Origin of the sequence: Labrys sedimenti (assembly GCF_034424805.1) — a bacterium.
GTDB lineage: Bacteria > Pseudomonadota > Alphaproteobacteria > Rhizobiales > Labraceae > Labrys > Labrys sedimenti.
Genome location: NZ_JAXOUF010000028.1, coordinates 1 through 44,285 on the forward strand (window position 1 = coordinate 1; position 44,285 = coordinate 44,285).

At 58.6% G+C, this 44,285-nt stretch carries 32 protein-coding genes and 3 pseudogenes; 23 read left to right on the top strand and 12 right to left on the bottom strand.

What is annotated here, in order from left to right; translation table 11 throughout:
• Positions 1-212: 212 nt before the first annotated feature.
• The gene (locus U1R88_RS32605; protein WP_322435055.1) at positions 213-764 is read left to right on the top strand and encodes a hypothetical protein; all 552 of its coding nucleotides are present in this window, start codon (positions 213-215) and stop codon (positions 762-764) included.
• 167 nt (positions 765-931) lie between these two features.
• Here U1R88_RS32605 and U1R88_RS32610 read toward each other — a convergent pair whose 3' ends face one another.
• A complete protein-coding gene (locus U1R88_RS32610; RefSeq protein WP_322435056.1) occupies positions 932-2,929 on the bottom strand; it encodes an autotransporter domain-containing protein in 1,998 nt (665 codons plus the stop codon).
• 574 nt (positions 2,930-3,503) lie between these two features.
• On the opposite strand from U1R88_RS32610, the gene U1R88_RS32615 reads away from it, so the two are divergent.
• Entirely contained in the window at positions 3,504-4,691 is a 1,188-nt protein-coding gene (locus tag U1R88_RS32615) for an IS256 family transposase (protein WP_322435082.1), read from the top strand.
• 115 nt (positions 4,692-4,806) lie between these two features.
• Here the strand turns inward: U1R88_RS32615 and U1R88_RS32620 are convergent, their stop codons facing one another.
• Together U1R88_RS32620 and U1R88_RS32625 are read right to left on the bottom strand one after the other, a co-directional pair.
• Positions 4,807-5,079 (bottom strand): hypothetical protein, encoded by a 273-nt coding sequence (locus tag U1R88_RS32620; protein WP_322435057.1) that lies wholly within the window; start codon positions 5,077-5,079, stop codon positions 4,807-4,809.
• A pseudogene (locus U1R88_RS32625) lies at positions 5,079-5,387 on the bottom strand (integrase core domain-containing protein); the annotation flags it as partial. The gene U1R88_RS32620 and the pseudogene U1R88_RS32625, both read right to left, overlap by 1 nt.
• Before the next feature lie 197 nt (positions 5,388-5,584).
• On the opposite strand from U1R88_RS32625, the gene U1R88_RS32630 reads away from it, so the two are divergent.
• The 7 genes and pseudogenes from U1R88_RS32630 to U1R88_RS32660 all read left to right on the top strand — a co-directional run bounded on the left by U1R88_RS32630 (position 5,585) and on the right by U1R88_RS32660 (position 13,692).
• Positions 5,585-8,383, top strand: a complete 2,799-nt coding sequence (locus U1R88_RS32630; protein ID WP_322435083.1) for an ATP-binding protein — start codon at positions 5,585-5,587, stop codon at positions 8,381-8,383.
• 190 nt (positions 8,384-8,573) lie between these two features.
• Positions 8,574-9,896, top strand: a complete 1,323-nt coding sequence (locus U1R88_RS32635; protein WP_322435058.1) for an epoxide hydrolase family protein — start codon at positions 8,574-8,576, stop codon at positions 9,894-9,896.
• A gap of 71 nt (positions 9,897-9,967) precedes the next feature.
• Positions 9,968-10,513: a hypothetical protein gene (locus tag U1R88_RS32640; protein WP_322435059.1), complete on the top strand. Its 546-nt coding sequence runs from the start codon at positions 9,968-9,970 to the stop codon at positions 10,511-10,513.
• 18 nt (positions 10,514-10,531) lie between these two features.
• Positions 10,532-11,179: a cysteine hydrolase family protein gene (locus tag U1R88_RS32645; RefSeq protein WP_322435060.1), complete on the top strand. Its 648-nt coding sequence runs from the start codon at positions 10,532-10,534 to the stop codon at positions 11,177-11,179.
• 99 nt (positions 11,180-11,278) lie between these two features.
• Positions 11,279-12,334: an alpha/beta fold hydrolase gene (locus U1R88_RS32650; RefSeq protein ID WP_322435061.1), complete on the top strand. Its 1,056-nt coding sequence runs from the start codon at positions 11,279-11,281 to the stop codon at positions 12,332-12,334.
• 61 nt (positions 12,335-12,395) lie between these two features.
• A complete protein-coding gene (locus U1R88_RS32655; protein ID WP_322435062.1) occupies positions 12,396-12,824 on the top strand; it encodes an organic hydroperoxide resistance protein in 429 nt (142 codons plus the stop codon).
• A gap of 61 nt (positions 12,825-12,885) precedes the next feature.
• Positions 12,886-13,692 (top strand): annotated as a pseudogene (locus U1R88_RS32660) (SDR family NAD(P)-dependent oxidoreductase).
• Between the two features lie 503 nt (positions 13,693-14,195).
• On the opposite strand, the gene U1R88_RS32665 reads toward U1R88_RS32660, so the two are convergent.
• The 3 genes from U1R88_RS32665 to U1R88_RS32675 form a co-directional block, all read right to left on the bottom strand.
• Positions 14,196-15,161, bottom strand: coding sequence for an NADP-dependent oxidoreductase (locus U1R88_RS32665; RefSeq protein ID WP_322435063.1), 966 nt, complete (start codon positions 15,159-15,161; stop codon positions 14,196-14,198).
• A gap of 75 nt (positions 15,162-15,236) precedes the next feature.
• Positions 15,237-16,886, bottom strand: coding sequence for a DHA2 family efflux MFS transporter permease subunit (locus U1R88_RS32670; protein WP_425545519.1), 1,650 nt, complete (start codon positions 16,884-16,886; stop codon positions 15,237-15,239).
• The gene (locus U1R88_RS32675) at positions 16,883-17,983 is read right to left on the bottom strand and encodes an HlyD family secretion protein (RefSeq protein ID WP_322435065.1); all 1,101 of its coding nucleotides are present in this window, start codon (positions 17,981-17,983) and stop codon (positions 16,883-16,885) included. Before U1R88_RS32675 ends, U1R88_RS32670 begins: the two co-directional genes overlap by 4 nt.
• Before the next feature lie 142 nt (positions 17,984-18,125).
• On the opposite strand from U1R88_RS32675, the gene U1R88_RS32680 reads away from it, so the two are divergent.
• From U1R88_RS32680 to U1R88_RS35850, 5 genes are all read left to right on the top strand, one after another.
• Entirely contained in the window at positions 18,126-18,818 is a 693-nt protein-coding gene (locus tag U1R88_RS32680) for a TetR/AcrR family transcriptional regulator C-terminal domain-containing protein (protein WP_322435066.1), read from the top strand.
• 9 nt (positions 18,819-18,827) lie between these two features.
• A complete protein-coding gene (locus tag U1R88_RS32685) occupies positions 18,828-19,862 on the top strand; it encodes a TetR/AcrR family transcriptional regulator C-terminal domain-containing protein (protein WP_322435067.1) in 1,035 nt (344 codons plus the stop codon).
• A gap of 419 nt (positions 19,863-20,281) precedes the next feature.
• The gene (locus U1R88_RS32690) at positions 20,282-21,256 is read left to right on the top strand and encodes a restriction endonuclease (protein WP_322435068.1); all 975 of its coding nucleotides are present in this window, start codon (positions 20,282-20,284) and stop codon (positions 21,254-21,256) included.
• A 175-nt stretch (positions 21,257-21,431) separates the two neighbouring features.
• Positions 21,432-22,091, top strand: a complete 660-nt coding sequence (locus U1R88_RS32695; RefSeq protein ID WP_322435069.1) for a hypothetical protein — start codon at positions 21,432-21,434, stop codon at positions 22,089-22,091.
• Between the two features lie 327 nt (positions 22,092-22,418).
• Positions 22,419-22,553: an ASCH domain-containing protein gene (locus U1R88_RS35850; protein ID WP_489671960.1), complete on the top strand. Its 135-nt coding sequence runs from the start codon at positions 22,419-22,421 to the stop codon at positions 22,551-22,553.
• Between the two features lie 302 nt (positions 22,554-22,855).
• Here the strand turns inward: U1R88_RS35850 and U1R88_RS32700 are convergent, their stop codons facing one another.
• Together U1R88_RS32700 and U1R88_RS32705 are read right to left on the bottom strand one after the other, a co-directional pair.
• Complete coding sequence (locus U1R88_RS32700; protein ID WP_322435070.1) at positions 22,856-23,269, bottom strand: very short patch repair endonuclease; 414 nt, start codon at positions 23,267-23,269, stop codon at positions 22,856-22,858.
• A gap of 28 nt (positions 23,270-23,297) precedes the next feature.
• Positions 23,298-24,383, bottom strand: coding sequence for a DNA cytosine methyltransferase (locus U1R88_RS32705; RefSeq protein WP_322435084.1), 1,086 nt, complete (start codon positions 24,381-24,383; stop codon positions 23,298-23,300).
• Between the two features lie 66 nt (positions 24,384-24,449).
• Here U1R88_RS32705 and U1R88_RS32710 point away from each other — a divergent pair.
• Both U1R88_RS32710 and U1R88_RS32715 read left to right on the top strand, forming a co-directional pair.
• Positions 24,450-25,371, top strand: a pseudogene (locus U1R88_RS32710) (transposase).
• A 679-nt stretch (positions 25,372-26,050) separates the two neighbouring features.
• The gene (locus U1R88_RS32715; RefSeq protein ID WP_322435071.1) at positions 26,051-28,654 is read left to right on the top strand and encodes a sigma factor-like helix-turn-helix DNA-binding protein; all 2,604 of its coding nucleotides are present in this window, start codon (positions 26,051-26,053) and stop codon (positions 28,652-28,654) included.
• 2 nt (positions 28,655-28,656) lie between these two features.
• Here U1R88_RS32715 and U1R88_RS32720 read toward each other — a convergent pair whose 3' ends face one another.
• From U1R88_RS32720 to U1R88_RS32735, 4 genes are read right to left on the bottom strand one after another with little or no spacing between them, the layout of a single operon-like run.
• A complete protein-coding gene (locus U1R88_RS32720; RefSeq protein ID WP_322435072.1) occupies positions 28,657-30,753 on the bottom strand; it encodes an AIPR family protein in 2,097 nt (698 codons plus the stop codon).
• Positions 30,753-31,754 carry a PD-(D/E)XK motif protein gene (locus U1R88_RS32725; protein WP_322435085.1) on the bottom strand — a complete coding sequence of 334 codons (1,002 nt, stop codon included), beginning with the start codon at positions 31,752-31,754 and terminating at the stop codon, positions 30,753-30,755. The genes U1R88_RS32720 and U1R88_RS32725 overlap by 1 nt, the downstream gene beginning before the upstream one ends.
• A gap of 5 nt (positions 31,755-31,759) precedes the next feature.
• Positions 31,760-34,618: a Z1 domain-containing protein gene (locus tag U1R88_RS32730; protein WP_322435073.1), complete on the bottom strand. Its 2,859-nt coding sequence runs from the start codon at positions 34,616-34,618 to the stop codon at positions 31,760-31,762.
• A gap of 8 nt (positions 34,619-34,626) precedes the next feature.
• A complete protein-coding gene (locus tag U1R88_RS32735) occupies positions 34,627-36,090 on the bottom strand; it encodes an ATP-binding protein (protein ID WP_322435074.1) in 1,464 nt (487 codons plus the stop codon).
• 385 nt (positions 36,091-36,475) lie between these two features.
• On the opposite strand from U1R88_RS32735, the gene U1R88_RS32740 reads away from it, so the two are divergent.
• The 7 genes from U1R88_RS32740 (at position 36,476) to U1R88_RS32770 (ending at position 44,253) form a co-directional block, all read left to right on the top strand.
• The gene (locus tag U1R88_RS32740) at positions 36,476-36,775 is read left to right on the top strand and encodes a hypothetical protein (protein ID WP_322435075.1); all 300 of its coding nucleotides are present in this window, start codon (positions 36,476-36,478) and stop codon (positions 36,773-36,775) included.
• Positions 36,745-37,947: an integrase gene (locus U1R88_RS32745; RefSeq protein ID WP_322435076.1), complete on the top strand. Its 1,203-nt coding sequence runs from the start codon at positions 36,745-36,747 to the stop codon at positions 37,945-37,947. Before U1R88_RS32740 ends, U1R88_RS32745 begins: the two co-directional genes overlap by 31 nt.
• 381 nt (positions 37,948-38,328) lie before the next feature.
• Positions 38,329-38,838, top strand: coding sequence for a hypothetical protein (locus tag U1R88_RS32750; protein ID WP_322435077.1), 510 nt, complete (start codon positions 38,329-38,331; stop codon positions 38,836-38,838).
• Positions 38,839-39,426: 588 nt separating this feature from the next.
• Entirely contained in the window at positions 39,427-39,612 is a 186-nt protein-coding gene (locus U1R88_RS32755; protein WP_322435078.1) for a helix-turn-helix domain-containing protein, read from the top strand.
• A 190-nt stretch (positions 39,613-39,802) separates the two neighbouring features.
• Positions 39,803-41,497 carry a hypothetical protein gene (locus U1R88_RS32760; RefSeq protein ID WP_322435079.1) on the top strand — a complete coding sequence of 565 codons (1,695 nt, stop codon included), beginning with the start codon at positions 39,803-39,805 and terminating at the stop codon, positions 41,495-41,497.
• Positions 41,497-42,606: a tyrosine-type recombinase/integrase gene (locus tag U1R88_RS32765; RefSeq protein WP_322435080.1), complete on the top strand. Its 1,110-nt coding sequence runs from the start codon at positions 41,497-41,499 to the stop codon at positions 42,604-42,606. Before U1R88_RS32760 ends, U1R88_RS32765 begins: the two co-directional genes overlap by 1 nt.
• 3 nt (positions 42,607-42,609) lie before the next feature.
• A complete protein-coding gene (locus tag U1R88_RS32770) occupies positions 42,610-44,253 on the top strand; it encodes a recombinase family protein (protein ID WP_322435081.1) in 1,644 nt (547 codons plus the stop codon).
• The last annotated feature ends 32 nt before the right edge of the window (positions 44,254-44,285 follow it).

Consider the following 44,285-nt stretch of genomic DNA (forward strand, 5'->3'; position numbering starts at 1 on the left):
CGAACCACGGATGATACGGATAGAGAACTTCCCGGAATGCGGTCCCGTGGGCGTTCTCAAGCCCTGTTGTACAACGAGGATCGGCCGCATGGGGCCATCGGCTACAAGCCACCGATCCTGCTGCAAAATCCCGGCGGTACGCCCAGCCCGCCGCCGTGACCAAAGCCGGAAACTCTACCCTCCGGTGCGGCGACGACCAGATTGCGCGGCTCGTGGCGAGCATCACCGGCCAGCCACGGTGCGGCCCAATATTCACGCGCGCGAAAAACGATGTCGAGGGCATCGCTCCGGGCAGCCTGGGCCGCCACCTCGTTCTTGCCGATCACAGGCGTGCGCCGGACGTGTCTTTCGCCTTTCGAGCCGATGATCGTCTCGACCCTTTTGGCCTTATCGGCGGAACATTCTACGACAGCGAACTTCCAAGACATCTGGGAGTCCATGGCGGCCTGCACCGAAAGGAACTTGCGGCGCTTGGCATCGTCGCTGGATCGGCTTTCCCGGCATCTGGCACCGTTTCCCATCTGCCCACCAGCATTTGCGACCTCACTCCAACCATTCTGCACATCCTTGGAATTACCGGGCCGGATACGATGAGCAGCCGTGTGCTACACGAAGTGCTTGCAGGCGGGCCGGAGGCACAAACATCGTTGCAAAGTCAAGTCTTTGAGACAAAGCTTGGCAGCTTTCACCAAACTCTTCGCCGAACCTTGATTGGGAATACCATCTATCTCGATACTGCCTCGGCGGAGTCACAGATAACGTGATTTTATTAGAAAAGCCATGGTTTGTTGCCTTGTTGCCAACGACCGCCCCGCGATTTTGAACGCTTCGCTGCAGCCTTCGAAGCAGGGCATAACGCAACCGCCGCATATCGATGTATCAATATGCGGCGGCAAACATTTTGGAGTATGAAGCAGCCTAGCCCTACCGATCAGAACCGCGGGCTGAATTTGCCCGACACGTTCTGGTCGAAGCTGCCGCGGCGGGCGAACTGGCCGCCACAGGCCACGCTCAGCGTCGCCGACCGGTTGAGGGCGAGATCGAGCCCGGCCTTGGCCACGAGGGCGTTTTCGGCAATCGGCACGCCCTCCACACCGAACGGCGTGCCGCCGTCGAACGCGAACGTTCCATGCGGCGTGGTATCGCCGAAGGCGTGGCGCCAGCCGAGCGTGGCACTGACGCGCGCCGTCAGGCTGGCGAGTTCGAAGTCGGTGGAGGCCCGCAGCCCCAGCGTGCTGAAGGTGACGTCCGTATTGGAGGACGAGGCCGCAAGCGCCGCATTGCCACCGCGCTCATGGAAGCTATCTGCGCGCAGATCGAGGAAAGCGAGATTGGCGAAGGGTTCGAAACCAACGGCGCCGAAGCGCAGATTATAGCCGGCCTCGCCAAAAACCTGTGCCGTGCCGGCCCGGTAGTCGGCATTGATGCCCTGCCCGGCCGCCACGCGGCTGGTGGAGATGTCGTGCCAGGTGTAGAAGGCGCCCGCACGCAGGGCGAGCTGACCCACCATCGTGCCGGCATAGAGGCCCAGGTGGTAGTTGTCGGCGTCGCCGCTGCCCAGGCCCCGGGTGCTGAAGCTGGTACGGCTATAGCCTGCCAGTGCACCGAGCCGCACATCCGTCTCGCCGAGCGATATGGGCGCATCGGCGCCAAACAGGAAACCGCCGCTGTTGCGCGTCATGCCGGCAGCGTTGCCGGTGCTGCCGGTACGCCCCCAGGAGCCGAAACCCTGCCCCCAGACAGAAAGCCCGTCTGCCGCAGGAGGCGCTACCGGTGAAGGCGAACCCGCAGGCGCAGTCGAATTGCCGAGCGAGGCAAACTGCATGGGCATGGCCGAAGCCGCGCCGCTCCCCGTCGTCGGCAGGCCCGCTGCCGCCGTCGTCTCGAAAGCCGAACGCAAGCGATCGGTTGCCATGGCGCCCAACTGGCTGTCACCTTCGATCAGGGCAGTCTGCGCTGTTACATTGAATTCGCCGACGAACTCGTTGCGATGACCGGGGAAGGACAGCTTCACCCAGGTCACCGCCTCCGTGTGCGCCCAGGTCTTCCGTTCGGAGGTCAGAACCGGCTCATCAGCTGCCAAGCCAAGCACCTTTGCGATCCGGCGCTCGGCCATAGCGGCTCGGATCGTGATGACAAGCCGCGTGCAGGGCAGCCGAGCCAACAGCCATTCGTTCGGCAGGACATTGTCGAACGACTCGAACTCGACCTCGGGGATAACCGAGATCCGAATGAGCCGCTCCTCATAGACCTCGCTGACACCGTTGGCCTTGTGAACCAGCTCCAGCCGCAGCAAGCGCTCGCTCCGCGCCACGTCCGACCAGAAATAGGCATCGTCAGCATCGACAACGTCTCGCTTGAGAAGCTTGAAACTGTATGTCTTGCCCGTGCTCTCGATCTTGTCGCGGATGTCGATAATGCCGATGACGGCGTGATTGTCCGATCGTTCGCTGACAAACGTCCCGTGCCGTCGTCGGCGCACGATGACTTTCGCGTTCGCGAGGTTGTTCAGGACCTTGTTCAAAGGCGCGCGGGAGACACCCAGGAACACGGCCAGTTCCTCCTCCGGCGGAATCCGATAGCCGGGCGGCCATGCACCAGTCTGGATTTTGCCCCTGATGGCGCGCTCGATCTGCTGATGCGGTGGCCCCATGCCATCCAGCGTAAGGTCCAGCGAAGGCTGTTCTTTTCCGTTTCCGATCATGGGGTGATCGTAGTCGAGGGCAATAACCGGCGGAAGGCGCTCGTCGCGGGACCTAGGCCCGTTGCGGCAATAGATAGCAGGGCCGGCATTCAGGAGGATGTTGCAGGCATATTGCCAAAGATGTTGAAAATCATCCGTTTGAGGCAATCTCGGAGAAAAATCGGCCCATTTGGCTTGAAGTCGATGACGTGATGGAACTGAAACGAGGCAGGGCCAGCGGACCACTGCGGAAGATGGCGAGTGTTTGTAGCTGATCGTCGAGGATGACGATGTCCGTCATTCTTCGGCAACGATCTCCAGCACGGGATCTAATTCCAATATCTTAGGTTAACAGAATTCACTTGATCGTGCGCTTAAACGCCAAAACCGCCCTGATGGTCAGATCAGGACGGTAATTGACTTATGACAGAATTGGTTGCGGGGGCCCGCAACTAAGCCTTACGCCTGGGCACGCTACAGTGCCCGAAACCGCGAGCTCCTGCGAGTGATTGCGATGGAGCTGGTTGACCAAAACGCCCACATCAAAGCTAGCTCTAATGCGTATATCGCATGAAGTAGGGATCGATTTCGTACTTGAAAGCGCACGCCCTGCCGTGCAATTGAGGCCACAACCCGTGCCGCGAAATAGAGGCCGCGCTTCATCTCCTCAATAACCTTCTATAACTTGCCAGCTGCACTTGAAGCTTTTCGCCGACTGAAGAAATCTAGATTTTTCGATAACGTACATAATCTTTCGCACTTTCAGGATTGACGGCTTCTTGTAGAAAGCAAGGAGCCTGGAATGAACGATGGGAAAGCGATGGGTCAGGTGATCCAGATCGATGAGGCCCGGATCCGTGATCATCTCGGTGAGATGGTGCGCGGAACGGTGGAAGAGACGCTGAACGCGCTACTGGATGCCGAAGCGGACCGGCTTTGCGGTGCGGGTCGCTATGAGCGCAGCGAAGGGCGCCAGGACACGCGAGCGGGCAGTTACGAGCGCACGCTGGAGACTGGTGCCGGCGAAGTGAGATTGAAGGTTCCAAAGCTGCGCCGTCAGACCTTCGAGACGGCCATCATCGAGCGCTACCGCCGTCGGGAGAGCTCGGTCGAGGAAGCGCTGATCGAGATGTACCTGGCGGGGATTTCGGTCCGCCGGGTGGAAGACATCACCGAAGCCTTATGGGGCACCCGGGTCAGCCCCAGCACGGTGTCGAACCTGAACAAGAAGATCTACGCCAAGATCGAGGCGTGGCGCCATCGGCCGATCGAGGGAGAGCATCCCTATCTCTATCTCGACGGCATCGTCATGAAGCGCAGTTGGGCCGGCGAGATCCGCAATGTGTCATTGCTGGTGGCCTCGGCCGTCAACAGCGAGGGCTTCCGAGAGATTCTGGGCATCTGCGAGGGCGCCAAGGAGGACAAATCCGGCTGGTCGGCCTTTCTACGCCACCTGGTCGATCGCGGGCTCAAAGGCGTCCAACTCGTCATTTCCGACGCCTGCAGAGGCCTGGTGGAGAGCGTGGCGGAATATCTGCCGGAAGCGCGCTATCAACGTTGCATGGTCCATTTTTATCGCAATGTCTTCAGCCATGTGCCATCGACGAAGGTTCGCGATGTCAGCCATAGGCTCAAGGCCATCCATGCTCAGGAGAGCCGTCAGGCCGCCGACAATAAAGCGCGCGCAGTCGTTGCGGATCTGCGCGCTGGGCGGATGAATGTGGCGGCCGACCTGATCGAGGCCAGCGTCCACGAGACTTTGACCTACTATGCTTTTCCCGACCTTCACTGGCAGAAGATCAGGACCAACAATCCGCTCGAGCGCATCATGAAGGAGATCCGCCGGCGGACCCGTGTGGTGGGCGCATTCCCAGATGGCCAGTCGTGCCTCAACCTCGCTGCCGCCCGGTTGCGCCACATTGCCGGAACCGCATGGTCGACCAAATGCTACATGAACATGCGCCCGCTCTATCAGCCACATGTCTTCCAAAACGAGGCCGTCGCCTGACAAATGTACGAAAGATTCTGGACACTACCGATTTTTTGCAAAGCTACGAATCCTCGAATATGCTCGCGAGAATTTCGGTCAGCTGCTGTAGTTACCCCCAAAATACGGGGCAGGATCAGGTTGGGATAGTTTGGGTGGCCTGCCTCACTCGCTCGGAGATTTCATTGATCGCGCGTTCATGGCCAGTGATGGAAAGGCCAATATAGGTTTCTGCCTCTATGGTGATTTCTTGTCCGGCCAATCGTGCCTGAACTGTCTCAATTTCCTGCGAACCAGCGACGGACAGACTCCGACTTTCGACTGCAGCACCGAGCTGTCGCATGACATTCATGACCGTTGCCCGCAGGTGCTGATCGTGTTCCGGACCCAATATCACAGTTACCGTCATCAAATTGATCCAATAAACGAGGCTAGCGTGTCTCGACCAAGAATTCTTTCTGGTGGGCGGTAGCCGAGTGCTTTGTGTGAATGAAAGCGGTTGTGGTGCTCGAACCAGATTGGCAGTTGGTCGATGACCGTCTGGCCATCGGGGACGGGGCTGACCGAAACATAGTCCCGCTTGAACGTCTTTACAAAGGCTTCGGCTATGCCGTTGAATTGCGGGCTGTGAACAGGTGTCAAGCGCGGCTCCATGCCGATATCACGCAACAGGGTTTCGGCATCCTTGGCAACAAAACACGACGCGTTATCCGTCAGCTATTCGATTAGCTGGGAAGGAAATGGGTGGTCGTGGCAGGCGACTAGGAATACCGACCCGCGCTTCGAGATGCCAATTACGATAGCAAGTGGTAGCATCCGACCTCAGCGGATAGAGACGGCGAAAGCGAGCACCGATGCTAAAGGATGGAACCGCCCAAGGCCGGCATGTGATCTCCTTTGGCCCTTTCGAACTCATGGTGAGCGAACGTCAACTTATCAAGAATGGGAACCCAGTCGACTTGGGCGGCCGTGCCCTCGACGTTCTCATAGCTCTTACATCTCGTCCCAATGAGGTTCTTAGCAAACACGATCTGATGGCGGAGGTTTGGCCGAACGTAATCGTCGGGGAAAATAGCTTACGCTTTCATATCGCTTTGCTCCGCAAGGCCATCGGAGACGGCAAGGAGGGGGCTCGATATATCGCGACCATTGCCGGTCGCGGCTACAGCTTTGTGGCGGCAATTACCTCGGAACGCACCGAGCTCAATGCCACGGTAACCCACGGGACAGTTTTTCGAGGCGCCGCTCTGCTGCCTGCTCGACTAGTTCGAATGGTCGGGCGCAACGACAGTGTACTCACCATTTCCGCCGAACTTACAACTTGGCGTTTCGTTACGATCGTGGGTGCTGGAGGGGTCGGAAAGACCACACTCGCGGTAGCTGCTGCACACCATCTGCTGGAAACATTTGTCGGCTCGGTTCTGTTCCTCGATCTCGGCATGTTGACCGATCCGGGAATGGTGGCGCCATCGCTCGCGTCGACACTTGGTATTTCCATTCGATCCGATGATCCGGTACCGAGTATTATACAATATTTGCGTAACAAACGTATTCTCTTGGTTTTCGATAATTGCGAGCACGTTATCGAGGCAGCTGCCACGCTCTCTGCAGAGATTTTCCGGGCGACATCACAGGTCTATTTGCTCGCCACCAGTCGGGAAACGCTACGAGCTGACGGTGAATTTGTGTACAAGCTGGAGCCCTTCGACGTGCCCACCGAAGGAGCTCCCGTTACGATGGGTATCGTGCTCACCTTCTCCGCTGCCCAGTTGTTTGTCGAGCGTGCCGCGGCGCGCGGCGCGCGACTGGATCTCAGGGACGCTGACGCACCGCTGATAGCGGCTATCTGCCGCAAACTCGACGGCGTCGCTCTTGCCATTGAACTCGCTGCCGGACGCGTTGGTGCGCTAGGCCTGCGCCAGACCGCAGAGCTTCTCGACCAACGATTGACCCTGTGGCAAGGGCAACGAACGGCGCCGCCACGGCAAAAGACCCTGCTGGCCACACTTGAATGGAGCTACGGACTTCTATCTGAAATGGAGAAGAAGGTGCTTCGCAGCGTCGGCATTTTTGTAGGCCATTTCACAATGCCTGCTGTGGAAGCAGTGGCGGGAAGCGCGGCTTCCGATCAACTTCTTGTCATCGAGACCGTCGAGAGCCTCGTTGCGAAATCGATGATCGTGGCTGATGCGGTCGGTGAAACGGTGCGCTATCGGCTACTATCGACCACGCGCTCCTATGTGCTCGGACTTGATGCAGGCAAAGTCGAGTATATGGATCGCGCTCGACGTCATGCAATTTTCTGCCGGAGTTGGCTGGAGCGGACAGAAGCCGCCTGGCCGACCTTGTCGAACGCCGTGGAGAGAGCCCCCTATCTCGCCGGCCTTGGTGATGTGCGGACAGCGCTCGAGTGGTGCTTCGGCAATGATGGTGACACTGAACTTGGTATCTCGCTTGCTACTGCCGCGGTGCCGGTATTTCTGGCGATGTTTCTCCTCACCGAATGTCGTCATTGGGCTGGAAACGCGCTTACTGCTCTATCTGAAGCGATGCATGGCGGTTTCGAAGAGCTGCATCTCCAGGCAGCCCTGGGTCTGTCCTCGATGTTCACCCGTGGAAGCAGCAGCGAGGCCTATACGTCACTAGCTCGAAGCCTTGCTATTGCGGAAGAGCGCGGCGACACCCTGAATCAGATCCAGCTTCTCGCGCCCCTCGCCATGTATCATATGCGTGTCGGTGAGTTCAAAGCTGTCACTGCGATCGGCGAACGAGCCTTGGACCTCTCCACCGCCGTTGCCGAGCCCGGCGCCCTTGCGCTTGCGCATCTCATTTCCGGTATTGCGCGAACGCATACAGGCGATCTTGCCGCTGCTCGCACCGAACTGGAAGCCGCTCAGGCACGTACAGCGATTGCACGAACCAGCTCCGGCATTCATCTCGGCTTCGATGGTCATGATTTGGCCGGACTCTTTCTCGCTCGAACCTTGTGGTTGCAAGGTTATCCCGATCGTGCTCGAGCACTTGCCCATCAAACCATTGATGGGGCCGTGGCCGCGGAACACCCTGTAACGCTTTTGATCACCCTAGTCTGGGCAATTTCTTTATTCGTCTGGATGGGCGACCTGGAAGTTGCTGAGGAATTGTTAGGGCAATTCGTGGCGAGAGCCGATGCTCATTCATTAAGTCCGTACCTCGCCGTTGGACGTGGCTACAGGGGGCTGCTGGCCATTCGCAGGAATGCTGCAGACGTAGGTGTCCCGGCCGTAAGCGATGCCATAGCCGAGCTTCACGCCACCCGATATGAATTGCATACAACGACGCTCAATATCGCGCTTGTGCAGGGCCTGGCTGCGTTGGGTCGCTTTACCGAGAGCCTCGCGCTTGTCGATGAAGCTATTTGCTCGGTCGAAGCGAGCGGAGATACCGGCCATATGCCGGAACTGCTGCGCATAAAGGCCGCTGTGTTGCTATCGATGTCCGAGCCGAGACGGGCGGAGGGTGAAGCCTGTCTGATGCAGTCCCTCGATTGGTGCCGTCGACAAGGTGCCTTGATGTTGGAGTTGCGCGCATCGGCGGACATCGCGAAACTATGGGGAGCCCAGGGGCGCCCGGATGCCCGGACGTTTCTCCGCGCAGTGTATGTGCGATTTGAGGAAGGCTTCGACACGCCCGATCTGAGGAGCACGGAACGCCTTCTTGCGACATTGCCTTGAGAGGATTCAGCCCTCAATGGCAAATCACCTTAAGTAATGACCTGTGGCGCCATTTCTAATTGTTAGCACGCTCCACTTTCGTATTCTAACAACAACTAATAACGCATAACGAGCACTCCTTGGCATCCGGCAGTAGGTTTCAGTCAGCACAAACGTGCAACCGGGACATCCTGCCTTCGAGGAGAGATTCATGAACAAGACTGAAGTCGTTGATGCAATCGACCAGGACCGCCGCCGTTTTATTGCCGCCACCTCCCTAGGCTTGGCGATCGTAGGTTCAAGCACACTTGGGCCGTCCTATCTACTTGCAGCCACCGCCGACGAGAGGATCAAGCCGTTCCACGTGCATTTTTCGGACGAAGCACTCAAAGATCTCCGTCTCCGCATCGTCGCCACACGCTGGCCGGATCGCGAGACGGTGACCGACCACTCACAGGGCGTAGAACTCTCCATCATCAAAAAACTCGCAGACCACTGGGCCAATAATCACGACTGGCGCAAGGTCGAAGCGAAGCTCAACTCCTACCCGCAGTTCATAACGAAGATCGACGGGCTGGACATTCACTTCATCCATGTGACGTCCAAGCACAAAAACGCCATGCCGATCATCGTTACTCATGGCTGGCCAGGGTCGATCATCGAGCAGCTTAAACTCATTGAGCCTCTGACCAATCCAACCGCGCACGGGGGGAGTGCTGACGACGCCTTCCACGTCGTCATCCCCTCGCTTCCCGGCCACGGCTTCTCCGGCAAGCCGACGGAGGCGGGTTGGAATCCGCCTCGCATTGCCAAGGCCTGGGCCGTGCTGATGCAGCGCCTCGGTTATACGAAATACGTTGCTCAAGGCGGCGACTGGGGCAATGCCGTCACCGAGTTGATGGCGGTCCAGGAACCGGCTGGCCTGCTCGGTATCCACACCAACATGGCGGCCACTGTGCCGGCGGACATTTCGAAGGCACTCGCTGTCGGTTCACCGCCTGCCGGCCTGGATGCAGACGAGAAGCGGGCCTGGGACCAGCTCGACGACTTCAATAAGAATGGCCTGGGCTATGCGATCGAGATGAACAACCGACCGCAGACGCTCTATGGCATCGTCGACTCCCCGATCGGCCTGGCCGCCTGGATGCTCGATCATGACATCCGCAGCTACGACATGATTGCCCGCGTCTTCGATGGGAAACAGGAAGGACTAACGAAGGACGATATTCTCGACAACATCACGCTCTATTGGCTGACGAATACCGCCATCTCTTCCGGCCGGCTCTATTGGGACAACGCCCATTTTCCCTCAGGCGGCTTCTTCGATCCCCGCGGCATCAAGATACCGGTCGCAGTCAGCGCCTTCCCTGACGAGATTTACCAAGCCCCACGGAGTTGGGCCGAGAAGGCCTACCCGCAGCTCATTTTCTACAACCGTCCTCCCAAGGGTGGCCACTTCGCAGCCTGGGAGCAGCCCACACTCCTGACAGCCGATCTACGCGCTGCCTTCAAGCCGCTTCGCAAATCGATCTGACAGGAGCGACGGTGCAGTGAGCACGCCGTCGCGCAATAGAGCGATCCCCCTGGCGAAGAAGGAGACAGATAATGCGTGACAATCAGGTCGTCGATTCCAGTTTCACCGCTATCATCAACGCGCCGATCGAGAAGATCGACATTCCCAACTGGTGCTTCACACTGCCGGAAAAGGAATATCAGGGCTGCTCGCCAGCCCATATCGCCGCCGGCTTCACGACCGCGCCCGACGGCACACGCATGTCGATCAATGTGGAAACGATCGGCGGCAGTTTGATGGTCCAGCACTATGTCGAGACGATCGGCGAGAAGGATCACCTGATTCTCGATTCAGATTCCGACATCTTCACGCAGACCGGCCGCCTCACCATCCATGTGACCTGGGAACTTAGCGTCAAGGCGATCGATAAGGAGCGCTGCGAGTTCACCAATCGCGTCCAGTCCTTCGCAACCGACGAGATGATGGCTTTCCTCGACCGGCAGGGCATCCCGTTCGAGGTATTCCGCGCGCAGCGCCAGCCAATGTCGATCGCCCACAACAAAGGGGAAACGCCGCTCTTTGCGGCGAGCATCGAGCGCTTTGCGTTGCGCAATACGCAATCGTCGAGAGCCGCTTGAGCGTGAAGGGAAGATACAGTGACCGAACTCTCCTATGAATATGGCATCACCGGCCTTCTCGTCGTCGACCCATACAATGACTTCATCTCCGAAGGAGGCAAAATCTGGCCGCGCATTCAAGCTGTTGCCGAAGCCAATGATTGCGTGCCGCACATGGAGCAGATCCTCAAGGCAGCGCGGAGGGTCAAGCTTCCCGTCTTCTTTGCGATGCACCACCGCTTTCGCGAAGGCGACTATGAAAACTGGAAGTATATCGCTCCCATTCAGAAATTGGCCTGGAAGCGCAAGACGTTCGAGTACGGTACCTGGGGTGGCGAATTCAGGGCAGAGTTCGTTCCTGCCGCGGGCGAGGTCGTGGCGTCGGAGCACTGGTGCTCCAGCGGCTTTGCCAACACCGACCTCGACAACCAACTCAAAAGGCAGGGCATCCACAGACTGATCGTCATTGGATTGATCGCACATACCTGCATCGAGGCAACGGTCCGGTTTGCAGCCGAACTCGGATATGACGTGACGGTCGTGAAAGATGCCGTCGCCGACTATTCGGCCGAGATGATGCATGCGGCACTGGAAATCAACATGCCGAGCTATGCCAGCGCCATCGTGACGACGCAGGAAATCCTGGAAGCATTGGCGGCCATGAAGAGCATGGCACCAGCGGCATGAGCTGCCACGGCAAGAGCTGGGGCGGTCGAAAGGACCGCCCCAGGCTTTCCAACGGCAATCACAGGCCGTCCCGGAACATTCGATGCAGGGAGCAATGTAATGGACGGGTATTCTGGACAAGGCATCGATCTTCTACGACGCTGCCTGATCGGAACCGCTGCTGTAACGGCCGCCGCCACACCGCTGGGCTTGCTTGCACCGGATAGCGCCCAGGCAGCTGAACCGACGCCGGCAGACATTAAGCCGGGAGCCGGCATATCCTTCCCGCTCCTCAAGCAGGTGCGCGCCGGCCTGCTCGAGGTGTCGTATGCCGAAGCGGGGCCCTCTGAAGGCCTACCTGTCTTGCTTCTCCATGGCTGGCCCTATGACATCCATGCTTTTGTTGACGTCGCGCCCCTGCTGGCTGCCAAGGGGTTCCGCGTGATCGTCCCCTACCTTCGTGGGTATGGCAGAACGCGCTTTGTGTCTGCGGAGACGATGCGAAATGGGCAACCGACGGCGCTCGCTTCCGACATCATCGCTTTCATGGACGCGCTTAAAATCGAGAAAGCGGTCCTTGGAGGATTTGATTGGGGCGCCCGAACGGTCAATATCATCGCGCTGCTCTGGCCCGAGCGTGCCAAGGCGATCGTCTCGGTAAGCGGATACCTGATCGGCAGCCAGGAGGCCGGCAAGACCCCGCTGCCACCCGGGGCCGAGCTTGCCTGGTGGTATCAGTTCTACTTCGCGACCGAACGGGGCCAGTTGGGCTATGACAGGTATCGGCGCGATTTCTCGAAGCTGATCTGGCAGCTTGCATCGCCCAAATGGCAGTTCGACGATGCCACGTTCGATCGCAGCGCGACAGCCTTCGACAATCCGGATCATGTGGCGATCGTCATCCACAACTATCGATGGCGGCTCGGACTCGTTGATGGCGAACCGCAATATGCAGCACTTGAGGCGAAGCTCGCTACGTCTCCGCCAATATCAGTGCCGTCTATCACCCTGGAGGGTGACGCGAATGGCGCGCCTCATCCGGAATCTGACGCCTATGCAAAGAAGTTCACCGGCAAATACCAGCATCGGCTCATCAAGGGAGGCATCGGCCACAACCTGCCCCAAGAAGCGCCTACGGCATTCGCCCAAGCGGTCGTCGACGTCGCCGACGCATGACCGAAGAAGCGTACACCTGCCCGACAGGGGCATCCCCAACGAAAGCAAACAGGAGTGCGTCATGGACCAGAAAATGAATCCCAGAGTCCTCTACACGGCAATGACACACGTTACCGGCGGTCGCGAACGCGGTGCTGCTCGCAGTTCTGACGGGCGTCTCGATGTCAAACTCGGCGTACCGGGAACGGCGCGCACCGGCACCAATCCTGAACAGCTTTTCGCGGCAGGCTGGTCGGCCTGCTTCGAGAGCGCCATCGGGCTCATCGTGCAGAAAAAACATATCACGCTCAGCGGTGACGTGACAATCGATGCCGAAGTTGACCTCAACCTGTCGAACATCGACGGCTATTCGCTGACCGCTCGCCTTAACGTCGACATTCCGGGCGTGGAGCGCGACGTCGCCCAGTCGCTGGTCGACGAGGCACATCAGATTTGCCCTTACTCAAAGGCAACGCGTGGAAACATCGAGGTCACGATCAAGCTGACCTGACAAAAACTAGCCGACAGCCCTCGCCGCAGGTTGCGGCCGATGCCAACTAGGAGCGCATGCAATGAATTCTGCAAGTGGTACTGCGCTAATAACAGGCGCCTCCTCGGGTATCGGCGCAATCTATGCTGACAGGCTTGCGCGGCGGGGGTTTGACCTCATTCTGGTGGCGAGAGCGAAGGACGCCCTGGCCAAAGTTGCCCAGCCCATTTCGGAATCGACGGGTAGAGCAATTGCGCTGTTCCCGGCCGATCTTGGCAAGAAGGAAAATCTCAGGCGCGTCGAAACCATCCTGAGGACCGATTATTCGATCACCATGCTCGTCAACAATGCAGGGGTAGGTTCGGTCGAACCTCTCCTGAAAGCCGCTGTCGACGACATGGAGCATATGATCGAGATCAATGTCGTCGCATTGACCCGCCTAGTCTACGCTGCCGTACCGGCATTTGCGAAGCGTAAACGCGGCACAATCATTAACATTGCGTCCGCACTTGCACTCGCTCCCGGCATGTTCAACGGTGTCTATGGAGCGTCGAAAGCCTTCGTGATGTCATTCACTCAGTCCCTCGACAAGGAACTATCCGGAAGCGGTCTGCGCTTCCAGGCCGTCCTTCCAGGCGCAATCGCCACACCGTTCTGGGAAGCTTCCGGAGGATCGCTCCAAGCTCTTCCCGAACATGCCGTCATGCGGCCGCAGGACGTCGTGGACGCTGTGCGATGGCCGGGTTGGAACTTGGTGAACTCATCACCCTTCCATCGGTCGATGGACATCGCAGACTGGGATAGCTATGAAACGGCGCGCCAGAGGCTCATTCCGAAAATATCTTCGAATGCTGTTGCGCCGCGCTACCAGACAGCCATTCGCAGTTAGGTTTCGCCATCACCAGAGATCTGCCTCACCTCACGATGGGGTCTGTTTTGCTATTGCCGTGTTGTAAGGAAAACTGTGCGTTATCGACCAGAGCGGGAAGCTATTCCGCTGCTGGTTCCCCATAGACCCGCAAAACTCCCCATTGGAAGGCGGGTCTTCCTGTTCTTTTCAAGGCGCGCTGCCGGCATTATATCATTGACCCGCCAGTTCTGGGGTTCAAACGCAAAACGCCACCGGGGCGATTAGACCCAGATGGCGAGCGACTTATGACAGAATTGGTTGCGGGGGCAGGCAACCACCGTTATCGAACGGAATTCAAATGCCGAGTCTAAAAGGCATGGCGTATTATACTTATCTCCAAATCAGGCTCAAATACCCCCCACTTTCCAGAATAAATTTAATTTAATACCAGGCATATTAATAATTATGCCGAATCAAAATTGTATTTTATAAAATCTATACATCTTATGTGGGCGCGCATTCGAAATTGAGCAGAATTTTAATTACAATGTCAAAACAATTTTTCCCATGGTTTTACGACGAGCAATCAACTCTTGTGCAGTACCGGCTTCGGCCAATGGAAACTTGCTAGCAAGATGAACCCTCAACGCTCCTTCATCGACAAGACGCGCCAAATGCTCAAGACCGGTTCTATCCGGCTCGACGAGGAACCACGTCGCACGCACGCCTCGCTTGGCGGCTTCATCGCGCAAATTTGGTGCCCACGCCGCCTGAGCACTAATGAGCAGACCGCCCTTTCGCAAACAGCGCAACAACCGCAAACAGATGTCGCCGCCCACCAACTCGATGATCGTATCAAGATCACCAATGGCGTCGTAAGCCCCGGGCACCGTGTAATCGATGACCTCATCGGCTCCGAGAGTTCGTACAAAGGCGTGTTTTTCGCGGCTCGTGCACGCGAGAACATAGGCACCGAGTCTCTTGGCGATCTGCACGGCGAGGTGGCCAACGCCGCCAGCGGCTGCATTAATCAAGATCCGGTCGCCCGGCCGCGTAGCGGCAACATCAACCAGCATCTGCCAGGCTGAAAGGCCGGCGAGCGGTAGCGCGGCCACCGCCTCGTAACACAGCGTTCGAGGTTTGAGCGCCAGATGCCCTGAGGGTGCGCACACATATTGCGCATAAGCACCCGCCTGGCGTGGAAACCACGGCATGCCGAATACTTCATCACCGGGCTTGAACCGCGTAACGCCATAGCCGATGGCGTCGACAACGCCACAAATGTCCCAGCCAGGCACGTGCGGCAGTGTCAGTGCACGCATGTAGGCCTTACCCTCGCGTGTGAAGACATCCACGGGATTGATGCCCGCAGCCTTGACCCGGACCCGCACTTCGGTCGGCAAAGGCTGAGGGCGCTCGATCTCAACCAATTCCAACTGCTCCATACCGCCCCAGTTTCTCTGCTGTATGGCCCACATCAAGGCATCCGCTCGGGTATCATACTTCATTTCTCATCTCCTGGATTTTGAAGGGGAGGCGCGGAGCCAGCTATCTTGCTTGGAGCCGTGCCGAAGAGAGCTGATTTACTCGGCCGTGGCGGGCGGCAAGCTGACTTCGACTTGTTGCGAAGACGCTTCATGCGGCATAGTCCGAGCCAGCAATAGCTTGGTCGCAATCAGGACCGGCGCGGCAGCCACGAAAAGCAGTGCAACGGCCAGAAAGCATTCGTTGAATGACAAGGTTGCGACCTGCTGAACAACGGCCTTTTGTATGATTGAGGTCAGCGCGACCGTGTCTTCCTCCATGCCGTAGCCGCGGGCAGCGAGAACGGCGGCCAATTGTTCCTGGCGCTCCGCAAGGGCGCCGTTGCCGGGCGCCAGGTTAGGCGCCAACACCGTGAGATTGAGGGCGTTCTGCCGATCGAGATAGGTGCTGAGCCAGGCAACGCCTATCTGCCCGCCGAACTGGCGGCCAAAATTGAACAGGGCAATGCCATCAGCCAGAGACCTATCCGGAAGGTCTCGCAGGGTGACGAGGGTGAGCGACACGAACAAGAGCCCCAAGCCAAAGCCGCGCAGCAGCAAGGATGGTACCAAGTCGGCAAGACCGCTTTGCGAGGTGGAGCCGGACAGGAGCCACATCGCCGCCATGAAGCAGGCAATACCCAAGGGAATGGGCTTGGAAGGATCCAGGTTTTTGAACTGGATGATGGCACCGGCGGCAAGTAACCCGATGCATACGAAAAGACCGCTGGGCAAAAGCAACACGCCCGCATAGGTCGGGGAGAAATCCAGCACCCCCATGGCAAAGGCCGGGATAACGAATGCGCTGCCGAACAGGGCACAGCCGGCCACGAAACTCACCGCAAAGCCAAAGCTGAAATGCTGGTCGCGAAAAACCTTCCAATCAACCAGCCTTCTGCGGTTCACGGGCAGACACTGCCACAGGCCGAACGACGTGAAGGCGATCAGCGCCAGAACGGCACATTGCACGATCTCAACTTCATCGAACCAGTTGTGACGACTGCCTTCCTGTGTGAGGAAGACCATGGTCGTCATACCGCTACCGAACAGGATGAGACCCAACCAGTCAAACGGGCCATTTGTAATGGTTGACCTGTAGCGCCGCGGGGCAAGAAACACGGCAGAGCCGCCGACGACCCCGAGCGGAAGGCTGGCCAGGAACATCCACTGCCATTCGAACTGGTCGACGACCCAGCCTTGCAACGCGGGCGCCAGCGTCGTCGGGACCATGATGGTGGCAAAAGCGAATACGGCCTGGACGAGCCCTTGCCGCGCCCGTGCAAATACGCTGAACAACACCGCCTGCCCGACCACGAGGATCAAGGCGCCGGCGATACCTTGCACGATGCGCCACACGACGAGTTCCAGCAGACCATGCGCCCAGAAACAGCCAAGGGCGCTGACGAGCAGGCCCAAGGTTGCGGCGGCGATCAGCACGGCCGCAGACATGCGCATCGCCATCCAGGCGGCCACGGGAAAGGCGGTCAACTTGGCAGCAACATAACCCATATGGACCCATGCAATCTCGTCGGGCGTTGCGTGCACGCTTCCCATCACCTGAGCCCGAGCGATCACCAGGACGGTACTGTTCATGCTATCCACAGCCGCGGCAGCACAAAGAGCACAAAGCAGGAGACACGCATGCCTTGAGGAGATCCCTCCTGCCTGCATTGGTTCCTCAATCGCGGGGACACTGGGACAGCAGGTCATTGCCTATCCCTCACCTTGAATATCGAGGACGGTCCCGCCAGCGCGACGGCGTCCGAGTTCGGCTTTGAGCGGGTGTCGACAACCACGTCCGCCGACAAGCCCGGCACGAGGCGACCGAGCAGAGAATGGTTGGGCTGAAGGCGAATCTTGACTGGGACGCGTTGAACGATTCGAATGAAGTTTCCGGTCGCGTTGTCAGGCGGCAGAAGGCTGAAAGCTGCTCCACTTGCGGGCGCGAGACTGTCCACCTCGCCTTCGATCGGCATGTCCTCATACCCGTCGACCCGCACGTGCACGGGTTGTCCGATCCGCATGCGCGAGACCTGCGTTTCCTTGAAATTTGCGACAACCCAGCTGCTCTCCACCGGAACCACGGAGGCCAGCACCATGCCTGGACGCACGAATTCGCCCGCCCTCACCCGCCGGTTACCGACAACGCCTGCTACCGGTGCGCGGATGATTGTCTCGCCCAACGCGATCTTCGCCAGGTTCAGGGCTGCGCGTGCGTCGTCGAGGCCAGCTCGGGCTTGACGGGCTTCGGTGTCGAGGACCGCGATCTGTTCACGGGCAGCCGCAGCGGCCGCCTGGGATTTGGCGAGATTGGCGCCCGCGCGCTCGGCGCTGGCCGTTGCCAGATCGTGATTGCGATGGGAGGCCCACCCCTGATTGATCAGCTTGTTGGATCGATCGAGTTCCCGGCGCGTGAGTTCGACATCTGTTTTGGCAAGATCGGTTGCTGCATCTGCCTCACGGATCAGCACCCATTGCAGATTTTTGCGCTGCTCCAGATTAGCAATGGCGGCCTCAGCCCGAGCAACGGCGGCCTGTGCTCGATCACGTTGAGCCCGATAGTCCTCATCGGCAATGCGCACCAGGACCGCGCCAGCTTCGACAGCCTGATTATCGGCCACCGACACCTCGGCGACGTACCCGGCGATCTTAGGGCTGATCGCGGTGATCTCGGCATGGACATAGGCATTGTCCGTGCTTTCGACCGCGGCACCGGTTTCCCACCAATGCCAGCCATACCAGCCGCATAAGCTGAAGATGGACATGAAAACAGTGCCGAGGACCGCCCGCTTCGCGATCTTGTTCATGGAAATACCCGATAGGTTGCAATGTTCACAATAGTACGGTACTGTACCGTACCTATTTTGTTATGGTCAAGGGTCTTGGCGGTTTGCCGGTCCCCTTTCTAGGATCCGGCACAAATCACCCAGCCTTCAATCGAGATCGAGCATGAATTCAAAAACCAAGTCCGCATCGGATGAGAAGATGAGCACCACGGAGTCTCGCTCTTCGCGCCAGGAAGCTCGCCGTGAGGAGCTTCTACGCGTCGCGACCGATATTTTCTTCAGGTCTGGTTTTGCTGGCGCGAGTCTTGATGAAGTCATCGCCCGCGCAGGAGGATCCAAACGAACGATGTACAGCTACTTCGGCAACAAGGAGCAGTTGTTCGCGACCATCGTTCGAGAGATCTCGCATACGGCGATGGCGCCGTTGCGGCAGAACGACTTTTGCCACGCGGACCTGGAAACGACCCTCTATGACGTGGGGCGCCGTTACATCGATGTCATCATGTCATCAGAAGCCCTCCAGCTCTATCGGATCGTGGTGGCCGAAGGCAGCCGGTTTCCTCAACTGGCACGTGTCTTCTTCGATACCGGCCCAGGACAGGCCAGCGCCAACCTCGCTCGGACGCTGGAGCAAATGCGCGAGAACTGGGGCATTCAGGAAAAAGATACCACCCGCCTTGCAGAGCATTTCCTCGGGATGATCCGCGACGATCTTCACTTGCAGGTCGTGCTGGGTCTGCGTGCGCCCCCTTCTCCCGGCGAAGCAGCCATTGCCGTGCGTACGGCAGTCGACATTTTCATGCACGGCATTCGGCTTTCCGCGTGGCATTCACTCCCTGGACATGAGCAGAACTGAAAAAACCAGATGTCCGACCACCCCCTCCATCAACCTGATGTCATCGACGATGCTGTCGATCTCGAGATCACCCATAGTGGACATAATGAGCGAATGTCAGCTTCAGCGAGCCAAGTGTCTTCATGGAATTGCCGCGCTATACGCGCTCCCGCTATAGACACATACGGTTCTCCTGTGGCCTTCGTCCCAAGGCAGTGGTTGGTGTGCTTTGTCCCCGGCCTGCAACAGCAGTGGTGGCATTGCCTCGCCCATCGCCGACACAAACACGTGTTTGCCCTGCTCCGGAATTCTGATGATAGCTGGACGCTGTTCGAGCCATGGTGGTCGCGCCTGCTCGTGGCGACGATCAATACTGATCAGGCCCTGCCCTTTTTACGCTGGGCGGCCTTGGGAGACGTCCTTGCCGTGACAGAATCTATCCCCGGCGCTGGTGGCCAGCTTCGAGGTTGGATGAACTGCGCTGCTCTCACTTCCTTTCTTCTCGGACGCTCGTACTGGACTTGGACACCCCACGGGCTCTATCGTCGCCTGCTAAGAGAAACGAAGGTCAAACGGATTGATGTTGGGGCTCTGTTTGCAGACCACTTTTCGATGCTTGCCTCCACGACTTGGGGCCGCATATCGGCGAATTTGCGCGACGCCGGCAGCCAAGACTCACTTGCTTGCGTACTTAGGAATTTTGGCTGTGCCTATCTAACGGCCCTGACCTCGCATACCTCCGTTCTTGCCTATCGATCCATGATTCAAGAATGTGCAGACTTCCCAGAGGCCGCCTTATGCTTCTGGGAAAATGGCATTGGCCGGGCCGTTTCGCATCTTACTGCTATCCTTGAAGCGGCCAAGTTGGATGGTCACATTGATTTGGACGATTGCTCCATTGCGGCCAACCAATTTCTCGGGCTGCTACGCGGAGATCTTCATCTAAAAGTTGCTCTCGGACTACGCCCTCCACTCACCCCATTTGAAGTTGACAACCATGTGGCCACCGCCGTCGACCTCTTTGCGCGTGGAGCGCCTACCTCCCCAAACACGCCCTTGACTTGACGCGACGCTGATGGTCACCGGCGAAGTCAGTTAATCTACGCACATAGATTAAAACGAAAATGACGCTCAACATCCGAGGATGCATAAATAATACCAAACTCAGCTCGAACCAATATGTCAAGTTGGGCGAATAGGAACGCTTCTATAATCTCGTCAGATCCCATGGAACCTTCAAGGGCAAAACACTTTACGAGGTGCTCAAAGAGCGGCTATCATGGATTACAGGGTGTCTCGCGGCATTCATTGCATTACAGTCGCGCCCGTTCGATCGGCCGGAAAGCAGCCGCATCGTAGTGAAGGTCATCAGCCACTTCGGCGGCGAGGTTGAAAGTATTCAGGGTGTAGCGATGGCGGATGCTAAACCAATTGCATTCTTCTGACGTTGCAAGCCTTGGGAAATCGACGCCATCGATGTCGCCTTGGCGAATAATATCATTTTCTTCGGCTACGCCATGCCGCGGCCAGGGGTGGCATACAATCGACACGCATTGAAAAGCTGCCTTATCGACCCCAGTGAGCCATCGGATGCAGACTGGGAAGCGGCTCGCCAAAAGATAGCCCACTATATTCGCCAATACCGGCAGAACAGGAATTTCGTCCGAAAGGTCGCCGGCGGATCGATTGCTATGATTCCGCAACCATCCCGGGGGGTAATACATTGCGGCAGGGTGGAACGGCCGTTTGAACTGATAAACGACCCGCCATGGTATGGAGAGTGGGAGAAAATCTGGCTGAAACGCCATCCGGAAAAGGATCCTAGCGACCCAGCCTACCGTCTTGCCTCTGAAGTAGCCCAGATATGGCATGTATCCAAATTCCATAGTATCCCCGTTCCACGCATTCCTGCATGGATCAGGCGGTCCCTTTTCGGCCGGTCGACTTATGGCATCGTCCCGGTCGACGGACTTGACCCCCATGTCGTGCTGTCTGAGATATTGTCATCGCCTGCATTTTCTTCCCGCCAGTGGACGGTCGATGCCGTCGAAGTGTCGCGTCGGCTGAAAAACGATCTGGTTCCCGCTAGCTTCGAACATCTCGTCGTGTCGCTACTTCAACTTGAGCACCCGTCCGAGGTCTGGACCCAGGTTGGCGGTTCGGGGGATGGCGGCGTGGATGGTATCGGCGCCGACGACAAAGGAGACGTCGTGGGCCTGCTCCAATGCAAATGGGCATTCCGCGGCGGTAATCTGGATTGGCCTGAGGTTTGGGGCGATAAAAATCAGCGACGCTATGTTGCCTCCCTTATTCACGGGCAGGACGTCGCAAAACCGCAATCAAGCGAATTGCTTGGTGAAGAAGAGATCGTAAATCTTGTCTTGAAGCACAGGGAAAGATTGCCGCTTGCTCTGTCTCTGCGAATTGGTGAACCGGAGCGTGGGGTTTGGACCTCCTGATCGCCGACACCTTCATTACATCGTTCAATCGCCTGTCCGGCCTGGACCAAAGGGCGATGAAGGTGAGAGTCTTCTATCTTCCGATCGACCCCGCTGACACAGTCTCGAGGTGCTCCATATAGATGGGAGCAAGTACCCTGACTGCTGGACCACGCGGATCAATCCTGACATGTATATGCGTGATGAGCTGAAGAACATTAGACGGGGCAACATGTTCGGCGAGCGCAATGTTGAAATCCTCGACGACGACGGCCCCGACGTCCGCGTGAAGGTGAACGGCGTCGACGTGTTCGATCCCCACATCGGCGAAATCCACTCGAACGACACGGCGGGCATCGCCTCCGGGTGTATCGACTACGATGAGGAAAGCTTCTTCGTCAGCCACGCCAACCTCTTCGGCGCCAACGCCCTCTGCAAGGGCTTGAAGATCACGCTCCAGGTTGAGATGCTGGAGACAACTTCGCGCCCGTCCGAAGGCCGGAGCGCGAATGTATCGCGGTCAAGATCATCAACCATTTCGGTGACGAAGCGATCAAGGTTTTCGGAGTGTGAGATGGTGGAAAAAGATCGTAGTCCTTTTAGCGTCGTTGCCAAATCCTCATGGCTTTCGATGCAAGGGGACAAGAGGATCGGCGTTTCGGGTAGCACACTCCTTGTCAACTTCGAAATCACGTTGGACTCCGATCTGCGAGTACAAGTGAGATCGAGAGGCGACGGCGGCAGCGGAAGCTTTGCCCACGTCTCTTTTGGAGTTGCGGACTTCCTACATCTCTTGAGCGAATACATGAAAGGTGTCGATTTCGAGCCAACCAAATATCGCGATGCTATCAGCTAGGCGGCAAGTCACGATCTCACTGATACATCCACCCCACCACGCCTTGACCCTGCGGTGATTCAGAAGTTGCGCAGCATGGAGAAATTTGACTCCGAAATGGAGGCGCTCGCTACCACGACGGAAAAGATAGATATGCTCGTACATGAGGCGCGAACAGCAATTCACCGATATATCGCTACAAAATCCAGAAAGAGAAGCTGGAAAAATCCATTGTAGAACCTGCTTCTAACATCGGTTGAAAAACAGCAGGATGAGGGTGAATAACATCAACCACTTCGGCAATCAGGCGATGGAAGTGTTAAGTGTGTAGCGATGCGTGGATTGGTGATGCGAAAGCCCTGGATCGGCAAGATACTCGCCGGAGAAAAGACCTGGGAGATGCGATCCAGGGCGACTAAGATCCGCCGTGAGATCGCCTCCGGCAGGGAACCGGCATGGTGGTCGGACTGGCCGATCTCATAGATTCCCGGCAGGCACTGACCCGGCGAACCTATCCGGAGCATTCCGACAAGCACGCAATACCGGCTGATAGGCTGGATGAAGTAATCGAGAACGACTGGGTTCACCCCTCGGTGCTGGCGCATGTTCGCCTGCTGGCGCCCCCCGTTCCCTACAGGCACAATCCCGGAGCAGGGTCGTTCGTAATGCTGGATGAAGCGGTATCGAGTGCGGTGAAACGCCTGATCCGTACGCAGAGAAGCGATAGTTCGATTGAACCACGCACTGCCAAGCCGCTCGTGACGCAACGGTCCAGAAAACGGCTCCTACGGGCTAAGAAAATCGGTTACCCGCGATCGCAGAACATGCTCTTCAGAAATTTCGCACTCCCAAATCGTCATGACACGCCACCCGAGATCTTGAAGTCGGGCAACGGCTTTGCGATCGCGCTCGACATTCTTTGCGAACTTGTCGCACCAGAATTCGACGCGGGTCTTTGGAGACGTGCAGTTTACGCATCCGCTATGACGGTGCCAAAAACAGCCATGCACGAAAATAACCGCATGCCGTCCGGGAAAGGTAAGATCCGGAGTTCCTGGAAGATCACGCTGATGGAGCCGAAATCGGTAGCCGAGCGCGTGGATCAGCTTCCTGACCTTCATCTCGGGCCTAGTGTCTTTGCTCCGAATTCTCGACATATTTTCAGATCGAGATATCGGGGCGACGCTTCTCACCTTCATTTCAGTCCATGTAGCGGTTTCGTGCCGGTCAGGCCGCTTTCCGTATGCCGAGTTCCGAGGTCATCAGGCTTCTTATCACATGCTCCATAACGGGCGCGCATACTCCGTTGCCCAGCAGCTTAATCCGATCCCGGCGCGAGCCCTGGTTCAGAATCATGTCCTCGACGCCCATCGCGCGTTGGATTTCAGGCACCTGCAACATGCGGAACGTGGGCTCGCCGTCCTGCCACTGGACCAGGCCGAAACGGTCAAGTGTGGTCAAGGTGCGCAAGGGGCGGTTAAGCGGCTGCCACCCACCGGCGCGATCGGATCCGTAATAGACGACGATGAAGTCCTTACCCGGCCCGAGCTTTTCAATCGCCGCGTCGGCCCTGGCGAGCGTCGCCGCAGCGCGACCCGGTCTTCGCAGGAGACCCGCAGTCCAAGTACCTTGGGGATCCAACACGTCCGCAGCCGTACGTTGCTCACCGACAAGAGGAATAACTTCGTCAGGCATGCGACGCCTATCGCAGATCACGAATAACCGCCTTCGGGATTGCGGCACGCCGAAATCGCAGGCATTCAACGTTTGAAGCCTCACGTGGTAGTCTGACTTGAGCGCGGTCATCAACTCGTCGAAACCTGCCCAGTTCCTCATGGGCGTGACGTTCTCCAGCACCACCCATCTCGGCCTGAGGGCATCGACGAACGGCATCACGTACCAGCCCGAGCGCCTACTTTCTTCGCATCGGAGCTTGGCGCCCCTGGCGATCGAATGATGGGTGCATTCGGGTGACGCGATGATCAGGTCGATCTTTCCTACCCGGTCGAAAAGGAACTGTCCCGATTCGTCATCTAACCGCGCGGTGATCACGTTGCGCTTTGCCATCGGAAAGTTGTCCGCATAGGTCCGGGTGGCCACGTCCCAGCCATCCACCGCGCCGACCATTTCGACTCCTGCACGCCGCGCGCCGATGCTGCTGCCTCCAGCCCCGCAGAAAAGGTCTATCCCCGTAATCACACTGATCCCCTGACACGACTCCTGAGCCAAGTTGCCAGGCAACTCATCCTTCGACAATCCTTTTTTAGAGTCATCGCTGAAAGTTTGTGACGACGGGCATCGGAAGGGCGGCATATCGTGAGGGTGCTTGACGCCTCCACTTCTCCACCGAACAAGTAATATACCGTATCTGCGGATAGCATCATCTGGCTGATTCAGCCAGAAATCGTAGTTGATCAGCTCACGAAGTGTTGCGCAACGGAGCACGCCCCCTTCTGGTCCAGGCATTCGAGGCTGAGGTTGCGGACTTTCTCTGCAGGCATGCCAATTTGAAGACAGTGGCCGGGCACCAGCGTTTCGTCCGCCACGGGCCACCTGCCGGAGCGCGAGGTGATGATCTGTATCGGCCCGGCGGCCGTACGCCAGCCCCATGTACGCGAATACGAGGCGAGCGCCGGCAGTGCCGGCCACTTCCGGTTCTCCTCGTCGATTTTACCACGTTACAGGCGCCGTTCGAAGTCGATCGAGACGCTGCCGCCGATCCTTTACCTGAAGGGTATCTCGACCGGCGACTTCTCGGAGGCACTGACTGCGCTGCTCGGCAAGGATGCGCCGGGTTGTCGGCCTCCGCTATCAGCCGCCTGAAGGATGGCTGGCGCGACGAGTACACCGCCTGAGGTAAGCGCGATCTGTCGGTCAGGCGCTGCGTCTATATCTGGGCCGACGGCATCCATCTGGAGGCGCGGATTGAGGACGAGAAGCAGTGTATGCTCGTACTGACCGGCGCAACGCCGGAAGGATACAAGGAACTGGTCGGCTTCACCGATAGCACCCTCGGGAGCGCGCATGATTGGCGCCATCTGCTGCTTGATCTGAAGCGGCGTGGGCTCGAGATGCCGCCGCGGCTCGTCTTCTCCGATCGCTCCCTCAGCTTCTGGGAAGCCGGCGGCGAGGCCAGTTGAACGCGACAGCGCTCGCCACCATGGTCTCCAAATTGCTCGAGGCCGCACAGAATAGCTGGCGCCGGCTCCGGGGCCACAACTAATCGCTAAGACTCATTCTGGATGTGACATTCAACGATGGGATCGCAGTCATCGCCAAGCCGACAGGCCGCCAGCCATAACCGCCGTCACCTGACCGGCTCCGCCGTCGCCAACTTTCGGCGATAGCTCTCCTTTCAAGAGGATTGAACGAAAGACATCCAGTCAGATGAATCGCGATGATCTTTCACGCGAGACATTTCGGCGTCGCGGGCTCGCGGATACGCAACCAGGATGCTACCCTTACGTCTCAATTCCTCGTGGTTCGATAAGGTTCGGGACGTGAACGCCCTCTTTCAAAAATTGCTGGGCATTATCTGGAGGCAGAAAAACGCTCCGACAGCGGTTGCGCCACAAATGCCAAAGACCCCTGTGAGGAGCAAGGAAGGCCCCCACAATGAGCCCCCCAGGGCACAGTCCGTGGCAGCCATTTCTGTCAGAGCGACGCGCGACACAGCTGTCTCTGTCGCTGAACCTTTGGCGCTTCGTTCCACGTCGGGGGTCACGACAACCGAGTTGACCGATGATGGCACACACCGGTGCGCCGTAGAGGGTCGGTCAGAAACCTCTCTCTCGATAGGCCAAGCCCTCGACGCCTCCGATAGCCAAGTCGATACGCCGGCTCCGACGGTCAGCCAGCATGCAATACCACCCGTCCCAGAAACGTGGCCCAAGCCGGAAATTTTGGAGGAGTTACACGCGATCAACCGTAGCCACGTCGGTTACAACGATCCCGCGGCGGTCGGAGCTTCTCAGAGCGACATGAAGATCTTCCACCTAGGCCCGGATGAAGCGATCAGACTACCAAACACCGCTTCGCACCCGAATTCAAAAGTCTTGGTGGTCTCCGTTCCGCACGAACCAGAAATCGTCCAGGAGAACTCGCATGAAGCGCAAATCATGGTCGAACGGATCGCTATCACTGATGAGGGAGTCGCACCGACGATTCTTTGGAGAGACAGACCGATCGACGAGGTAATTCTGGAAGCGGATTGCAGCGTTCGCCTGTCGAACTGCGTTAGGGCGAATCCGACGTTCTTCTCCGGCTGGACCGTCGGGAGAGCGTTGGCGAACGAGTCGGATTTTTTTCCGGCGTTGATGAAAGTCCAGAGCCTAGGCCGCAAGACCGCTACCGAGGCTCTTGACCTACTTAAGGCCTTTGCCCTCGATCTGAGGCTGACTGAGGATGAACCGCCCATCATCGATCCTCTGAGCGGTTTCGACCCAGCCAAGCTCGACGCGTCAATCAAGGATGCGCTGGGGGGACGACATGTTTCCGTGCGGCTCGCCAATCTGCTCGCCTCGGGAGCGCTCAACGACATAACGGTACGTGACTTCTATCTTAACCCGGACCAAGTCCGTTCGCGCATGCTGGGATGCAGAAACGCCGGCAAGAAGACAGTCACCGAAGCGGTCGAGCATTTGACCATCCTCGTCGGGGCCCTCGGAGAGCCGGAAACCGACTCAGCGTCGGTCCAGTTTGAACATGAAGCACCGGAGGGGCTCTCGGCGCGTCAGTGGATCGTGCAGGAGATCGGCGAACTCCCACCGAAAGCAGTTGAAGTGCTTCACAACCGGTATGGTTTGACTGGAGAAGCACGACAAACACTCCAGGAAATTGCTGAACGAGTTCACGTTACGCGTGAACGGGTCCGACAAGTTGAATCGAAGGCTCTTAAGCGGCTGCGTACAGGTATCCGAAGCCGCGCGGCGTTCAATCGCTATCTTGCGGAGGAAAAAGAAGCCCAATTGATCATGCTTTTCGGAACCCAATCCTGCCTTCCGGAGGTTAAGGTTTCAAAGCGCTTCCGCAAGCTCGATCCATGGTTCCTGCTCGCGATCGACATTGTGTTCGAAGACGGCATCAATGGATACCTGAGCGCAAACGCGTACAGGAGTGATGACGGCTGGTTCCGTACCTCCGAGCAGGCTGAGGATCGAGAAAGGCAGGATCGCCTCCTCGTCGAGATCCTCAGCACCTACCAGACGCCGATGCCGTTGGACACGCTAAAGGAAATCGCTCCATCAGTTACCGGTTCCATGTCCGGAGAGAACGACCACTGCGCGGTACGCGATGGGTATGTCTTCACGGGCTATGTTGGCTCCAAGGCGCGGCGGACGGGCCGCATGCATGCGCTGGCGCGCCGCATCGCGCAGTCGGCAATCTTCGACATCGGAACGCTGATCGCCGAGTACCGCTCCGAGTTCCCGGAGGACGACTGCGGTTCCCGGATGTTCGAGATGCAGGCGAGCGAGGCTCCCCATCTTTTCGCCCCCTTGTTCGACGGCATATGGCTTTGCCTTGAGCACAATTCGCGAGAGGCTGCCCTCCTGACAGCGCCTCCGTTCGAACACCGTCGCATTGAGGAGACCAACTTCACTGAAGGCTCCCTCGGCAACCTGCTAATCAAACAGTTGGAGCAGTTCGGCCCGCAGCGCATGATCGACCTGAGGCGGAAGCTGGTTGATAGTAGTGATGGTGGGTTCTCTATTTCGAGTGTCGGAGCCGTCCTGATTTCCAATCCCTGTTTCAGGCGCGTCGCCCCGGGTATTTTCGGGCTTTACTCCGGCTCCTCAGAGGTTCCGGCAGCCATCGACGTTTTCCTGCTTGAAGAACGTCACTGCCGATTTTACTGCCACGCGCGGCATTCGGGGGCGCCGCAGGACTACTATCCGATGTGGGGCGCAGCATATGAGATGCGATTATCGTCCTGGGCGCAACGTAGTGCGCCGACCGATCTCTACCGATCACTCATGACGGTCATCGAGCCGGAATTTTGGCCCGCGCCACCCGAGACTATTGCCGAGTTCGAAGCGCGTCGAAGGCAGGACGGGCAGTGGCAGCTCGGCGCTGAACGGCGTCTGCCGCTCGGGAGCCGCTTCCTGGACTCGGGTCAGTTCTTTTCCGTACTGACCCATCTGGTTGTGTTCGGCTGGATCAGTTGGGTTGGTGTCAATCGAGCTACCGGATCAAAGTCCGACAACCACGACGCAGCAGATGTTCTCGCGTTTCTAGTGATGACCGGGCTTGTCGAATGGGAACCAGACTGGCAGGCTCCACATCGTCCGACCAGCCTCGCCAAGCGCTTGTTCCTCGAAGCTCAATCGGAGCGTCACCTCTATGGTGCCGAGCGGCTGGGAGACCGGGATGTTTTCGGTCGGCTGCGAGGCGGCCTTTACGACGCCCCGCCGACCGCCTCACGCGGCTGGGTGGATGCTGAAGAGTTCAGGGAGGCAATGCCCGCCTGGCGTACCGATGGTATCTCGACAGGCAGAGCATTTGGCGGGGCGCAAGCTCGTGAACCTAGTATCAATGCGGAAGGGTCCTTTGAATCCGACGATTGGAATTCGGTTTTTGGAAACTGAATTCAAGCAGCGGATGGCGGTTCAAGGCCGCCGTTCTCTATCGCAAGATTGATAATTGCGCGCCCCTCCCTCGCGCGTCGCGCATCAATATCTTTCGACCAGCCTGCTGCCGCCGCGGCCCCAAGTTCTGTGGCCACCAGTTTCTGCCGTGCGTCAAGATACCCGCTCTCCGTGCCCCAGGCGATAATGCGAATCCACTCCTCGGCGGCGATGCGGCGGCACTGCGTCTGAGCGTCGAGGTCGTCAGGTTGCAGGGCAGTCCGGGCTTCCTCTGGAGCTACGCCCCACCCGCCGCTCTTCCTCTCGATTCTTGCGAATTCTGGCGGCATCTCTGCAGGAAACGGAAGGGCAAGTTTTTGCACCTCTTTCCAGCAATCGGCCTTCTTGCACCACTCGGAATAATTGCTCAGCTTGCGCTGAACGGCACTGTCGCGGATCCCCCTAGAAATTTCCGCCGCCCAGGAGCGGATGAGATTCTCCAGCAGGATGGAGATCCGCTGTTCCTGCCAGACGAACAGAAGATCGAACTGGCCCCCTGACCGGAACGCAAGAGCTGAGACGACGTATGCAACGAGCTGCGCGCGGAGATCGGGAAAGCCGCCGGTCTGCACGATGCGGGTTACTTCCCTATACAAGATCGCCTTGGCGACGAGTTCCTTGTAAAATTTCTCTTCTGGTTTCCAGGTCTTCGGCTTGGTTTCCCGCAAACGCTGAGTGAACTGCACGAAGTTCTTTTGTCCGCCTAGGCTTACAGCATTCGGTAATTGATCCCAGGCACTGAGATATTTTGCAAGCTCGATCTTGGTGAACTTCCGATGCGCCGGGGTTTTCTCCTTGAAGCGCTTGGCCCTGGCTTCGGTATTTCCTTCGTTAGACAGAGCAACGAAGTATTGGCCTCGCGCGCGCTCGTAGAACCAGCGACCCTGCTGATCCGGCATCCAGACCACGTTGGATAGGCGCTCGATCTCGATATGAAACGGATCGTTGGCGGAGAAGTCCGCCATTTGGATCGGGTTCTGGGTGTTGGCGAATTCAGCGATGCGTGGAGCAACCTCGTCGGTGAGTTCCGGACTGATAACGGTCAGTTTGGCCTGGACGAAGACCTTGCTGAGATCGATCCGGTCTTTGCCCGCACGGTGGATCGAGGCAGTGGTCTGTCCCCCGTTAACCACCTGCAAGCCTCTTATCCGGGAGATGCCGACTGTACCATTTCCGAGGTCCTGCGTTTCAACTCCATCCGCTGTCAGCGAGATGCCGTTGTTGTAGGCGAAGAATCGCCCCGGCTGCGCCTTGAGCGAGTCCCGGATACCTCGGTTCACCTTGCCCTTGGCCTGGAGGAAGGAACGAACGTTGCGTTCGAGGAGGCGCGGTCCGTGTTCTTCATAGATGCGGAAAAGGAGCGGCGCGGGAATGACCGTGACGAACGCCGCGTACTCGTTCTCACAATTCGGCAGGGCAACGCACGAAAGTGGGGAGCCTGCAAGTGCGACCACGTCAATGGCGATCTCTTCCTGGGGCCGCCCCGATGCAAGCGCCCGTGCCAACCGCTCAAGATCCCAGAACTCGATTTTCAGCTCGATGGCGCTATCCTTCAGGGGCACGACCTTGGGTTTGTCGCGAGCCAAGTCCGAAAGCCCGTCAGTCAGAATGAACAGCCGGGCGCGTTTGATTCGTTGCCGCGCCTCGTGGATACGCTGGACCATGGCAAACCGGTCGTGAGCCGGATCGAGCCGGGAATGGAGGTCACCCAGCGCGCCTTGGAAGAACCGTACCGCCTGCTTAGCGGCATCCTCCAGGTCCTTTGTCAGAATCTTCGTGGGCTCCTCGAACCCCCTGTAGACCGTCACGAACAGGTCAACGGCGTCCTGCTCCTGATCGTCGTCAGAAAGGGCATAGCCATTGATTCTGGCTTGGCCCCGGCCGATTTCTCCCTGGTAGTGCACGGCCTCGGGGCTCTCAACGATACCGATCTCGCTCGAGAGCATCTCCATAACGTATTCGGTGAACACATTCTCGCGGAAGTCGGGGGTCGAGCCGTCACCGCCCGAGGCGCGATGGAGTACTTCGGCATGCAATTCCGAGAGGAAGCTTTGCGTCATCAGATCCTTCCCTGAAGCAGGCTTAGCGCGTTTGACTCGTCAATAGAGTGAGGCAGGCAAGATTGCAGCATGACGCTGTACTTCGCCTCACCGATACCAGCGGGAACAGTATCTCTAGTTAGGCGCGGGAACTCTCCCTCAACGAGGAACCAGGCGGAGCTCCGTACCGAGTAGCGCCTGTCAGCGTAAACCGGTTCGTGCAGATCGATGTAACCCGCTTCGATGAGCGAAACGTCCAGTTCCAATGCGGCGACCGGATCGGCCGCGCCAAGCGCAGTTCGCAGATCAGCCACGGCGTCAGGAAGGGTGGTGCCCGTGAGCGAGCCGACGTCCACGGTCAGGTGATGAACCAGCAGCACTTCGAGGGCACCCCGGTCGAGCTGGTCAAGGTTCGACACCCGGAAAGACTGCGGGCTCCAAGAGGCCGTAGCCTTCACCTCAACGGCGGCGGCACGAAAGCGGAAGTCCTGGGGCTCGCCGTGCGGACCTCTCCACCCCCTGACAGCGGCCACGGTGTCCATTGCGGGCAGCAGATGAGATCTGAGACATCGCAACTCTGCGAATAGACCTAGTTGCTGCTCATCGCTAAGGTGCTCGGGGCCGAAGCGCTGCACGAAGCGCTCCCAGGTGCGCAATCGCACGAGAAGCGTCTTCACCCCTGAGGCCTCGGAGGTAGCCGAGGCCACAACCGCCGCGACATCATCGCCGAGGGTTTCGAAGACGGTCCGGAAACGGATATCCCGCAGCGATAGACACAGGCGTACTCGGCCGCCTGCCCCTGGCACCATTATTTCTGGCATCAGCTCGAAGCCGACACAAGTGGGCAGCGCTGCGCCAGGGGGGATCGAGCGAGCCTGCACTTCGAACAGCAGTGCTATCACGCCGCCGGGCGCGCTGATGGCTGCTCGGATATCGCAGGATGCGCCGCCGTATACTCGCCTCGCATGCCACCCCGTTTCGGTCCTTGCTTCGCCAGCAAGCGTAGCCCAGGCCGCCCTCACCTCCCTCAAGCGTCCACTCCGTATTCCTGCTCCCAGAAAACATTGTTCACTGTGTACTTCACCGGCTTTGCGTCGCGGCTCTCCGGGAAACTTATCCCGAAACCGATGATCGGATACTTCACGTCGATCTCGGCTTCTCGCGGGGCGAGGGGATAGAGCAGAAGGAGCCCGTGCTGCGGAGAGCGACCGCGTATGCTACGGATGGCCAGCCCCGAAGGGGTATCGGGTGGCGTCGTCCGCCGCGATCTTCCGGAATCTGGGTTCCAGTCCTTCCGTGTCTGGTTGAGTGCCTCGTCGTAGCTACCAGCATCGAAGTCGATGGCCTCGTCACGAGGCGCCAACAACCTACGGATTAGATATCGGCCGTCTGCCCGCTGTTCCGCGGCATCAATGAACCTTATGTTCTCCTTGCGACGCACAAGCTTCTGGTTTTCGCCGCCAACCTCCATCATATCGGGACCATCGCCGGCGAGCAACGCGATCGTCCACTCGGTCAGCTCTTCGCGGTTGAGTTGGTGCTCGACGAACTCGGCCATCATTTTGGCGTGGACCGAAGTCGCCTTTTCATGAGTACGGTAGTTCCGTAGGAACTTTACGATCTCGATGCCATCGATCTTCGACCAAAGCCGCGCATCCTCCCACACGTGCGCGCCGCCTCCGTTGCGCGGGCGTCGGGGCCCGCGCTCACTAGGAGGTCCCAAACGGGTCAGTAACTGCTCGGTTGCCTCGAAATTGGCCCGGATCACGTCGGGATCGCGGTCGAAGACGATAGTCTCCTGAATGGCTCCTTGAAAATTGATGTCTACCTCCGAGGCGTGGCGCATCTTTACCTTGGACGTCACCATCATCACAGGGTGGGACCTGACCTTTAGGCCATAGTCTTTCGGCGTCCCATTGATGGCGCGCATGTGCTCGAATTCGTGGCGAAGCTCCTCTGCCGCCTCGGTGATGTGAGCGAACCATTCCCTCAACTCAGCTGTCATGTAGAGGCGACAGAGGTCGAGATAGCCTGGCCGGAAACCGAACCAACGCCCCATCTGCATGAGCGTGTCATACATCTTGCTGGCTCGCAGGAAGTAGCTCACGCTGAGGCCCTCAAGTGTCAGGCCTCGCGCCAGCTTGTCGCCGCCGACGGCGATGACGTTCAGTCCCGTTCCTTTGTGGATCTCATAGTCCAGAATGTCGCCTGCGTTCCCGTTGATCGTCCGGACCGTGATCCGCTCGACGACGTTCGCGAACTCTCGATCAAGCTCGGCCCAGGTCACCTCCGCAGCTTGGCGATCCGGATGGATGGCCAGGAAAGCGGCGGAGGTCGGGACGAAGTCATCGTCCCAAAGCCTCCTGAGTTGGTTCCTGATGCCTTCACCGCCGGCGTCCCCGAAGCGAAGTCGCCGCCTGATCTGGTCCAACTCTACTTCAATTTGACTGCGCACCGCCGACTGCACGGATGTGAATCGAGTAACGTGCACAAGCAGGGAGTTGTGCGCATTCACCTGGCCCCGGACCCGGCGCGCGGCGCAGACGAGGATGAAGGATAGGATCGCTTCCCGGAGGCTAGGCGGGATGTCGCTCACACCGGCATAGCGAGGAGCGAATCCGTTTTTGTGGGACGGGGGCATCCACCCCGAGGTCTCGTTCGGGAGACTTGTCGCTGCATGGTCTTTGACAATCCGGACGAGCGGAAGGCTGGCAACGCCGGTATCGTCATCGGTCGGATCAAGGCCGAACAACCTGACGGGCCCGTCATAGTTGGAGGGAGCCGGCAGGTTCACGATGAAGCTGCGTGGGAACAGGTCCGGCCCGAGCTTGGCCGTTTCCCCCGCATCATGGATGAAGACGTTGGCGAACGGCGTGGCAGTATAGCCAACATAGGCGGATTTCTGGAACTTACGCAGGAGGAGGCGGATCTGCCCGTTGATCTTCGTTGGGTTGTGGTCCTCGTCTGGCTTACCGCCTTCGTCAAAGGCCTGTTCCTTGGTGTCGACGGAGGCGTGGTCCGCCTCGTCGTCGATCATCAGTAGCGGCACGTTCTCCAGCACTGAGGCTCCGTTCAGGATCTTATCGATCCATCCGAGAAGGCTCTTAAGCACGCTGACGTTCTTTTTGACAACGAACAAGAGCGGGCGGCCGCCGGGGCTAATGCCGAAGTTCTTTCCAAGCGCTGCCCTGAAGTCACCCTTCTCGTCTCTAGTCGTTATGTAATCAGGCCTGATAGACGGATCGCTGTCGACAAGCCCCACGCCGATTGAATTCGCGAGCGTCGCAGACCGGTCGTTCTGCGTAGAAGTTTCGTACCCCAGGAAGCCCTCATCCAGGCGCATCTGGGTTTGGCTACGAAGATTGTTATGCAACCCGGCCAGCACAATGATGACTTTATAACCCGCATCGGCTGCCTTGCAGATTAGGCCGGTATAGTTCGACGTCTTTCCGGACTGCACGTGCCCCACGACCAAACCGCGACGGTCCCAGGCCCCGGGCCTATCGGGTGCCTCAAGACGCGAGATCACCTGATCCGTGGCATCGTCGAGTCCGTCAACGGCCAACGGCGACCAGCTCCCCTCCAGAAACTGACGATATCGCGGCCAAAGCCGCCAATTCTTCTTCCGATCGGGCGTCAGCCAGGCAAGGTGGTTGTCGTTCTGCTCCAGTGCCGTCGCCTTGCCGATCCAGACACTGTAGCGCGTCTCCAGCTCCACTCGGAGCGCTTCGCGATCCACTTCCCTGGTGGCGAGGAGCGCTGTTGGAAGCATCATAATCTGGTCGATGACAGCCGCGATCGTCTCGGGCGTGATAGGGGCTTCGCCTCTCTGCCCCTCGATTGAGGTCTGTGCGAAGCCGAGCGCTGTCTCCTGGGGCGATTTCATGCGATGACCTAACTAACAGACCTTGCGGCAAGCCGCGCGATCAACTGCGGGAAATTCTGGAATGGTTCCGTGGTCCGAAGCCTCTTTAGGGCGAGTTCATGGGTTAGGCCTACCTTGCGGACAAGATGGGATAGCATCGACTCGGCAAGCTCCTCCACCTCGGGCGAGGCTTCCTTAGAAAATGGCTGCTTCTGCATCTCCCCTTTTTCGACCGTATCAAGCCATATCCGCTGCACGGGTACGGTTTCCTCCACAACACGCAGTAAGTCGGAAACAAGTTTCGGGGCTCCCTCATGGAGTGCCCGTGCCACCAAGGGGTGGTCGCGGTTTAGTCGATAAGTGGTAGTGCCGTTCGAGGTTCCGGACACCCAGACCGTCGACAGATCAGGAACAGCGGCTCTGGCCCCGTATTCTCCTCGATGGGCGAACACCCTTCTGGCCCTTCCGCGCACGTTCTCGGCAAGCTCCTGAATGCGAGCGCGGAGATGTCTCGGCGGCCGGGCCGTCGACTTCTTGACGTCGATGTCCCATTCATGGTCGGCGCTGTTCGAGAACTCCAACCTCAACCGGGCGAGCTTGAATGGCTCCTCCGTAGTCCAGACGCGGGGCGAGCCAAGTCCAAGCCAGCCACCAGCGACTAGCAGCCTTCGGTTCCGGTAGACATAGAATCCTTGCTGGGCCGTCCACCCCTCGATGCCGCCGGCCGCGCGGTACTCGGCTTCGCTGAGCTTGTCCTTATGGGGCAGCACGAAACCCTGAAGTTCTCCCCGACCGTGGCGGGACGTGAAGGGGTCCGCGGGGGTGCTGTCCGTCGCAGGATGAGCCCTAAGAAAAGGATCCCAACCCTTGATCAGATTTCCGTTGATATACAGACGCAGTTCCGGCGCCAGACCTTCGATCAGGCGATGAAACACCATCGCAAGGTGTTGCTCCACCCGCTCGGCGAGAGCCAAAAAGGCGTTCTCAGCGGCGGCGTCTTTCATAGTTCCCGTGCCGACGATCCGGTCCAGCCCTTCCCATAGAACGATCGTGCCTTGCGGTACCGTTTCGAGGGGAGACAAAAGATCCTCTGATCCACTCCTTGGTGATGAAAGCAATCGCCAGTCGCCAACGTCCTCCCGAGCGATGTAGTCCAGGTCCCAACGACGGACAGAGACCAAGCCGTCGCGCCGCGAGGCGACAGTTAGGCATCGACATTGGGAAAAGGAAGCAGTTTTCAGCCCCAAGCCGAAACGACCTAGGTCGCCTTCGCTCCGATGGGTTAGCGGGCTGATTCCGCCGAGCATCATAGCCTTGAGAAGTTCCGTTGCGGACATCCCATGACCGTCATCGAGGATGGAAACGGTTGAAGTCGGCCCACGGTAGGAGAAGGTTACCCACACGTTCCGCGCCCCGGCGGAGATGCTGTTGTCCACGATGTCAGCGAGGGCTGTAGTGGTCGAATAGCCCACGCCCCTTAAAGACTCAATCATGGCTCCTGCAAGAGGAGGAACGATATCATATGGTTCTGACATGTGCTCGAATCGATTGATTCTGCAGCGATTCGCTTGCTTTGTTTCCACTGTTGGTAGCGAGTGTGGACGCAAGAGGTTGCCGTTGCAACCGGCTAATGTACATTGCCCCCAAAATGGACGATTGGCCCTACAGTCAACGGGAGCCAGCTGTGTCACATCTTCACCATCGGCATGCGAGATTGGGCTTATGAGTTCTAATCACAGAGTCTCGGTATTATACCCAAATAATAATAGATTAGAATCCATAAATAACATTATAAAAATATTTATACTAACTTGTTTATATTTCACAATCAACCCAGAATGGAAATATCCGCAACAATACACTTGAGCAAATGAAACAATGACGACCAGATCCAAATCCAGTCCCCTCAACCCGCTGACGGCCCCTTTATTCCTCGACGAGGCAACAGTCGCTGTCTTCGTCTTGGGCAGCAAGGAGGCGTCCCAGTGGCGAGCTCTCGCCATTGTGTTGGAACGCCACGGCTTGCCCAAGAAGCACCCGATCATCGGGCTGCGTTACTGGCCGGCCGTGAAGGCATGGTTCGACAAAGAGTATGGGCTTGGTGGAAGCCAAATTCTCAAACCCGATGGACAGGATAACCCGGAGGCATGGCACGCGAAATCAAAGCGCCGGGCTTAGAATGGCGCAGACGAAAAGGTATGGAGACGCCCTATTGGATCGCGCCGAAACGCGCGGTGAAGGCAGGCTTCACCCCGAAGTCGGCGAACCTGGGGATTCTACTTCACGATCCCGAAAGACTGATTGCTCGCTGCAAAATCCTCACGATGGAGGCCGCGACTTTCCTCAATACCGACGAGTGCGTGGCTGATCCGTGGGATGGCACCATTTCCGGCATGCTCAAACTCTACGAGTTCGATCAGTACAGTACCTTCCACGAACTTGGCTACGCATCGAGGCAATCCTACCTAACCTATATGCGCAAACTTCATCTGGCGCACGGCAAGCGCCGCATCGATGACATCATCGGACGGGATCTCGCCATCTGGCACAAGATGTGGACAAACCGGCCGGACGGAAAGACTGCCCTCGCTGCGGGTCGTACGACTATCGCAGCGCTCAAAGCAGCCGCCCGACACGCTGTCGCCTGCCGCAAGCCCGGCGCCGTTGATTTCAGGGAAGTGCTGAGGGCATTCAGGTGCCCATCCCTCGCTCCGCGCAAGCAGGTCATCTCGCGACAGGAAGTGGTCGCTCTGCGGCAGGCCGCCCACGTATCGAATGCACCCTCGCGGGCGCTGGCAACGGCTCTACAGTTCGACGGGTTGCTGCGTCTCTATGACGTCATCGGGCAATGGATTCCTCTCGACGACCCTCGACCGTCAGCCGTCCAGAGCCGTGGTCGGAAATGGTTCGGCCTCAGGTGGGAAGATATCGATCAGGATTTCATCCTCAGGATCATCCGAGCCAAAACTCGCAATACGACAGGTGCTGAAACTGTCATCCCATTGAGATTCTGCCCGATGGTAATGGGGGAGATGGCGACCATCCCTGAGGAGAAGCGTACCGGCCCTCTCATCGTCAATGAGGCAACAGGACTCCCTTATGACCCGAGCAGCTATAGGCGAGCTTGGAGACAGGATGCTATTCTGGCAGGCATTCCCAAGGACAAACTCGCTCGAGATCTCAGGGCATCGGGCAACACAGAAGCCCGTGGTACGGGTGCAACGACCGACGATCTGGCCAAGGTCGCCGCCCACTCACCGGCAGTCAATCGCCGGGTCTATGATCGCGCTGCGATCGAGGCTTTTGAGCGCGTCGCCAAAGCCCGAGCAAAGAAGATTGAACCAACGTAGGCCAGCCGGAAATGTCGGGGCGTCCTCATGTTGCACAGTGCTTCGCCTGATGTGCTACGATACCGGAACAGCAGAGGAGGATCGCCATGATCAAGGGAATGCTGCCTCGGTTCCTGTCGGCTTGGCCTGGGCGAGCAAAAGACATCGGCTCCCCAAGAGATGTCTGGCAAGATATGCGCCGAGATTTGACGATCACGAAGTACTTGATGTTTGTAAATGCAGTTCTTATGTTTTTAGTTTTATACTTGATAATGCTTTATTATTGATAATTAAGATAATTACTTCTTGCAATAAACACAAGCATTTAGATTATATTTATTGAATATAGTCGCTATTTTAATAGTATAATGACATCAAAACAAATATCGGATCCATTTTTGCATGTCATCTACCGTTGGCGACCTTATCTCGCTGCTCAAATCCTGCATTAACAAGGACATCATGACGCTCGCCGAGGTCCTGTCCTTCATTCAAAACGAATACCCATGGCACTTCGACATCGCGTTTAAAGCTGTGGGCCTCAAGAGAAGGAAGGCCTTTGCCCTCGCCAGGATAGGCCGCATATTCCCGCAGTTGGACATTCCCCGAGACAGATTGAACGCGGTGGGCTGGGCCAAACTCGGCATCATCCTCCCTCATATACAGGAAGATAATGTTGAGGCGCTGGTCAGCCTCGCCGAACAAAACACCGCCTATGATCTGACCACCATTCTGAACGGGGACCGCCCTATCGGTAACAAACGTGTTTTGCAGCTCTACCTGCCCGCCGCTGACTATTCCGCTTTGGCGAAGCTGCTGGTCCAGCATGGAGCCGTGCCAGTCGGGAAAGGCCTGCTTCACAAGGAGAAAGCCCTGTTGAATCTGTTGGTGAGTCGCAAGCTGATCGGCTAGCTGAAGCAGCCTCGCGCGCTCTCCCAGTCATTACACAAGACGCATTGTTCAAGGCTGGAGACCTCAACATCCAGCCTTCTTGTTGCATCGACGACACCGACGAGTTGACCGTCCGAGCCGTGATCACGGGCATTCCGGTGCACTTGACGAAAATACCGGCGGGTCACGCACTGTACCACCACGGCCCCAGCCCTCTTCCCACGCCGGCTTTCCGGTGCCTATCGTTTTGCCACGAACGGTCCAAGCAGGACCTCACAAGCATACGAAGGACAAGGGCAATGTCGTCCACAACGAGGCATCAGAGCAGGAAACAGAAAGCCCGAGCAGGACCTTCGTCGGGCAATGCAGTGCAATTAATTGCACTGGCTCAGATCTTGGCCCGCCAGGCTGCCCGGGAAGCGCTGGCCGCCGAAGACAAGTCTACCCCCAAAGCACCTCAGACCGACGAGGACAATTAACCCACAAGCCCCGGACCGCATCCCGCACTCCACTTGATCACCTGTCCCGGCTGCTGGCGCGTCCCGCCCTCGTCCAGGCCCTCGTCAACCAGGGCAACTCTCCCACCAACAATCTGGGGACCTAAGAACGATGACTCGCATTGATCATATCCGCATGCTCACGCTCGACGAGGCCGCCGACCTTCTGGCCGTGAGCACCCGCACCATGCGCCGTTGGATCCAGACCGGCACCCTGGTCGCACACCGCTTCGGCCGCCAGTGGCGCATTTCCCAGGAGGACCTCCAGGACTGCCTGAAGCGCCATCGCCGCGATTGACCCTTCCTGTCCTCTAACTTCCTGTATTGTCTCACTATTTCCAGTTATCGGGATATCCCCTCCATCAACTTTGGATTGGAATTAGCCAGCTTATTTTCCCGATTTTCCGCTCCTGACCCGTTGTGTCCAGTCAGGTCCTCTCCAGGCCTCCATAGGCCATCACTGACAACCTAGAACAGGACAAAATCACATGCGTATTCGCATCGTGAAGCGCAAGGCTGCGCTCAAAATTCCGGCTACTCTGGCCGACGTCATCACTGCCCTTTCGGCAGTGCCCTCCCTGTCGGACAAGCGCCGCAGGGATCTTGTCTCGGCCTGCAGCAGCACGGCGCGCCTGGCCGCTCGGGACCCCTCCGAGCTTCCGGCCAAGGTCGCTGAGCTTCGTGATCTTTTCGCGGGCCTGCATCATGTTCAGGGCCGCATCACCGCCAAGCGCTGCGCCAATATCCGCAGTGATCTCGCCGCGGCGCTTCTGGTGGTCGGTGTCATGCCTGCCCTCGACCCGGACACCGAACTCAGCCTGTCCTGGACGGCGTTCCTGGGCAAGGCGACGGCCAAGCACCACGCCATCTTCCTGAGCCGGTTCGCGAGGTTCTGCAGCCTGCGCCAGATCGACCCTTCCGCTGTCAATAACGAGGTGCTCAAGCGGTTCGAGAGTTATCTCGAGCTTCGCATCCTGACCAACGACCCCCGCAAGATCGTGCGCGACACCGCCAAGTCCTTCAACGTCATCATCAAGCGCGCCGGCCTCGACGATGCTCTGTTGAAGACCGCCCGGGGAGAGCGCTATGTCAGCACGCCTCTGAATGCATATCCCGCTTCGCTGCAGGCGGATATCGAGCGTTATATTCGCCGCCTTGAGAAGCCGGACCTGTTCACCGACGAGGGGCCTTCTCGCGCGTTGCGCCCCACGTCCTTGCGCAATACCAGGGCGCATCTGCGCCAGATCCTCGCCGCTGCAATAGCGGCCGGGACTCCTCCCGACCATTTCAAGTCCCTCGCCGACCTCATTGACATCCAGGTGCTGGAAGGCGCCTTCGCTCAGATCACGGACCGCCGGGGTGGTCAGATGTCGACGTCTCTCGCCAATATCCTGGCGACGCTCCTGGCGATCGCACGCTACTATGTGAAGGCGCCCGAAGCCGTCATCCGCAGGCTCGCAAAGGCAAAGCAGCAGATCAGCGACCGTCTTGGCAATACCCATCGCGTCATGTCGAAGAAGAGCCAGCGCCGGATGGATCAGTTCTCCGACGAGGACAATGTTGCGCTCGTCATCGCGCTGCCGCAGACCCTGATCGCGCGGGCCAATCGCAAGTCTGGTTCGCCCAGGGGAGCCCTCGATGCCATGACGGCCGCTGGCATCGCCTTTCTGCTGGGATGCCCTGCGCTGCGTATGGCCAATCTCGCCGGCTTGCGCATGGAGGAAGACCTGACCCGCGACGGCAAGAACCGGCATGTCACCTTCCATATCCATATCGCGGCGGAGAAGACGAAGGGTCGCCAGAGCATCCAGGCTCGGCTTATCCCTCCTCTCTCGACAGTGATCGATCACTATCTCAAGCATCATCGCAAGCACCTCACCGCCGTTCCCGCGGACTGGGTCTTTCCCAGCCAGGGCGGTGGACCGCGTTCGCCCGCCCATCTCGGAGATTTCCTCAAGCAGAGGATTTTCAGGGAGACGGGGATCGTCATGAACCCGCATCTCTTCAGGCATCTGAGTGCGTTCCTCTATCTCCACGACCACCCCGGCGAATATGAGAGCGTTCGCCGGCTCGTCGGGCACGCCAAGATCGAAACGACCACCGCCTTCTATTCGCCGCAGTCGAACCAGGCCTCGTTCGACCGCTACGGCGAGGTACTCGATCGCTACAGGAGGGACAAGTGATGCCCGTTTCTTCCATCCCTCTCATCCTTAAGCCCGAACACTGGCCCACGGTGGACAGGCGTGCCTGGCAGCACTGTCTGGTGCATGGGGGGCTCTTCGACACCGGCGGTGCCTTCACCAGTTGGTCCGAGGGAACGCGCCGGGTGCACGCCCAGGGCTATGGCAGTTGGCTTTCTTTCATTCGGCGCCACCATTCGGAGCTGATGGACAAGTCTCCTGCCAACCGAGTCACCCCCGAGACGGTTCAGGCCTATATCGATGACGGACGCGAGCGCCTCAAGCCGCGTTCCATCACCAACCAGATCCTGTCGTTGGCTGTGGTCATGCGTGGTTTCGCGCCCGACGAGGATCTGGCCTGGCTCTGGAAGGTGGTCAAACGCCTTGAGCGCATTTCCGAGTCTCAGGAACTCAAGCCGCCGATCCCGCTGGCGGCCGGGGAAGTGTTCCAGTGGAGTCTTCGTCGTTTGCACGAACTGCGCAGCATCGATCTGGCACATCACGCCAGAATCCCTGCTGAGTTTCGACAGGCTCTGATGGTAGGTCTGCTGATGGCCCGTCCGGTGCGGGTTCGCGCCATCGTCGCCATGACCGTCAGCAAACATGTCGAGATCGCCGGAGAGCGGATCAGCCTCAATTTCGAGGCAAAGGACATGAAGAATCGCAAAGCGTGCCGTTTCCTCATGCCTAAATCTCTCGTCCCCTTCATGCTGGACTATCTGAGTGTGTATCGCCCTCTGCTTCTGCATGGCAGCGACAGCGATGCCTTGTGGATCAGTGAACGCGGCAACCCGCTGTCGCAGGACAGTTTCACGTCGGGTCTTGCCCTGTTGACGAAGCAGGCCTTTGGAATCACCCTGCGCCCGCACGCTTTCCGGCATATCGCCGCTACGACCATTGCCATGGTCGATCCGGCGCATGCCGGCATCATCCGCGACATCCTTGGCCACGCCACAACGCGCATGGGGGAGAAGCACTACAACAGAGCCACCTCGCTCGAGGCCAGCGAACGTCATCAGGAAGTGCTGCGCAACTTGCGTCGGAATCACAGGAAGAGGAAAGCAGCCGGGCGGCGTCGCCGTACGGCCGGCAGGGCCTCGCAGGAGGAATGAACCATGAGGGCCTGCATTTACGCGCGCTACTCGAGCGAGCTTCAGCGCGAGGCCTCGATCGAGGACCAGCTTCGCATCTGCCGCCGCCTGATTGCCGACCGCGGCTGGAAGGAAGCTGCTGTCCATGCCGACCAGGGCATGAGCGGCAGCTCCCACCTGCGGCCCGGCTACCAAGCCATGATGCAGGACGCCCGCGCCGGCCGCTTCGATATCCTTGTCGCCGAAAGCCTCGATCGCCTCTCCCGTGACCAAGAGCATATTGCCGCTCTCTTCAAGCAGTTGCGCTTCCTCGGCATCCCGATCCTGACGGTGGCCGAGGGCGAGATTTCGGAGCTACATATCGGTCTCAAGGGAACGATGTCTGCCCTCTATCTGAAGGACCTCGCCCAGAAGACGCATCGCGGGCTGGAAGGCCGCGTCCGCAATGGCAAATCCGCGGGTGGCATTTCCTATGGCTACAGGGCTGTCCGTTACGCGCTCCCCGATGGCAGCGTCACGACCGGCGAGCGCGTGATCGATGAGGAGCAGGCCGAGATCGTCCGGCGCATTTTCCGCGATTATGCCAGCGGCCTCAGCCCTCGCGCCATTGCCGCAGCCCTCAATCGTGACCATGTCCCTGGTCCTGCCGCGACAGCCTGGGGCGCCTCCACTATCCAGGGGAATTGGCGCCGGGGTACCGGCATTCTCAACAATGAACTCTATATCGGCAGGCTGGTCTGGAACCGTCAGCGCTTCGTCAAGGATCCGGATACCGGCAAGCGCCAGGCCCGGCTCAATCCGCCCGAAGAATGGGTCGTGCAGCCAGTCCCCGAACTCGAGCTCATTTCGCCTGACCTCTGGCAGGCCGTGCGCGAGCGACAGGGTGCCACGCGCTACCAGATGAAGTCGGCGACGGGAGAACAGCGGCCCGAGCGGGCCCGCCGCATCCGTTATTTGTTCAGCGGTCTGCTGGCCTGCGGTTGCTGTGGCGGTGCCTACACGTTGACCGGCGCCAACTATTATGGCTGCGCCGGTGCCCGCAACAAGGGCACCTGCGACAATCGCCGCATGATCAAGCGCGAAGTCCTGGAGGTGCGTGTCCTTGAGGGCCTCAAGCAGAAGCTGCTGCATCCCGACCTGATCGCCGCCTTCGTCGAGGAATATCGGCGCGAATACAACGCATCGCGCCAGACTGAGACGGCCCGCCGTCAGGCCCTCGAGTCGGAACTGGGCAGAACCAGGCGCGCGATCGAGCAGATCGTCGAGGCCATTGCCGACGGCATGTATCACCCCAGCATGAAGGAGAAGATGGCGACGCTCGAGAGCTGCAAGCAGGCTGCCGAAGCCGAGCTTGCCGCCATCCCCGAAGAGACCCCGCTCCGCCTCCACCCCAACCTCGCTGCCGTCTATCGGCGCAAGGTCGAGCAGCTCGCCGAGGCCCTGAATGCCGACGAGCTGTCGCGCCTGGAGGCGACCGAGAGCTTGCGCGGCCTGATCACCGCCATTCGCATCATTCCTCTTGACGGTGAGGAGATGGCGATCGAGCTCGCGGCAATCATGGCGCTGGGGGATGCAAGCGCAAAAAAGCCCCGCGCGGTTAGCGACGGGGCTTATTCGAGAACGTTGGTTGCGGGGGCAGGATTTGAACCTGCGGCCTTCAGGTTATGAGCCTGACGAGCTACCGGGCTGCTCCACCCCGC

Coding starts and splice junctions, on each gene's coding strand:
- U1R88_RS32615 (WP_322435082.1), top strand. CDS start 3,504: ATGGGTCAGGTGATCCAGATCGATGAGGCCCGGATCCGTGATCATCTC.
- U1R88_RS32620 (WP_322435057.1), bottom strand. CDS start 5,079: ATGACGGTAACTGTGATATTGGGTCCGGAACACGATCAGCACCTGCGG.
- U1R88_RS32630 (WP_322435083.1), top strand. CDS start 5,585: ATGGTGAGCGAACGTCAACTTATCAAGAATGGGAACCCAGTCGACTTG.
- U1R88_RS32635 (WP_322435058.1), top strand. CDS start 8,574: ATGAACAAGACTGAAGTCGTTGATGCAATCGACCAGGACCGCCGCCGT.
- U1R88_RS32640 (WP_322435059.1), top strand. CDS start 9,968: ATGCGTGACAATCAGGTCGTCGATTCCAGTTTCACCGCTATCATCAAC.
- U1R88_RS32650 (WP_322435061.1), top strand. CDS start 11,279: ATGGACGGGTATTCTGGACAAGGCATCGATCTTCTACGACGCTGCCTG.
- U1R88_RS32655 (WP_322435062.1), top strand. CDS start 12,396: ATGGACCAGAAAATGAATCCCAGAGTCCTCTACACGGCAATGACACAC.
- U1R88_RS32665 (WP_322435063.1), bottom strand. CDS start 15,161: ATGAAGTATGATACCCGAGCGGATGCCTTGATGTGGGCCATACAGCAG.
- U1R88_RS32670 (WP_425545519.1), bottom strand. CDS start 16,886: ATGACCTGCTGTCCCAGTGTCCCCGCGATTGAGGAACCAATGCAGGCA.
- U1R88_RS32675 (WP_322435065.1), bottom strand. CDS start 17,983: ATGAACAAGATCGCGAAGCGGGCGGTCCTCGGCACTGTTTTCATGTCC.
- U1R88_RS32680 (WP_322435066.1), top strand. CDS start 18,126: ATGAATTCAAAAACCAAGTCCGCATCGGATGAGAAGATGAGCACCACG.
- U1R88_RS32685 (WP_322435067.1), top strand. CDS start 18,828: ATGTCCGACCACCCCCTCCATCAACCTGATGTCATCGACGATGCTGTC.
- U1R88_RS32695 (WP_322435069.1), top strand. CDS start 21,432: ATGCGTGATGAGCTGAAGAACATTAGACGGGGCAACATGTTCGGCGAG.
- U1R88_RS35850 (WP_489671960.1), top strand. CDS start 22,419: ATGCGAAAGCCCTGGATCGGCAAGATACTCGCCGGAGAAAAGACCTGG.
- U1R88_RS32700 (WP_322435070.1), bottom strand. CDS start 23,269: ATGAAGGTGAGAAGCGTCGCCCCGATATCTCGATCTGAAAATATGTCG.
- U1R88_RS32705 (WP_322435084.1), bottom strand. CDS start 24,383: ATGCCGCCCTTCCGATGCCCGTCGTCACAAACTTTCAGCGATGACTCT.
- U1R88_RS32715 (WP_322435071.1), top strand. CDS start 26,051: ATGAAGATCTTCCACCTAGGCCCGGATGAAGCGATCAGACTACCAAAC.
- U1R88_RS32720 (WP_322435072.1), bottom strand. CDS start 30,753: ATGACGCAAAGCTTCCTCTCGGAATTGCATGCCGAAGTACTCCATCGC.
- U1R88_RS32730 (WP_322435073.1), bottom strand. CDS start 34,618: ATGAAATCGCCCCAGGAGACAGCGCTCGGCTTCGCACAGACCTCAATC.
- U1R88_RS32735 (WP_322435074.1), bottom strand. CDS start 36,090: ATGATTGAGTCTTTAAGGGGCGTGGGCTATTCGACCACTACAGCCCTC.
- U1R88_RS32740 (WP_322435075.1), top strand. CDS start 36,476: ATGACGACCAGATCCAAATCCAGTCCCCTCAACCCGCTGACGGCCCCT.
- U1R88_RS32745 (WP_322435076.1), top strand. CDS start 36,745: ATGGCACGCGAAATCAAAGCGCCGGGCTTAGAATGGCGCAGACGAAAA.
- U1R88_RS32750 (WP_322435077.1), top strand. CDS start 38,329: ATGTCATCTACCGTTGGCGACCTTATCTCGCTGCTCAAATCCTGCATT.
- U1R88_RS32755 (WP_322435078.1), top strand. CDS start 39,427: ATGACTCGCATTGATCATATCCGCATGCTCACGCTCGACGAGGCCGCC.
- U1R88_RS32760 (WP_322435079.1), top strand. CDS start 39,803: ATGCGTATTCGCATCGTGAAGCGCAAGGCTGCGCTCAAAATTCCGGCT.
- U1R88_RS32765 (WP_322435080.1), top strand. CDS start 41,497: ATGCCCGTTTCTTCCATCCCTCTCATCCTTAAGCCCGAACACTGGCCC.
- U1R88_RS32770 (WP_322435081.1), top strand. CDS start 42,610: ATGAGGGCCTGCATTTACGCGCGCTACTCGAGCGAGCTTCAGCGCGAG.